The organism is Flavobacterium sp. (genome assembly GCF_013822155.1).
In the GTDB taxonomy this organism is placed as follows: Bacteria; Bacteroidota; Bacteroidia; order Flavobacteriales; family Flavobacteriaceae; genus Flavobacterium.
Genome location: NZ_PNJW01000006.1, coordinates 1 through 57,671, shown reverse-complemented (window position 1 = coordinate 57,671; position 57,671 = coordinate 1). Strand labels below are relative to the sequence as shown.

At 33.7% G+C, this 57,671-nt stretch carries 56 protein-coding genes, 1 tRNA gene, 1 other RNA gene and 1 riboswitch (1 of these 59 running past the window's edge); of the genes, 25 read left to right on the top strand and 33 right to left on the bottom strand.

The genetic code is table 11. The features are described 5' to 3' along the window. Positions 1–1,624: the 5' end (the start) of a choice-of-anchor D domain-containing protein gene (locus C0512_RS02945; RefSeq protein ID WP_290858743.1), read on the bottom strand. Its footprint begins 3,710 nt before the window's first position; only the first 1,624 of its 5,334 coding nucleotides appear in the window; its start codon is at positions 1,622–1,624; its stop codon lies off the left edge, out of view. A gap of 611 nt (positions 1,625–2,235) precedes the next feature. Between C0512_RS02945 and C0512_RS02940 the strand changes: the two genes are divergently transcribed. Further along, on the top strand, positions 2,236–2,556 hold the full coding sequence (locus tag C0512_RS02940; RefSeq protein ID WP_290858742.1) for a hypothetical protein: 321 nt from the start codon (positions 2,236–2,238) through the stop codon (positions 2,554–2,556). A 76-nt stretch (positions 2,557–2,632) separates the two neighbouring features. Here C0512_RS02940 and C0512_RS02935 read toward each other — a convergent pair. Then, a tRNA-Met gene (locus tag C0512_RS02935) sits at positions 2,633–2,706 on the bottom strand. A 147-nt stretch (positions 2,707–2,853) separates the two neighbouring features. Between C0512_RS02935 and C0512_RS02930 the strand changes: the two genes are divergently transcribed. Together C0512_RS02930 and C0512_RS02925 are read left to right on the top strand one after the other, a co-directional pair. Beyond that, positions 2,854–3,246, top strand: coding sequence for an START-like domain-containing protein (locus tag C0512_RS02930; RefSeq protein WP_290858741.1), 393 nt, complete (start codon positions 2,854–2,856; stop codon positions 3,244–3,246). 47 nt (positions 3,247–3,293) lie between these two features. After that, positions 3,294–4,130, top strand: coding sequence for an aminotransferase class IV (locus C0512_RS02925; RefSeq protein ID WP_290858740.1), 837 nt, complete (start codon positions 3,294–3,296; stop codon positions 4,128–4,130). On the opposite strand, the gene C0512_RS02920 is transcribed toward C0512_RS02925, so the two are convergent. The 5 genes from C0512_RS02920 to C0512_RS02900 form a co-directional block, all read right to left on the bottom strand. Then, a complete protein-coding gene (locus C0512_RS02920; protein WP_290858739.1) occupies positions 4,127–4,687 on the bottom strand; it encodes a YqgE/AlgH family protein in 561 nt (186 codons plus the stop codon). The two genes, C0512_RS02925 and C0512_RS02920, sit on opposite strands and share 4 nt — an antisense overlap. Positions 4,688–4,808: 121 nt before the next feature. Then, the gene (locus C0512_RS02915; protein WP_129464469.1) at positions 4,809–5,081 is read right to left on the bottom strand and encodes an HU family DNA-binding protein; all 273 of its coding nucleotides are present in this window, start codon (positions 5,079–5,081) and stop codon (positions 4,809–4,811) included. Positions 5,082–5,259: 178 nt separating this feature from the next. Continuing rightward, positions 5,260–6,207: a methionyl-tRNA formyltransferase gene (fmt, locus tag C0512_RS02910; RefSeq protein ID WP_290858737.1), complete on the bottom strand. Its 948-nt coding sequence runs from the start codon at positions 6,205–6,207 to the stop codon at positions 5,260–5,262. 1 nt (position 6,208) lies between these two features. Continuing rightward, on the bottom strand, positions 6,209–8,101 hold the full coding sequence (locus C0512_RS02905) for an ATP-dependent DNA helicase RecQ (protein WP_290858736.1): 1,893 nt from the start codon (positions 8,099–8,101) through the stop codon (positions 6,209–6,211). 3 nt (positions 8,102–8,104) lie between these two features. Next, positions 8,105–8,644: an AAA family ATPase gene (locus C0512_RS02900; protein WP_290858735.1), complete on the bottom strand. Its 540-nt coding sequence runs from the start codon at positions 8,642–8,644 to the stop codon at positions 8,105–8,107. A 233-nt stretch (positions 8,645–8,877) separates the two neighbouring features. On the opposite strand from C0512_RS02900, the gene C0512_RS02895 reads away from it, so the two are divergent. From C0512_RS02895 to murA, 3 genes are read left to right on the top strand one after another with little or no spacing between them, the layout of a single operon-like run. Then, positions 8,878–9,162 carry a DUF493 domain-containing protein gene (locus C0512_RS02895; protein WP_290858733.1) on the top strand — a complete coding sequence of 95 codons (285 nt, stop codon included), beginning with the start codon at positions 8,878–8,880 and terminating at the stop codon, positions 9,160–9,162. 10 nt (positions 9,163–9,172) lie between these two features. After that, on the top strand, positions 9,173–9,877 hold the full coding sequence (locus C0512_RS02890) for a DUF4290 domain-containing protein (RefSeq protein WP_290858731.1): 705 nt from the start codon (positions 9,173–9,175) through the stop codon (positions 9,875–9,877). 15 nt (positions 9,878–9,892) lie between these two features. After that, on the top strand, positions 9,893–11,203 hold the full coding sequence (murA, locus tag C0512_RS02885; RefSeq protein WP_290858729.1) for a UDP-N-acetylglucosamine 1-carboxyvinyltransferase: 1,311 nt from the start codon (positions 9,893–9,895) through the stop codon (positions 11,201–11,203). Between the two features lie 59 nt (positions 11,204–11,262). On the opposite strand, the gene C0512_RS02880 is transcribed toward murA, so the two are convergent. The 3 genes from C0512_RS02880 to C0512_RS02870 form a co-directional block, all read right to left on the bottom strand. Continuing rightward, entirely contained in the window at positions 11,263–13,749 is a 2,487-nt protein-coding gene (locus C0512_RS02880; protein ID WP_290858727.1) for a DUF5686 and carboxypeptidase regulatory-like domain-containing protein, read from the bottom strand. Between the two features lie 46 nt (positions 13,750–13,795). Continuing rightward, positions 13,796–14,209, bottom strand: a complete 414-nt coding sequence (gene aroQ / locus C0512_RS02875; RefSeq protein WP_290858725.1) for a type II 3-dehydroquinate dehydratase — start codon at positions 14,207–14,209, stop codon at positions 13,796–13,798. 157 nt (positions 14,210–14,366) lie between these two features. Beyond that, positions 14,367–14,921 carry a porin family protein gene (locus tag C0512_RS02870; RefSeq protein ID WP_290858723.1) on the bottom strand — a complete coding sequence of 185 codons (555 nt, stop codon included), beginning with the start codon at positions 14,919–14,921 and terminating at the stop codon, positions 14,367–14,369. Positions 14,922–15,167: 246 nt separating this feature from the next. Here C0512_RS02870 and C0512_RS02865 point away from each other — a divergent pair, with 246 nt between their 5' ends. The 3 genes from C0512_RS02865 to xerD all read left to right on the top strand — a co-directional run bounded on the left by C0512_RS02865 (position 15,168) and on the right by xerD (position 17,426). Next, entirely contained in the window at positions 15,168–15,764 is a 597-nt protein-coding gene (locus C0512_RS02865; RefSeq protein ID WP_290858721.1) for an outer membrane beta-barrel protein, read from the top strand. Between the two features lie 101 nt (positions 15,765–15,865). Next, positions 15,866–16,450: an outer membrane beta-barrel protein gene (locus C0512_RS02860; RefSeq protein ID WP_290858719.1), complete on the top strand. Its 585-nt coding sequence runs from the start codon at positions 15,866–15,868 to the stop codon at positions 16,448–16,450. A gap of 79 nt (positions 16,451–16,529) precedes the next feature. Next, positions 16,530–17,426 carry a site-specific tyrosine recombinase XerD gene (xerD, locus tag C0512_RS02855; protein WP_290858717.1) on the top strand — a complete coding sequence of 299 codons (897 nt, stop codon included), beginning with the start codon at positions 16,530–16,532 and terminating at the stop codon, positions 17,424–17,426. Between the two features lie 88 nt (positions 17,427–17,514). Here the strand turns inward: xerD and rny are convergent, their stop codons facing one another. From rny to C0512_RS02835, 4 genes are all read right to left on the bottom strand, one after another. Continuing rightward, a complete protein-coding gene (gene rny / locus C0512_RS02850) occupies positions 17,515–19,080 on the bottom strand; it encodes a ribonuclease Y (RefSeq protein WP_290858716.1) in 1,566 nt (521 codons plus the stop codon). A gap of 48 nt (positions 19,081–19,128) precedes the next feature. Next, positions 19,129–19,237: non-coding RNA, 6S RNA (ssrS, locus tag C0512_RS02845), on the bottom strand. Between the two features lie 54 nt (positions 19,238–19,291). Beyond that, on the bottom strand, positions 19,292–19,585 hold the full coding sequence (locus C0512_RS02840; RefSeq protein WP_290858715.1) for a cell division protein ZapA: 294 nt from the start codon (positions 19,583–19,585) through the stop codon (positions 19,292–19,294). A 6-nt stretch (positions 19,586–19,591) separates the two neighbouring features. After that, positions 19,592–19,882 (bottom strand): hypothetical protein, encoded by a 291-nt coding sequence (locus C0512_RS02835; protein ID WP_290858714.1) that lies wholly within the window; start codon positions 19,880–19,882, stop codon positions 19,592–19,594. A 186-nt stretch (positions 19,883–20,068) separates the two neighbouring features. Here C0512_RS02835 and C0512_RS02830 point away from each other — a divergent pair, with 186 nt between their 5' ends. From C0512_RS02830 to C0512_RS02820, 3 genes are read left to right on the top strand one after another with little or no spacing between them, the layout of a single operon-like run. Continuing rightward, a complete protein-coding gene (locus C0512_RS02830; RefSeq protein ID WP_290858713.1) occupies positions 20,069–21,766 on the top strand; it encodes a M23 family metallopeptidase in 1,698 nt (565 codons plus the stop codon). Positions 21,767–21,775: 9 nt separating this feature from the next. After that, the gene (locus C0512_RS02825) at positions 21,776–24,241 is read left to right on the top strand and encodes a TonB-dependent receptor (RefSeq protein ID WP_290858712.1); all 2,466 of its coding nucleotides are present in this window, start codon (positions 21,776–21,778) and stop codon (positions 24,239–24,241) included. 44 nt (positions 24,242–24,285) lie between these two features. Then, positions 24,286–25,011, top strand: a complete 726-nt coding sequence (locus tag C0512_RS02820; RefSeq protein ID WP_290858711.1) for a hypothetical protein — start codon at positions 24,286–24,288, stop codon at positions 25,009–25,011. Here the strand turns inward: C0512_RS02820 and C0512_RS02815 are convergent. From C0512_RS02815 to C0512_RS02785, 7 genes are read right to left on the bottom strand one after another with little or no spacing between them, the layout of a single operon-like run. Then, complete coding sequence (locus C0512_RS02815) at positions 25,008–25,709, bottom strand: hypothetical protein (RefSeq protein ID WP_290858710.1); 702 nt, start codon at positions 25,707–25,709, stop codon at positions 25,008–25,010. The two genes, C0512_RS02820 and C0512_RS02815, sit on opposite strands and share 4 nt — an antisense overlap. A gap of 23 nt (positions 25,710–25,732) precedes the next feature. After that, complete coding sequence (locus C0512_RS02810; protein WP_290858709.1) at positions 25,733–25,903, bottom strand: hypothetical protein; 171 nt, start codon at positions 25,901–25,903, stop codon at positions 25,733–25,735. Positions 25,904–25,941: 38 nt separating this feature from the next. Next, the gene (locus C0512_RS02805; RefSeq protein ID WP_290858708.1) at positions 25,942–27,789 is read right to left on the bottom strand and encodes an ABC transporter ATP-binding protein; all 1,848 of its coding nucleotides are present in this window, start codon (positions 27,787–27,789) and stop codon (positions 25,942–25,944) included. After that, entirely contained in the window at positions 27,789–29,516 is a 1,728-nt protein-coding gene (locus tag C0512_RS02800; RefSeq protein ID WP_290858707.1) for a phospho-sugar mutase, read from the bottom strand. Before C0512_RS02800 ends, C0512_RS02805 begins: the two co-directional genes overlap by 1 nt. A gap of 4 nt (positions 29,517–29,520) precedes the next feature. Further along, positions 29,521–30,015, bottom strand: a complete 495-nt coding sequence (locus C0512_RS02795; protein WP_290858706.1) for an ORF6N domain-containing protein — start codon at positions 30,013–30,015, stop codon at positions 29,521–29,523. A gap of 38 nt (positions 30,016–30,053) precedes the next feature. Continuing rightward, positions 30,054–31,013, bottom strand: a complete 960-nt coding sequence (locus C0512_RS02790) for a glycosyltransferase family 2 protein (protein ID WP_290858705.1) — start codon at positions 31,011–31,013, stop codon at positions 30,054–30,056. Beyond that, positions 31,013–31,543 (bottom strand): DUF4199 domain-containing protein, encoded by a 531-nt coding sequence (locus C0512_RS02785; protein WP_290858704.1) that lies wholly within the window; start codon positions 31,541–31,543, stop codon positions 31,013–31,015. Before C0512_RS02785 ends, C0512_RS02790 begins: the two co-directional genes overlap by 1 nt. A 237-nt stretch (positions 31,544–31,780) precedes the next feature. Between C0512_RS02785 and C0512_RS02780 the strand changes: the two genes are divergently transcribed. Continuing rightward, on the top strand, positions 31,781–32,032 hold the full coding sequence (locus tag C0512_RS02780) for a type B 50S ribosomal protein L31 (RefSeq protein WP_290858783.1): 252 nt from the start codon (positions 31,781–31,783) through the stop codon (positions 32,030–32,032). Positions 32,033–32,103: 71 nt separating this feature from the next. Here C0512_RS02780 and C0512_RS02775 read toward each other — a convergent pair whose 3' ends face one another. The 5 genes from C0512_RS02775 to C0512_RS02755 form a co-directional block, all read right to left on the bottom strand. Then, positions 32,104–32,637: a DUF4252 domain-containing protein gene (locus C0512_RS02775; protein WP_290858703.1), complete on the bottom strand. Its 534-nt coding sequence runs from the start codon at positions 32,635–32,637 to the stop codon at positions 32,104–32,106. Next, the gene (locus tag C0512_RS02770) at positions 32,638–33,852 is read right to left on the bottom strand and encodes a carboxypeptidase-like regulatory domain-containing protein (RefSeq protein ID WP_290858702.1); all 1,215 of its coding nucleotides are present in this window, start codon (positions 33,850–33,852) and stop codon (positions 32,638–32,640) included. Positions 33,853–33,952: 100 nt separating this feature from the next. After that, positions 33,953–34,486, bottom strand: coding sequence for a DUF4252 domain-containing protein (locus C0512_RS02765; protein WP_290858701.1), 534 nt, complete (start codon positions 34,484–34,486; stop codon positions 33,953–33,955). A gap of 5 nt (positions 34,487–34,491) precedes the next feature. Beyond that, complete coding sequence (locus C0512_RS02760) at positions 34,492–34,950, bottom strand: hypothetical protein (protein WP_290858700.1); 459 nt, start codon at positions 34,948–34,950, stop codon at positions 34,492–34,494. Continuing rightward, entirely contained in the window at positions 34,937–35,446 is a 510-nt protein-coding gene (locus C0512_RS02755; RefSeq protein WP_290858699.1) for a sigma-70 family RNA polymerase sigma factor, read from the bottom strand. Before C0512_RS02755 ends, C0512_RS02760 begins: the two co-directional genes overlap by 14 nt. A gap of 118 nt (positions 35,447–35,564) precedes the next feature. On the opposite strand from C0512_RS02755, the gene C0512_RS02750 reads away from it, so the two are divergent. Then, positions 35,565–37,016: a S41 family peptidase gene (locus tag C0512_RS02750; RefSeq protein WP_290858698.1), complete on the top strand. Its 1,452-nt coding sequence runs from the start codon at positions 35,565–35,567 to the stop codon at positions 37,014–37,016. A 40-nt stretch (positions 37,017–37,056) separates the two neighbouring features. Here the strand turns inward: C0512_RS02750 and C0512_RS02745 are convergent, their stop codons facing one another. After that, positions 37,057–38,121 (bottom strand): YncE family protein, encoded by a 1,065-nt coding sequence (locus tag C0512_RS02745; RefSeq protein WP_290858697.1) that lies wholly within the window; start codon positions 38,119–38,121, stop codon positions 37,057–37,059. Positions 38,122–38,123: 2 nt separating this feature from the next. Further along, positions 38,124–39,953, bottom strand: coding sequence for a TonB-dependent siderophore receptor (locus C0512_RS02740; protein WP_290858696.1), 1,830 nt, complete (start codon positions 39,951–39,953; stop codon positions 38,124–38,126). A 30-nt stretch (positions 39,954–39,983) separates the two neighbouring features. Next, a riboswitch (cobalamin riboswitch) is annotated at positions 39,984–40,245 on the bottom strand. 233 nt (positions 40,246–40,478) lie between these two features. Between C0512_RS02740 and C0512_RS02735 the strand changes: the two genes are divergently transcribed. The 7 genes from C0512_RS02735 (at position 40,479) to C0512_RS02705 (ending at position 49,937) form a co-directional block, all read left to right on the top strand. Beyond that, positions 40,479–41,609, top strand: a complete 1,131-nt coding sequence (locus C0512_RS02735; RefSeq protein ID WP_290858694.1) for an ABC transporter substrate-binding protein — start codon at positions 40,479–40,481, stop codon at positions 41,607–41,609. A gap of 139 nt (positions 41,610–41,748) precedes the next feature. Then, the gene (locus C0512_RS02730; protein ID WP_290858782.1) at positions 41,749–42,705 is read left to right on the top strand and encodes an iron ABC transporter permease; all 957 of its coding nucleotides are present in this window, start codon (positions 41,749–41,751) and stop codon (positions 42,703–42,705) included. Between the two features lie 47 nt (positions 42,706–42,752). Beyond that, complete coding sequence (locus C0512_RS02725; protein ID WP_290858693.1) at positions 42,753–43,523, top strand: ABC transporter ATP-binding protein; 771 nt, start codon at positions 42,753–42,755, stop codon at positions 43,521–43,523. A 66-nt stretch (positions 43,524–43,589) separates the two neighbouring features. After that, a complete protein-coding gene (locus tag C0512_RS02720; protein ID WP_290858691.1) occupies positions 43,590–44,954 on the top strand; it encodes a DNA recombination protein RmuC in 1,365 nt (454 codons plus the stop codon). 193 nt (positions 44,955–45,147) lie between these two features. Beyond that, entirely contained in the window at positions 45,148–46,575 is a 1,428-nt protein-coding gene (locus C0512_RS02715) for a hypothetical protein (RefSeq protein ID WP_290858689.1), read from the top strand. Between the two features lie 37 nt (positions 46,576–46,612). After that, positions 46,613–48,673 (top strand): FG-GAP-like repeat-containing protein, encoded by a 2,061-nt coding sequence (locus tag C0512_RS02710; protein ID WP_290858687.1) that lies wholly within the window; start codon positions 46,613–46,615, stop codon positions 48,671–48,673. Between the two features lie 88 nt (positions 48,674–48,761). Continuing rightward, positions 48,762–49,937, top strand: coding sequence for a GlmU family protein (locus C0512_RS02705; protein WP_290858686.1), 1,176 nt, complete (start codon positions 48,762–48,764; stop codon positions 49,935–49,937). Between the two features lie 21 nt (positions 49,938–49,958). On the opposite strand, the gene C0512_RS02700 is transcribed toward C0512_RS02705, so the two are convergent. Beyond that, complete coding sequence (locus tag C0512_RS02700) at positions 49,959–50,255, bottom strand: hypothetical protein (protein WP_290858684.1); 297 nt, start codon at positions 50,253–50,255, stop codon at positions 49,959–49,961. Between the two features lies 1 nt (position 50,256). Then, complete coding sequence (locus tag C0512_RS02695; RefSeq protein ID WP_290858682.1) at positions 50,257–51,861, bottom strand: ABC transporter substrate-binding protein; 1,605 nt, start codon at positions 51,859–51,861, stop codon at positions 50,257–50,259. 90 nt (positions 51,862–51,951) lie between these two features. Between C0512_RS02695 and mtaB the strand changes: the two genes are divergently transcribed. After that, positions 51,952–53,289: a tRNA (N(6)-L-threonylcarbamoyladenosine(37)-C(2))-methylthiotransferase MtaB gene (gene mtaB / locus C0512_RS02690; RefSeq protein WP_290858680.1), complete on the top strand. Its 1,338-nt coding sequence runs from the start codon at positions 51,952–51,954 to the stop codon at positions 53,287–53,289. 3 nt (positions 53,290–53,292) lie between these two features. Here the strand turns inward: mtaB and C0512_RS02685 are convergent, their stop codons facing one another. Beyond that, positions 53,293–53,919 carry a class I SAM-dependent methyltransferase gene (locus C0512_RS02685; protein ID WP_290858678.1) on the bottom strand — a complete coding sequence of 209 codons (627 nt, stop codon included), beginning with the start codon at positions 53,917–53,919 and terminating at the stop codon, positions 53,293–53,295. 2 nt (positions 53,920–53,921) lie between these two features. After that, on the bottom strand, positions 53,922–54,203 hold the full coding sequence (locus tag C0512_RS02680) for an N-acetyltransferase (protein WP_290858676.1): 282 nt from the start codon (positions 54,201–54,203) through the stop codon (positions 53,922–53,924). A gap of 208 nt (positions 54,204–54,411) precedes the next feature. On the opposite strand from C0512_RS02680, the gene C0512_RS02675 reads away from it, so the two are divergent. From C0512_RS02675 to C0512_RS02665, 3 genes are read left to right on the top strand one after another with little or no spacing between them, the layout of a single operon-like run. Beyond that, positions 54,412–55,071 carry an alpha/beta hydrolase gene (locus tag C0512_RS02675; protein WP_290858674.1) on the top strand — a complete coding sequence of 220 codons (660 nt, stop codon included), beginning with the start codon at positions 54,412–54,414 and terminating at the stop codon, positions 55,069–55,071. Between the two features lie 52 nt (positions 55,072–55,123). Next, positions 55,124–56,011 carry a lytic transglycosylase domain-containing protein gene (locus C0512_RS02670; protein ID WP_290858672.1) on the top strand — a complete coding sequence of 296 codons (888 nt, stop codon included), beginning with the start codon at positions 55,124–55,126 and terminating at the stop codon, positions 56,009–56,011. 17 nt (positions 56,012–56,028) lie between these two features. Next, the gene (locus C0512_RS02665; RefSeq protein WP_290858671.1) at positions 56,029–56,394 is read left to right on the top strand and encodes a sulfite exporter TauE/SafE family protein; all 366 of its coding nucleotides are present in this window, start codon (positions 56,029–56,031) and stop codon (positions 56,392–56,394) included. 2 nt (positions 56,395–56,396) lie between these two features. On the opposite strand, the gene C0512_RS02660 is transcribed toward C0512_RS02665, so the two are convergent. Continuing rightward, complete coding sequence (locus C0512_RS02660) at positions 56,397–57,089, bottom strand: redoxin domain-containing protein (RefSeq protein ID WP_290858669.1); 693 nt, start codon at positions 57,087–57,089, stop codon at positions 56,397–56,399. Positions 57,090–57,671: the final 582 nt, after the last annotated feature.

Below are 57,671 nucleotides of genomic sequence, written 5' to 3'. Positions count from 1 at the left end.
TAGTTCCAGAACCAAATGTTTCGTTTAACAAGGTCACTTGAGCATTTGCAGAATAGGATGATAGACTGGCATTTGATTGTTCCACAACATCCGGAATTCCATCGTTATCATCATCAGCGTCGGCATTATTGAATACACCATCACCATCCGTATCAAAAAATGCCTGAATGGAAGTTCCACTAATTCTAAAGTTATATGGACTCAAAGCGGCGTGATTACTGCTTATGTTTAAGGTTGCATTTTTTACCCCTGTTGTAGTTGGAGTAAAAGTAATTTGAAAAGTGGTAGAATTACTCGGAGTTATTGTTGTTGTTGGTAATGCTGTTAATGAAAAATCAGCCGCATTTGCTCCGGTAATACTCACTAATGGAGCACCTGTTAACGTTAAATTACTACCACCGGTATTTTTAATGGTAAATGTTCTTGAAATTGAAGTATTTAAATTGGTTGCCCCAAAATTTGTGTTATTGGTTGTCAGGGTAGTGGTACTTCCTTGCGGAATAGTATAGTTATTTCCACTTACACTTATTATTTGAGAAGCTGAGGCAGCTCCTGTTCCTTGAATGTTATAATTATAAGTGCTTTCATCGGCATCACTATTCGTAAAAGTCAATGTTGCCGATTTTAATCCGGTTGTTGTTGGTACAAAAGTTATCGAAAAAGTGGCTGATGAACCGGCTGCAATACTTGTTGGAAAGCCACTGGTTAAATAAAAATTTGATGCTCCTGTACCTGTGATGGTTAAGTTATAAAGGTATAGTGTAGCAAAACCTGTATTTTCAATTGTATAAACTCTAGTTACCCCCAAGCCTAACGAAGTTGTTCCAAAATCAGTCCAATCGGTTAAAGCAGGTGTTGTGTCACCGTCAACAATTGTATTTCCGTTCCCTTTTACGTTTATTTCAGAAGGTGATGCATATGTAATTACAATTCGGCCATTTCCACCATTTCCGCCAGTAGAGCTACCGGAAGTTAATCTTAAACAACCACCACCACCACCACCGGGTATTCCGGCCGGGCTTCCATTTCCGCTTGAAGTATTTCTTCCATTTCCACCACCACCACCACCGGTGATTGTAGCACCCAGTCTTGTTGTTGCGGTATTACCGTTAGAGCTATTTACTGCGGATGAACCGCCGCCGCCGCCAAATGTTAAACCACCATTAGCCCCATTACCACCCGATCTTCTGATCGTACCAATGCAATCATTCAAATCACCACCAGTTGCACCGGTTACAGAATTAGAAGGAACACTATTTCCACCTTTGGCTAGTATGGTTGTATTGTTGTTGAACCAAGTGTCACCACCCGGCATTACGTTTGAGGTACTTCCGGTTCCTACTGTAACAGTATAAGTTGCACCAGGAATAACAGTAAAAGTGCTGCTAGCATAAGCTCCACCACCAGCACCGCCGGCACTTCCATTACTAGAAACTCGACTACCGCCTTTTCCACCGCCACCCCATGCTTCCACATTAATTTGTGTCACACCAGTTGGTACCGTAAATGTTGATGAAGAATTAAAGGTTTGAGTAACAGTTTGAGCATTACCCGATTGGATAAATAGTAGAATCATCACAGTTACCTGTAAATGAATTTTCTTATATGCTAATTTTGTTTTCATATCTTCTAGGGATTAGATAATGAATTTTTTATGTAATTAATTTTTGACACTCCAAAAGTAGGAATCAAATTTAAATAATCGATAAAGTGACTAAAAAAATCGATGAAATGCACATAAATATACATAACATAAATAAAATACTTACAAAAATATTGATATTTGTAAATTTAAAATAAAATGAAGTGGTGATAAATAGGTTAACTTGGAAATTTCAGCGGAATACAGCCAATTGGCCTTTTTTTCTTGTAATTATTTATAATAAAGATAGATAGAATTTTTTTATTATAAATCATTAGAAATAGGGATTAACATTTTGTTATAGTCTAATCATCTAATGTATTAGCGTCGTGTAATTCACAGAAAAGGAACATATCTAAGCAGTGGTGGTAATTTTAATTAACTATTTCCAATCTTGTATTTACTTGTATATAAGACAACTTCAGTTCGTGCAAAAAATGTAGAGTTGATAAACTTCTACTGAATAATTTTATTTTAACCAAAACATGTGAATATTGTAAATTTTGAAAAGTTTTATATAATTGATTTTCAGAACTAAAACACGAAATTTATCAAATAAAAATAATAACGTTTTTAGAAAAAAATAATCAATTATGAAAACAGTTACTCCATTTCACAAAACAGCAATTCTGATTGTTATCACGCTTTTGCTTCCTTTTCAGTCTAATGCAATAGTTTCAGATAGTCTTACTAGCAATAAAGCGGAAACCGAAAAAATAGCAGTCAATACCATGATTAATCGATTAGAGGAAATAAAAAACATGGATAAATCCGATATGACTAGAGTTGAAAAGAAAGAACTCCGCAAAGAAGTAAAGTCAATCAATGCCAATTTGCGTTCAACAAATAATGGCGTATATCTTTCGGTTGGTGCCATTATTATCATTGTTTTATTACTGATATTACTTTTATAAAAATGAACTGTTTGTAAAAGCATAAAAAAAACGGATTAAGAGCCTTAATCCGTTTACTTTCAAAGTTGTAACCTTGTAGCGAGAGGGAGATTTGAACTCCCGACCTTTGGGTTATGAATCCAACGCTCTAACCGACTGAGCTACCTCGCCAAAATCATTTGGTACATGTACTGTAACGCGGGTGCAAATATAGAAATAATCACAAACCTTACAAACATAAAATAAGAAATTATTTTTATTTATAATTTCCCTTTTTTTTTGAATTAATATTCAATATATTGCTCAAAAATTAAGTTTATGGATACAAAAATACGATATGAAATAGAGTTTGCGGTAAATTCTTCTCCGCAATTGCTATATCAATATATTTCTACTCCTTCCGGTTTGTCTGAATGGTTTGCTGACAATGTGAATTCCAGAGGTGAATTATTTACTTTTATTTGGGATGATTCTAAAGAACGAGCTAGATTAGCTTCCAAAAAATCAAACGAAAGAGTAAAATTCAGGTGGATTGATGATCAAGATAAAGACACCGACTATTTTTTTGAGTTGAGAATTTCCGAAGATGAAATCACGAAAGATGTTTCTTTAGTTGTAGTAGATTTTGCTTTTGAGGATGAGTTAATAGAATCTAAACAGCTTTGGGAAAATCAAATTTCTGATTTAAAACACGTAATCGGATCCGTTTAATTTCTATAATAAACAGTATATTTGCCCTTTAATTTAGGGCTTTTTTTATGATTAATCTAAATGGAAATTTAGTCGAAGCGGATTCGGTTTTGACACATAATCGGGCATTTTTATATGGCGATGCTGTTTTTGAAACCCTCAAACTTGTTAACGGTAAGGTTCTTTTTATGGAAGACCATTATTTTCGATTGATGGCTTCCATGCGAATCATTCGGATGCAAATTCCAATGAATTTTACCTTAGAATATTTGGAAGAGCAAATAATACAGTTGGCAGAACTTAATTCCTGCTCAGCTTCTTGTCGGGTTCGACTTACGGTTTACCGAAATGATGGGGGCTATTATTTGCCTTTAACCCGAAGTGTTTCGTTTTTAATTTCGGTTAAACCCTTGGGTAACCAAGTTTATGCTTTTGCAAGTGAGCCCTATGAAGTCGATTTATTCAAAGATTTTTATGTAACCAAGCAATTGCTTTCTACCATCAAATCTACAAATCGACTAATCAATACAGTAGGCAGTATTTTTGCCGAAGAAAATGGCTATCAAAACTGCCTTTTACTTAATGAAGAAAAAAATGTAGTGGAAGCTTTAAATGGAAATTTATTTATGCTTATCGGGAATCGATTAACCACTCCTCCACTATCAGAAGGATGTTTAAATGGCGTGATGCGTAAACAAATCCTTACTATTGCCAAAAAAATAGCAGAAATCGAAGTGATTGAAGAGCCTATTTCTCCTTTTGATCTTCAAAAAGCGGATGAATTATTTATAACGAATGTGATTTCCGGAATTCAACCAATCACCCAATATCGTAAAAAGGAATTTGAGTCGGTCCTAGCCAAAGTATTGCTTGAAAAACTTAATGAAGCAGTGAATTTACTTTAATTCAGCATTGGATTTTCAGGAGCATTTGACCAAATAAGGTATTCGCCACCTAATTCCATGATTTGTTCTTTCCAAAAATCAGACGAAGATTTTTTCAGTATATTATTTTTGTAACTATTTTCAATTACAATCCAAGAATTAGCACTCATCTCTGTTTCTAATTGATTGGCATCCCAACCTGTGTAGCCTAAAAAGAAACGGATGTTGTCTTTGTTGATACTGCCATTATTAATTAAGTCGCGTGTTTTTTCGAAATCTCCGCCCCAAAAAATACCATTGGAAATCTCCACACTATTCGGAATCAATTCGGGGATGTTATGGATAAAATAAAGATTATCCTGTTCTACCGGACCACCATTATAGATGGTAAAAGTAGCATCTACCTCCGGAACCAAATCATTTACGGAGTAATCAAGGGGTTTATTAAGAATGAAGCCTACAGAACCTTCAGCGTTGTGATCGGCTAATAAAATAACAGAGCGATTAAAAGATAAATCGCCTAATATGGAAGGCTCTGCAATGAGCAAATGACCTTTTTTGATTATTTCTGATATCATTTACCTACAATTTTTAGTTAAATTTAGTAAAATTATTTTCAATAATCCAATTATTTTATTAAAAATATAAAAAAAAAGTCTTCCGAAGTGGAAGACTTTTCTTTATATCGACTTAATTAGACTAGTTTACAGTACCTTCTAATTCAGCACCTGCTTTGAATTTAACTACATTCTTAGCAGCAATTTTAATTGTTTTTCCAGTTTGAGGATTTCTTCCATCTCTAGCAGCTCTTTTAGAAACTGACCAAGATCCGAAACCTACTAAAGAAACTCTTCCACCTTTTTTCAAAGTTTTACCTACGTTTCCTAAAAATGATTCTAAAGCTAATTTAGCAGCTGCTTTAGTAATTCCTGCATCTGCAGCGATAGCATCGATTAATTCTGATTTGTTCATAATAATAGTTATTAATTGTTGGTTAAACATAAAGTTAATTGTAACAAATTTAATAGGATTTCCTTACTGCACAAGTGTTTTCGTGAGTTTTCGTTACATTTGTTAATAACTTAGGTATTTTTGTTGATAACGACGAGCAGTTCATCGGATATTTACTTATTTTGAGTGTTTTCAACCCTTACAGGGCGATGCAAGTAGCTGAAAATTGCATACCATTGCGTAATTCTGAGGCAGTCATTTTTTTCTTTCCCGGAAATTGAATGCTACAAATTTCAATAAATCCATCTTTCACTGCTATTTTCATTTCTTTTTTGGTTGTATGTATAGAGCCGATAGGGAAGTGGTGAGTTTCAATGTGTAGTTTTGTTTCGTGAATTTTGACATTCCATTCCTGATTATCTTGTTTTATGATGCACCAAGCGGAAGGGTATGGGCTTAGCCCTCTAATTAGGTTGTAAATTTCCTTCCCCGGTTTAGTCCAATCAATTTTACAATTTTCCCGATTAAGTTTATACGCTGTTTTGATATTCGGATTATCTTTTTGAATAGTTGTTGAAACGGCTCCTTTTTCTATAAGAGCTAATGTTTCAATTACAATTGAACTGCCTAATATCATTAATCGGTCATGAAGTTGACCGGCATTTTCATTTTCATTAATAGGTGTTTCTTTGGCCAATATAATTGCCCCGGTATCAATTTTATCATCAATAAAAAAAGTAGTCACTCCGGTTTTTGTTTCGCCATTAATAATAGCCCAATTTATAGGTGCTGCACCTCGATAGTTTGGTAATAAAGAAGCGTGTAAATTAAAAGTACCAAATTCAGGCATTCGCCAAACCACTTCCGGTAGCATTCTAAAAGCAACCACAACTTGGCAATTGGCTTTGAGACTCTTTAATTCCACTAAAAAAGTTTCGTCTTTAAGGTTGGTGGGCTGTAATAGGTTTAAGCCTTTTTCCATGGCATATTCTTTAACCGCGGAATAATTCATCTTCTGACCTCTTCCTGCCGGTTTATCGGCCGCAGTAATTACACCGACTACATTATAATTATTCTTTAAAATGGTATCCAAAATGCCGACAGCAAAATCGGGTGTTCCCATGAAAACAATGCGTAATTTTTCCATTTTATACTATAGTATATTTATTATTGGCTGCTATTTTTATTTTTTTATCGTCTAAAAGTTCTTTTAAGGCAAAGATAAGCAGCTCTTCATTACAATGTAATGTTTTTAAAAGTTCTCTTGATGTTTGTGCTTTTTCAGAAAGTAATTCAATTATTGAAATTACAAGTGGTTTCGTGTCTGAAGATTTGGTTTTTTTAGCAATACAATAGGAACAAATTCCACACTCAGTCGTGTTTTTTTCTCCAAAATACGCTAAAATCAAACGACTCTTGCAGGTTTCTGTATTGGTGACATAATTAACTACCTGTTTGAGTTGTTCTTTCTTCAAGTTATTTTGAGCCTCCAAGTATTTTACTACTCTATTGATGGTTCTTTCGTCTTCTCTGACTTCATTAAAAGTAATTGTGGCATCGTTATTTTTGGCAATAAAGTCTACAATTCCTTTTTCTTTTAGTTTTTCTAAAATTTCTTCAATTTTACTTTCTTCCGTATTACTTTTTCTTGCCACTAAAGAAAGGTTTACGGCAGTCGGGATTTCATAGATGCCCGGATATGTTCGTAAAAACACGAGAATAATTTCTTCCTCCTGTGGATTTAAACTTATGTAACGAATCACTTCTTTGCTTTCAATAATGAATAGTAAAGTAATTTTTTCTGAAAATTCTTGGGTGAAGGTTATAATTCCCTGACGGTCTAAAAATTGTAAAGCGGCGAATGTTTTGAGCACGGGAAATTGATAAACTGAACAAAAGTGATTTAAATTGAAGGCAAATTGTTCATCAATACCTTCGCCGTAGGCAATTTGAAAATAATTGCATAATTTGATAAAGGAAAGTTTCAAAAAATCATTGTCCGGTAAATTAGCAATAAATTGAGCTTGAGCAATAGCCAAATCAGAGGGGGCAACAAGTAAAACCGCAAAAGATTTCTCTCCATTACGTCCGGCTCTTCCGGCTTCCTGATAATAATTTTCAATATTTTCAGGAAGTTGATAATGAATAACGCTTTTAACATTGGATTTATCAATTCCCATTCCAAATGCATTAGTGGCCACCATTACCTGCACTTTTTCCTGCATCCACCAATCCATATTTTTCGTTTTATCTCTCCTGGCCAAGCCCCCGTGATAAAAAGCAGCTTTGATTCCCAGTTGTTGTAATTGATTCGAAATTTCATAACATGATTTTCGATTGCGTACATAGATAATGGAAGGTTCCGGATTTTTTTTTAGGATTTGTTCTATTTTAAATAGTTTATCTTCCGTTTCAACCACTAAATAGGCAATATTTTCCCGAGCAAAAGATTTTTGAAAAATGGCAGGATTTTCAAATTTTAACTGTTCAATAATATCTATTTTAACTCTTTCTGTTGCAGAAGCAGTTAAAGCCAAAAAAGGAACATCCGGAAAAAAAGTTTTTAAAACACTGATTTTTAAATAGGAGGGGCGAAAATCGTGACCCCATTGCGAAACACAATGAGCTTCGTCAATGGCTATTAAATTTAGTGGAAGGTTTTTGATTTTTTCTAAAACCCAATCCTGTTGTAAGCGTTCGGGAGAGAGATATAAAAACTTATAATTTCCATATAAGCAATTGTCTAACAGGGTTATGACTTCATCTGATGAAATTCCGCCGGTTAATGCCAATGCTTTGATGTCGCGTTTCATCAAATTGTCTACCTGGTCTTTCATTAAAGCAATAAGCGGAGAAATAACCAAACAAATGCCATCTGTCATTAAAGCCGGAATTTGAAAACAGATTGATTTTCCTCCACCGGTAGGCATTAAGCCTAAGGTGTCTTTAGAGGATAATATGGAAGCTATGATTTCTTTTTGGGGGGAACGAAATTCATCGTGACCCCAATATTTTTTTAAAATACTTTCTGCTTTTTGCATGCTTTATCTTGAAATTGCCTCTAAGATAAAAAGAATTCTGTTCTCTAAATGACCTTGTGGAACTTCTATGAGTTCATAGCCATAATTTTCGTAGGTTTCTTTCAGGTGATTATAGATGAGTTTTGCTTGTTCAAAGTTTTCATACCGTTCTTCGTCGGATTGATAAATTTCTTGCCAAGGGGGCAAAAGGAATACTTTTGTGTACTTGTTTTGGCGGCAATTTTCATCAAAAAAGGCAGGATAACTGTCGCCTATATAATGCATGTATGCAAGAATGTCAGGTATGCCCCGGTCTAAAAAAAGTATAGATTCCGAATGTTGTTCTGCTTTTTGAAACTGTTTTTTTCTGCCTTCTAATAGTAATTCACTAAACAGTAATGGCTTTTCCAAAAATAATTGTTCAATGCCTTGTTTTCTGGCTTCCGTAATAATTTCTCTTGATATTTCAGGAAAACACATATATCCTTTCTCGATTAAACCATCGATGATTGTTGTTTTTCCTGTTCCGGGACCGCCGGTTATCACAATTATTTCTTTGCTCACAACGCTAAATAAAGGGGTAAATTTAGATAAATAGTTAGTTTAAATACAAACTTTCATTCACTTTTAAGCTTGATTAAGGCGATTATCATAGATTTGAACTTTTAAAAGTAAATTTTGTTGCCCTATTTTGAAATAATAGTCGCTTTTTAATTAGTTCATGAACCTCAAAATTCAATTTCAAATTTCTCAAATCTAAATTCAAAACTGTATATTTGCCTATAATAAATTAGAATATGGATAAGAAGACGGAAGAATTTTATGAACGATTAAAAGAAGAATTGCGAACTACTTCGGACTGGCCTTCAATTTACCTTTATAAATTCATTGTTCCTACCGATACTATTAAAATTTCAGCTATAGAAAATGCTTTTGATAACATGGGTGCGGTAATTAATACGCAACAATCTAAAACAGGAAAATTTACCAGTATTTCTATAAATGTCAGCATGTTAAGTCCTGAACATGTTGTGGAAAAATATATAGATGTTTCTTCTGTCGAAGGAATAATTTCGCTTTAAAAAAAATCAAATGACGCACAACGAAAAAGCACATGAAATAGTGCATGAATTAGAATACAATGCCGAAAGACCACATTTAATGATTCCGGAATACGGACGTCATTTGCAAAAATTAATCAACCAGGCAACTCTAATTGAAGATAGCGAAGAACGGAATAAGGCCGCTCGCTATATTATTAAAGTAATGGGAAGTTTGAATCCGCATTTGCGAGATGTGCTAGATTTTCAGCATAAACTTTGGGATCAACTTTTTATTATGTCTGATTTTAAATTGGTGGTCGATAGTCCTTATCCTATACCCACAAGAGATGTTATAAATTTAAAACCAGAACGATTAGAGTATCCTCAAAAAAATCCAAAATATCGTTTTTATGGTAACAATATCAAGTATATGATTGATGTTGCCAATAGTTGGGAAGATGGTGAATTAAAAAGTGCCTTAGTGAAAGTGATTGCAAATCACATGAAAAAGTCCTATTTAAGTTGGAATAAAGACACGGTTGATGATAAGGCAATTTTTAATCATTTGTATGAACTTTCCGGAGGTAGAATAGATTTACATCAAAGCACGGAAGAATTGTTGAATACTTCTGATTTAATGCGAACCAATAAAAAGGTGTCAAACAAAAATATGCCACCCATTCAGAAAAATTTATTGATTAAGAAAAATAAAAATATCAAATCAAAACCATTTAAAAACAACAATCAAAAGTAATCACGGAATACGGATATGGGAACATTCAAGATAGAAGGCGGACACCGTCTTAAAGGGGAGATTCATCCTCAAGGAGCCAAAAATGAGGCTTTACAAATTTTATGTACAGTATTGCTTACTTCGGAGAAAGTTACCATAAACAATATTCCTGATATTATTGATGTGAACAAACTGATTACGCTGTTGGGTAATTTAGGTGTGAAAATGCAAAAAAATGGCCCGGGCTCTATCACTTTTCAAGCAGACGATGTCAATGTTGGCTATCTTGAAACAGAAGCTTTTAAAAAAGAAGGAGGGTCTTTGCGTGGTTCGATAATGATTGTTGGTCCATTGTTAGCCCGTTTCGGAAAAGGATATATTCCTAAGCCGGGAGGCGATAAAATAGGAAGAAGAAGATTAGATACTCATTTTGAAGGATTCATCAATTTAGGGGCTAAATTCAGGTATAATAGAGAAGATCATTTTTATGGTGTGGAATGTCAAGGCCGATTAAAAGGAGCTTATATGCTTTTAGATGAAGCCTCAGTTACCGGAACTGCCAATATTGTGATGGCCTCTGTTTTAGCAGAAGGAACAACCACAATTTATAATGCAGCTTGCGAACCCTATTTGCAACAATTGTGTAAAATGCTCAATTCGATGGGAGCAAACATTACCGGAGTAGGTTCTAATTTATTAACCATTGAAGGTGTTGAAAAATTAAGCGGTTGCACACACAGAATTCTACCGGATATGGTTGAAATCGGTAGTTGGATTGGGTTGGCAGCGATGACTCGAAGTGAAATTACCATTAAGGATGTAAGTTGGGATAATTTAGGTGTGATTCCAAGTGTTTTCAGAAAATTAGGGATCACCATAGAAAGACGAGGAGACGATATATTTATTCCGGAACACAAAGACGGTTATGAAATAAAAAAAGATATTGATGGTTCAATTCTAAATGTATCCGATGCTCCTTGGCCGGGATTTACACCCGATTTATTGAGTATTGTTTTAGTAGTAGCGACCCAAGCAAAAGGAGATGTGTTAATTCATCAAAAGATGTTTGAAAGCCGATTGTTTTTTGTGGACAAATTGATTGATATGGGAGCTAAGATTATTTTGTGTGATCCGCACCGTGCTGTTGTTATCGGACATAATTTCCAATCTCAATTGAAAGCAACAACCATGTCTTCCCCTGATATTCGTGCCGGAATTTCGTTATTGATTGCAGCATTATCTGCCAAAGGAACCAGCACTATTCAAAATATAGAACAAATAGACAGAGGTTACGAACGAATAGACGAACGATTACGAGCGATAGGAGCTCATATTGTGAGGGTATAGTTTTTAATTATTTTATAAAAAAAGAGAAGTGTTTTGACTTCTCTTTTTTTTTGCTTTTTCTATTCTAGTACGCCTAGAAATTTCATTCCAAACATTACGCCATCTCCTAAATAAGTACTGCCATTATAGGCCCGCACATAATCTACCCGTAGCAATTTAAATTTCCCAAAACCTAATTTATCTAACCCTATGCTAAATTCCTGATATGGTTTTACATCCGGAGTGGCTAACTGATGATAGCCTAAAACCATGGTTGATTTCAGCTTGTTCAACAATGGAATTTTGTTCATGATAAATCCTTCAAAATTGTGTTCAATATGCGTTTCCATGTAACTATTATTGGTGCTATAGGAATAATAAGGGAGTAAATTAAATTCATTTAAATAGCGGTCCGCGGTACTCACGTGCGTTTGGTTTCCGTTGAAATGTTTATAATCGACAAAGGAAATTCCATCTGCATCGAAAAATTTACCGCCTTTCAAATTAATAGCAAAACTACCTTTATTCCCTATCGTTTTTTCATAGTATACCCGAGCAGCCAAAAAATCATAATTATAGTTTTCCTCACTGCCTGCAAATCCTTTTTCATAGCCTACAAAAACTGTTGGGTATTTTTCATTTCTAATGTTGAATTTTCCATCGGGACGCGATAAATATTTTTGTCCAAAATTTATTCTGGCATTTACGTTTGCTTTAAATAAATTGTGTTTTTCTATTGCTGCTGTTGTGTAATCCTCCGGATTTAAAGGATTATTGGAGGTGTATTTTTTGTCTTGGTTGAACATCACATAATCCGAGTTGTTAAATAACGGTTTTCGTTCACTGTATTCAAGTGAACCAACGAGGTAAAGCCCATTGATTGCTTCTTGCTGATAGGATGCTTTGACGAAATTCTTTTCATACAATTTCATATAATTGTCTTCAAAGAAAATAGAACTAGCCGTATTAATTAAATTACTAATAGGATTATTTGCATTGAACTGTTCAACTTTGCTTCCACCATTTAGGGTTAATAAACTATTGGTTTTAGTATCTAATCGGGTACTGAAAAATCCGGTTGTTCTGAATTTTTCTTCTGAAAAGCCATAATTAAAGTCGGCTCCATAGGTTAAATATTTTCTGGTTTCTTCATCCCGTTTAATATAAGAGATTCCGGTTGAAAGGTGCCAGCCCTGAACCGTATTAAATTGAATTAGTTTGATGATACCTTCGTAATTAAAGTTCCAGTTTTCATAGGAATTTCTATAACTGTAACCCGTTAAGATTTTTAAGATTTTAAATTTATTGTTTTTTGCATCAATAGAATCTAAATAGGGTTTCGATTTCCGCAAGGTTTGAATACTGTCTTTCCGCAGGTAGTCATTATTTTCTTCTTCCGTTAGTGGAACCGGTCGCATCATATTCCAATAGATGGAGTCTTTTTTATTGGCATTGTCTTCAAAACTCAAAATTTCTCTGGTAAACGTTTTCTTTTCAAATTGTTCTTTGAAGTCGTAATTACTGTAAACGTATGTAAATTTTCCATTGAATTTAATGCCAAAAGCACCCGCTTCAAATTCTAGACTTTGGGAATTTTTTGCCCAAAGTTGATTGGTTTTATTGTAACTGAAATTTTGTTTTAAGGTCATTACATCTAAAAATTCTTCTTTCATTCGGTATCCTTTAATGTCTAAATCGACACCATAAATAGCCCAACTGTCTTCTACAATAAAAATATGTCCTTCAAAAACAGGTTCAGCATCTCTTTTTGGCGTTACTTTTATTTTATTAATGAGGTTATTATTATCGTCGTAAAAAGTTCCTTCCAAGGTATACTTATAGTAGGCAAAGGCATTATCAGCAATTGGAGAAATAAGGTTTACGCCTAATTCAACCGTATTGTCATAAAAATCATAAGAAGTAGCTTGAGCAGTATTGTAGCTGAAACCATTATTTTTCCCACTTATTTTAGAGGCAATAATGTGTTCTTTTAACTTGTCCGGTTTTTCAAAAGTTATTTTAGAAACCGTTTCCGATAAATATAAAATTCCACTTCCGGTTGAATCTAAAGCTCCGTCAAAATCGCCAATTTCCTGACCTAATATTTTCTTTGGAGCATTTTTCATTCTAAATATGCCTCGGGAATAGAAATCTGCCGTAAATCGGGCTGTTTTATCAGAGTTCTTTTTTCTGTTAGTAATTGCACTTCGGATGATTGCATTTGCCGGATTGTCTTTTGAACTCAGGACGACTTCATTTAATTTATAATTTTCCTCTTTTAAAGTAACATTAAAAGTATAAGGCAATTTTTCAATATCTAAAGTGTGTTTTTGAGTTTTGTACCCTAAATATTGGAAAATAATTGTCATTTGTTCTTTTTTTTGAACATTGAGTTCATATTGTCCTTTTTCATTTGAGGTAGTTCCAACATAGGTATTTTCTATATAAATATTTACAAACGGAAGCGGAACACCTGCCTCGTCTGAAATAGTTCCTTTTATTTGAGCAAAAGAAAGAGTGGAAAAATTAACAATCAGAAAAAATAAGAAGGTTTTCAGCTTAGTCATAATCAAAAGTTAGAAAATAGATTAATTTGTATGGAAAGGATTATTATTAAAGGAAAGACAAAAGTGCTAATTCATAACTTTTTAATCCAAAACCAACGATTACGCCTTTTGCATTTGGTGAAATATAAGATTGATGTCTAAACGTTTCCCTTGAAAAAGTATTGGAAATATGCACTTCAACTACCGGAGAATTGATAGCCTTTACAGCATCTCCAATTCCTATGGAAGTATGTGTGTAAGCCGCGGCATTTAAAATAATTCCATCAAATAAAAAACCAACTTCTTGTATTTTATCAATAATTTCGCCTTCAATATTGCTTTGATAAAAGGTTAATTTGATGTCAGGATAGTTTTGTTGTAAATGAATAAAGTAGTCTTCAAAAGTTTGATTGCCATAAACATCCGGTTCACGTTTGCCTAAAAGATTTAAATTTGGGCCGTTGATAATAATGATTCTCATCCTGTAAGATTTTAGGTAAAAATACCAAAAAAAGTGATAGGTAGCGGGTGTCGAAAAACATTAATTTAATATTAACATTTGGGCTATTGTGAAGATTTTCAAGAAAATGAACTTTTTAAAAAAATGGCTGACCAATTTATGTCAGCCATTTAAATTGTTAAAACATATAACCCAGCGAAAATTGAACTAATGAATTTTTTACATTGGCTTCTTTTTTCACATCGGTTAAACCGGCTACATATCTTCCGGATAGAAACAGTCCTTTTGTGATTTTATAACTTAGTCCTGCTGCGACACCAAAGTCAAACGTATTAGAATCATATAAGTCAAAATCACCACTCTCTTTAACCAAAAAGGAAAACTGAGGTCCGGCTTCTAAACTCAACTTATTGCTTGTTAAATAGAATTTTACTAAAACAGGAATTGAAAGATAGCCCAATTCATTTTTTATTTGTTCGTCTAAACTCTCTAATTCTGAACCTTGCGTGGAATAGAGTAACTCAGGTTGAAGGGCAAAATTTTCTAACAATTTTAATTCGGTCACAACACCAAAATGAAAATTAGTAACATTGTTAAAATCAACTCCTTCTAAATCTCCTCCACTGTAGTTAGAAAAGTTAACCCCGCCTTTTAATCCAAATTGGAGTAGTTGGGCATTAGCATTCGTAAAACCGATTAAAAATAAAGCATAAACTAACATTGATTTTTTCATAGATTCTATTTTAACTGTTTATATTGTTTTAAAACGAAGTAATTCAATAAAATTGTGTAAAGAATAGGATAATTTAATTTCTTTAGAATAGATTTTAATAAGTTGAATCAAACGCTTTTAATTGACAATGTTATTAACATTATATTTACTTGATGTTAACAACTTTGTTAATAACTACAAAATGTCTTTATATACAAGGGTTTTTAATATTTTAATTTTGTATTATAAATTCTAAAACATTTAAACATGAAAAAAATTATTTTATCGATTTTAGCCGTAGCCGCATTTGGAACTGCAAATGCACAAGACGGAGATGTAACAGCAAAAGGTTTTGCTAAAGGTGATATGTTTGCTGAAGGTAGTTTCAGTATTCGTTCAGGAGACGTAGAAGACAGTTGGTCATTTACTCCAAAAGTAGGTTATATGATTAATGATAAAATTGCTTTGGGTGGATTTTTAGCTTTTTCTGGCTCAGAGGATAATGCTAACAATAAAGTTGGCAGATTTGGTTTAGGTGCTTTTGCCCGTTATTATTTCTTATCACTTGGTGCTGATAAAGCTTTCCAAGCTTATGGTGAATTAGGATTAGGTTATACAAGTATAAAAACAGAACCTGATGGAGTAGAAAGCTCAACTAATAGTGCGATGAATGCAAATATCGATTTAGGAATCAATTATTTCTTTACTTCTCATTGGGCAGCTACCTTTGAATTAGCTAATATTTTAAGTTACAACAACACTAATCCAGAAAATGGAGATAATTCAAGTGACTTAAACATAGAAGTTAATTTATTCAACAACATTTTTGCTCAACCACAATTCGGATTATTATACAAATGGTAATTTGATTTTTTTGATATTAAAAACCACGCAACTTGCGTGGTTTTTTGTTTTAAGTACAGAATTTTATTCCTAATTTTGTCTAAACAAAAATAATATAAAATATGAAAAAAGTAATCTTATCGGTCGTAGCCTTATTGTTTTTCGGATTTGTTCAAGCACAACGGGAAGGAGGATTTCGGGTTGGCTTAGATGTAGGTTATATTCCGGCCAGTGGTGGTGCAGGGGTTTCTTTCGACATCGAACCTAAATATAACATCAAGGAAAACATGAATGTGGGTCTGCGAATTGGTATTGCCGCTATTGCCAGAGATGTTGAAGAGATTGGTAATACAACATTTGTAACAGCCACAGCAATTGGTTCTTATATTGCAACTTTTGATTACTATTTTCCATCGGGTAAATCTTTTGTACCGTTTGTAGGTGGTGGTATGGGATATTCTACAGCATTAAGTGTGAGAGCAAGTGAAGATACTGATGTGGAGGGCTTAGATCCTGATAGTGGATTTGGTGGTTTAATTCGTGGTGGTTTTGAATGGGGAAAATTCAGAATGAATCTAGAATACAACTTTGTGCCTAAAACACCACTTTATAGAGAAGGACAAGTAACCACAGGAGATATTTCTAACTCTTATTTTGCTGTAAACCTTGGTTTTTATATAGGTGGAGGAAAATGGAAAAAAAATTAATTTTAAATAATTTACAATTTAAAACCTTTCAAACTCTGAAAGGTTTTTTTATTTCCTTGAATCAGATTACATTTGAAACATGAACTGGCAAACGTATATAAAAAGTTTTCAATCCTATTTAAAAATAGAAAGAGGATTGTCGAAAAATACTTTAGCTAATTATACTTTTGATTTATTACGTCTGACACAATTTTTAGAAGCTAACGGAATTTCTAAAAATCCCATAAATATCAGTGAAGAAGAAATTCAACTTTTTATTTATGCAGTTTCCAAAGAAGTGAATCCACGATCCCAGGCCCGAATTATTTCCGGATTAAAAAGTTTTTTTACCTATTTAATTTTTGAAGATTACCGAACGGATAATCCGATGGAATTGATTGAAACACCAAAAATTGGCAGAAAATTACCGGATACACTTTCCATTCAGGACATTGATGCGTTGATAGCTGCCATCGATTTATCAAAAGAAGAGGGAGAACGGAACAAAGCAATATTGGAAACTTTATATGGTTGTGGTTTACGCGTTTCAGAATTGACAACCTTAAAAATTTCTGACTTGTTTTTTGAGGAAGGGTTTATCAAAATAACCGGAAAAGGAAACAAGCAACGTTTTGTTCCCATTGGGAAATCTACCGAAAAGTACATTAATCTATATAAAAATCATGTCAGAACACATTTGACGATTCAAAAAGGTCATGAAGATACTTTGTTTCTTAATCGAAGAGGTAAGCAGTTGACAAGAGCGATGATTTTTACTATTATTAAGGATTTAGCGGTTAAAATCAATTTGAATAAATCAATCAGTCCGCATACATTCAGGCATTCATTTGCCACGCATCTTTTAGAAAACGGAGCCGATTTGCGTTCCATTCAGTTGATGTTGGGTCATGAATCGATTACTACGACCGAAGTTTATGTTCATTTGGATCGTAAACATTTATCACAAATTGTAAATAAATTTCATCCGAGGAAATAGTTTTCAGTCTAGTTTAGGTATAAAAAAATGACTTACATTTCTGCAAGTCATTTTATATAGAATTTATTTTTTTAACTGACAACAGTGTCTACTTCGCAATATTCACTGCTCTGGTTTCACGAATCACCGTAATTTTTACCTGTCCGGGATAAGTCATTTCTGTTTGAATTTTTTGAGATACTTCAAAGGAAAGTTTGGCTGCTTGTTCATCAGAAACTTTTTCACTTTCCACAATTACACGCAATTCACGACCCGCCTGAATGGCATACGCACTTTTCACCCCATTAAATCCAAACGCGATTGCTTCTAAGTCTTTTAAACGTTGAATATAAGAATCTAAAACCTGACGTCTTGCTCCCGGTCTTGCACCTGAAATAGCATCACAAACCTGAATAATAGGAGAAATTAAATACTTCATTTCAATTTCATCGTGGTGAGCTCCAATGGCGTTACACACTTCTTCTTTCTCGCCATATTTTTCAGCCCATTGCATACCTAAAATAGCATGAGGTAATTCACTTTCTGTATCAGGTACTTTTCCGATGTCGTGCAGTAAACCGGCCCGTTTTGCAAGTTTCACGTTTAAGCCTAATTCAGCCGCCATGATACCACAAAGTTTAGAAACTTCACGCGAGTGTTGTAATAAGTTTTGTCCGTAGGAAGAACGGTATTTCATTCTACCCACCACTTTAATCAATTCCGGGTGTAAACCATGTATTCCTAAATCGATAACCGTACGTTTACCTACTTCAATAATTTCATCGTCAATTTGTTTAGTAGTTTTAGCAACTACTTCTTCAATTCGAGCAGGGTGAATACGTCCGTCGGTAACCAATTTATGTAATGCTAAACGGGCAATTTCTCTTCGAACAGGATCAAAGCAAGAAAGTATAATTGCTTCCGGGGTATCATCAACAATAATTTCAACTCCGGTAGCGGCTTCTAACGCACGAATATTTCGTCCTTCACGACCAATGATTCTTCCTTTTACGTCATCTGATTCAATGTTGAAAACAGACACACAATTTTCAACTGCTTCTTCCGTTCCTACGCGTTGAATCGTATTGATGATAACTTTTTTAGCTTCTTGTTGAGCTGTTAGTTTGGCTTCTTCCAAAGTGTCTTGAATATGAGCCATTGCTTTTGTTTTAGCCTCAGCTTTTAAGCTTTCAACTAATTGTTCTTTTGCTTCTTCAGCTGATAAACCGGAAATAACTTCTAATTGTTGCACTTGACTTTTGTGCAGTTTTTCCAGTTCAATTTGTTTTTTGTCTAAAATTTCAATTCGGTTATTGTAATCTGCAATTTTGATATCAAAATCATCTGCTGATTTCTTTGCTTTAGCTAGTTCACTTGAAACTTGAGATTCTTTATCTCTTGTTCTTTTTTCAACTTCCGCTATTTTTTTGTCTTTGGATAAAATCTCTTTTTCATGTTCTGATTTTAACTCTAAAAATTTTTCTTTCGCTTGAAGGAGTTTGTCTTTTTTGATATTTTCAGCTTCAACTTTTGCATCTTTTAAGATGGAAGTGGCTTCCTTTTTTGCGTTTTTTATAAGGTTGGAAACGTTGCTTTTTTCAATGACTTTTGCTATAGCAAAACCCGCTGCAATTCCAACAATTCCGGCGATAATAAGTAGTAATGTACTGTCCATTTGTTTTAAGGTTTATATATAAAAAAAGCCTACATTAGGTGATTGTATAAACTCGATAAGACAAGTTTTGAGCTAACTCATTGTTCAAGGATCCCACTACAAGGAGGGCATGCTTTAGTAATGAAGATTTGCTCATTCTAAATTGTTAGTGTTGAGTTTATCAAATAGAAACTAATGTAGGCAGTATCTTAATTAGTGTGTAAGAACGTATTTATTTTTCCAGATAATTGGCTAATAAATCATTTATTTTTTTCAGTCTCTCTAACGATTCCTGATTATCTTCCGTTTTTTCGATTTGTTTTTGCTCTAATTGCGAGGCAAACTGCAAGGCACACATGGCCAAAACATCTTGTTTATCTCTCACGGCATAATTTTGTTCGAATTGCTTAATCATCACATCAATTTTTTTTGAAGCACTTCGCAATCCTTCTTCCTGACTTGGGTCCACCGTTAACGGATAAACGCGGTCAGCAATTGATAATTTAATTTTAAGCTTTTCGTTCATGCTGTATTAATCAGATAACTGTGCAATACAGTAATCAATTTCACGAATTAATGAATTTATTTTAAGCTTCGTATCTCTTTTGTTTTCGTCACTGCCTAATAATGAATTGGCTATTTTGAGTGTTTCATATTGTTTTTTCAAGCTTTCCATCTCACTGGCTTGAATTTGTATGTTTCGGTTTGCTTTGTTTAATTCCTGTTTTAAATCTTGTATAGTTGTCTCTAAACCTTGCATTTTGCTTATCAGTTTGGAGAGTCTATTTTCAAGAGAATCAACAATTTCTACCATTTCACTCATTGGAGCATATATTCATTACACGATTTACAAAGTTAGTATTCCTAAACGATTAACGCAAATAAAAAAAATAAATTTTATATTCAATTTTTATTTCTCACTAACTGATGGTAAATCATTGAAATAGTATTTTTTAGCTTTGGTTTGAAATTTGCTATACTTTTTTTAAATTAGCAAAAATTCGAAGCCATGAAATACACTTTATTATTACTTTTTGCCTCAATCAATGCCTTTTCACAGGTGAACTATCCACAAAATGATTTTATTTCTCCTTTAGATATTCCTTTGCTTCTTTCCGGTACTTTCGGTGAATTGCGTTCTAATCATTTTCATTCCGGTTTAGATTTTAGAACACAATCAAAAACCGGTTTTAATGTTTATGCAACCGGAGATGGGTATATATCCAGAATTAAAATTTCCACTTTTGGTTATGGGAAAGCACTTTATATTACCCATCCAAACGGGTATACTTCCGTTTATGGACATTTGTTGAAGACTGCCCCTAAGATTGACGCCTATTTAAAAGAGCAACATTATAAAGAACAAAGTTTCGAAGTTGACCTTTTTTTGGGCGAAGGTGTTCTACCTGTAAAACAGGGAGAGATAATTGCTTTGTCCGGAAATTCAGGAGGTTCCGGCGGTCCGCATTTGCATTTTGAATACCGAGATTCACAAACTGAAAAAATAATCAATCCATTGTTTTTTGGATTAGATGCTAAAATAAAAGACACTAAAGTTCCGGTTGTGAACGAAATAGTGGTTTATCCCATCAGTGACGATGCTGTTGTGAATCAATCTCAACAGCCTATTTCTATTCCCCTATCATTACAAAAAGACGGAACTTATTTAGCCTCAAAAGTTTTAGCTAAAGGTAAAATAGGTATTGGGGTTAATACCTATGACGGATCGGATAATAATTATGGTAAAAACGGAATTTATAAAATGCAAACATATTTAGATGGAAAACCTGCTTTTGACATTGCTTTTAATACATTTAGCTATGATGAAACCCGTTATATTAATGCGTATATTGATTATTATCGGTATAAAAAGATGAATCAACGGGTTCAGAAAATGTATTATACCAAAAAATATCCCCTCAGTTTAATTTCTTCTAGTTTAACGGATGGGATTATTACAATTCCGCCTAATATTACGTCTATTTATAAAATTGAAATTGCGGATTTTAATGGCAATAAAACAGCAGTAACTATTCCTATAGAGTCTGCTGATCAGGAGGTTAAAATTCCAAAAGCAATAAAAAAAACGAATTATTTTATTAAATCCGATAACGAATATATTTTTGAAAAAGATAAGATTTCAGTATTTATACCTGAGCAAACTTTTTACGATGATTTTCATTTAAAATTTGATGTAAAAGACAAGGTTTTGTATTTGCACGATGATTCAACGCCCGTTCATTCCAATTTTTCTGTCACCTTTGAAGAGGATTCGATTCCTGACGCTGACCGTGATAAGTTTTTCATTGCCACCATAAACGGTAAAAAAACATATTATAATTCAACGAAAATGAAAGAAAAAAAATTTACAACATGGACGCGTAATTTAGGGGAATTTCGTTTAATAAAAGATTCTATTTCGCCTAAAATCACATCTGTTAACTTTCAGGAAGGTAAATGGTTAAGTAAACAAAATGATTTGCAATTTGAAATTACAGATGACCTTTCCGGTATTAAAACTTATACGGGTTACTTGAACGGAAAATGGATATTATTTGATTATGATTATAAGACCAATAAAATCACACACGATTTTTCAGATAATGTCGTTATAGAAGGACGAAATGAATTAAAAATTGTAGTAACCGATAATGTCGGAAATTCTACTATATTTGAATCACATTTTTTTAGAAGTCAGCAACCTTAAACCTATCTTTTGAAAACAAAACAAATTTTATTGGCTTTCCTGCTTTTTTGTGTTGGATTTGCCTCAAATGCTCAAACCGCCAGAATTAAAGGAATTATTTTAGATAAAAATAACAATCCGGTTGAGGGAGTCAGTATTAATTTTCAGGATAAAGGCACCGTTACCAACGAAAATGGGTTTTATATCTTAACAATTCCGGCGAATCAAAAAATCACTTTGGTTTTTACTCATGTTTCTTTAAAAAGAGCTACTTTAAGAATAGAATTAAAAACAAACGAAGATTATGAATATAATTTTCAAATGAGTGATTCGGATGAGCTTTTGGGAGAGGTCATCATTACTTCCGGAAAACAGAAACGAGTAGAAGGAATAACTTCAATTGAACCAGCCGTCATCAGAACAATTCCAGGTGCAAATGCCGGTGTTGAAAATATTTTAAAGACTTTGCCTGGTGTAAATTCAAATAATGAATTAAGTACGCAATATTCTGTTCGGGGAGGAAATTATGATGAAAACTTAGTTTATGTCAATGAAATAGAAGTCTATCGTCCATTTTTGATTCGTTCCGGTCAACAAGAAGGATTGAGTTTTACAAATACAGATATGGTGCAGAATGTTGATTTTTCTGCCGGTGGTTTTCAAGCTAAATATGGCGATAAATTATCTTCAGTATTAGATATTACTTATCGAATTCCAACTCATTTTGCAGCGGCTTTAGAAGCCAGTTTATTGGGTGGAAGTTTAACTGTAGAAGGAGTGAGTAAGAATCAAAAGTGGGCTAATATCACCGGGGTTCGCTACAGAGATAATAGTTTATTGGTTAACAGTCAGGAAACAGAGTCAAATTACAAACCTACTTTTGCAGACATTCAAACGTATTTGACTTATACGCCCAATGCAAGATGGCAATGGGGATTTTTAGGAAATATTTCTCAGAACACCTATAATTATGAGCCTTTGACACGTCAGACTAATTTTGGAACAATCGATGAACCGATTGCTTTACAGGTTTTTTATGAAGGTCAGGAAAAAGACAAATACCAAACTTTATTTGGGGCAATAAAAACATCCTTTACTGTAAATGACAATACTACCTTAAAGTTTATTGGGTCAGTTTATCATACACAAGAGCAAGAATATTTTGATATATTGGCTGCTTATTATTTAGGTGAAGTAGACAGTAATATTGGTTCAGAAACGTTTGGAGATGTAACCTTTAATCGTGGGATTGGTACTCAACTTAATCATGGTCGTAACAATTTAGATGCCTTGATTATTAATGCTGAAGTGAAAGGTTTTCACAAAATAGAAACGCATGCCATTGAATGGGGCGTTAAATATACCCGTGAAGACATCAGGGATAGATTAGTGGAATGGGAAGTAATCGATTCTGCCGGATTTTCAATTAATCCGCCTCGCGATTTTCCCGTAAATGATCAGCCTTACAACCCTTATACAGGTCCCTTAGTTCCCTATCAAGATGTTAGAGCAACTAATTTTGTAACTATCGATCGCTTTTCAGGATATGGGCAATGGAGTAAAAAAGCTACTTTAGGAACCAGTGAAGTTTGGTATAATGCCGGTGTACGGATGCAACATTGGCAAGTTTCAGGTGACGGCGTTCAATCTCAAGCACAAACAGTATTTAGTCCGAGAGCACAATTTGCTATTAAACCCGAATGGAATAGTGATATGGTTTTTAGAGTTTCCGGAGGATTTTATTACCAACCTCCATTTTATCGCGAACTGCGGGATTATGACGGAGTGATTCAACCGGATGTAAAAGCTCAACAATCCATTCATTTTATTATGGGTAATGACTACAGTTTCAAAATGTGGAACAGACCATTTAAATTGGTCAGCGAATTATATTATAAAACGCTTGCAGATGTAAATGCTTATACCGTTGATAATGTTCGAATTCGTTACCGAGCTGATAATGAAACGGAAGCCTATGTTTATGGTGCAGATTTTAGAATTAACGGTGAATTTGTTCCCGGAACGGAATCTTGGTTTAGTTTAGGCTATTTAAAAACAGAGGAAAACATTCAGGATAAAGGATACATCGCCAGACCATCGGATCAACGATTGAAATTTGGCGTACTTTTTCAGGATTATGTTCCGTCTATTCCAAGTTTAAAAATGTATTTAAATTTGGTTTATAATACAGGTCTTCCGGGTGGTTCTCCATCTTATGCTGATCCGTATGATTATCAATTGCGATTGAAAGATTATCGCAGAGCTGACGTAGGTTTCTCCTATGTTTTAACGGAAAAAAATGAAAGCAGACCTGAAGGACATTGGTTAAAACGTTTTAAAGACCTGTCTGTTGGATTGGAAATATTTAATTTGTTTAATAATCAAAATGCCATAACAAATACGTGGGTACGCGATGTGTATACCAAAACCCAATATGGTATTCCGAATTATATGACGACCAGAGTTTTTAATGTGAAATTGACCGCAAGACTCTAACCAAAGATTAAATTTTATATCTTTGGATAATAACTCACAATCGTATGAAGACTTTTATTAATGCTGTTTTATTGTTGATTTTAGTAGTAACTTTTGGTTGCAAAGAAGATGAAAAGGAGAAGCCAAAAGTAACTTATAAAGAATCGCCTGCACAAGTGGAAGTGAAAAAAGATACCACTCAAATCAAAATTGCTGATTTACCCATTCACATGGAAGGAACCAGCTTTTTGCTGCATCCTATTGGAGATGTTCGCGTTTATGATGGTAGTTCTAAATCCAGTTACGGTTCGTCCAGTACAAGTCGGGTTAGTTATTCTATATCAAATTATAATCGATTCGAAATTACCGGATACTTGAATAATATCCGTTTTCAACATCTAGATTCAACAGCAACAAGGCCATTAACCGATAAAATTGTTATTATACAAACCGCTACTTTTTTAAATACAATTGCGGAAAAAACAAAAAAACAGATTTTAGTTTATTCCATTTCTGATATGGATACTAACAAAGATGGAAAGCTGGATGCTAATGATATCAAATCGCTTTATATCAGTGAAATTTCAGGAAATCATTTTATGAAATTATCCCCTGATTTTCAGGAATTAATTGATTGGAATTTGATTGAAGCAAAAAACAGACTTTATTTTAGAACAACTGAAGATACCAACAAAAACGGCGATTTTGATAAAGATGATACCGTATTTTATTATTTTGTCGATTTAATGGATAAAGAATGGAAGTTAAACGAATATAAACCGTTTCATTAAATCAGAATATCACTTTCTAAATCAGATTTTTCGATTGAAAAATTAAAACCCAGTTGTTCCATTAACTGAATCACTAAATTTTTATACCAGTTTTCTGATTTCGGATGGATATAAATCTTTTCAATGAGTTGGTGAATATCGACATCAATTTTTAATCCTTCATTTATGACAATATTATTTTGAGTCACATCAGAAATAATGCGAACTTCGCGTTCGTATTGAAAACTTTTTCGTTTAAATAAAAAGGGGAAAAAAGTGTCATCAAACGGAATATATTCTTTTTTATAATCAATATAATTTACTTCCCCAATAAATTGAGTTGTTTTAGTCTCCGGTTTCAAGGCTTCCTGTAATCTTTTAACGGTAGATTGTATAGCTAATCCTTCGTTGTTTTTGGTGAAAATTTGCCACATGGCAAACGATTCATATTCATTGATGTGCCAACTACTAATCACAATTTTTTCGCGATGGGATTTATAATAATCTAAAAACTCCGGATTGTTTTCAGCAATTTTTCTGATTTCTTCGTAGGTTGGCTCGCTAAAGGTTCCTTCGTATTGGTCTTCAAATTTATCCGACCTAGACATAAAGAGCTTTTTTGAAAGCAACAAATCCAAAAATTTAGACAAATCCAGGTATTTCCAAACAATAGTGTCCGGATCTTTAGGAAGGTTGATTGTTGGATTATGGATGAACATTTTGGGTTATTGGATTATTTAGATTATTCTTTTTCTTTTGGAAATTTTGTTGAATATTGACCTATGTAAAATGCTGTTAAAACCAGCATAAAACTGAATTTTCCGACTAAGTCTAATTTTTCAAAATGAGCCATTGCATAAAGAAACACAAAAGCCAGAATCATAAATAGTATTGTAAAAGTTTTTCTTGTCATTTTTATTATTTTATAATCTATTACCCTTGATCCATTTCCTATTCAAAACTCTGCATCATCACTAACTTCGAATACATTCCATTTTGAGATAACAATTCATCATGCGTTCCTTGTTCAACAATTTCCCCTTTTTGCATCACCACAATCAAATCTGCTTTTTGTATAGTAGAAAGACGGTGTGCTATTACGATGGAGGTTCTGTTTTGCATCATATTTTCCAGTGCAACTTGCACAAACTTTTCGCTTTCTGTATCTAGGGCAGAGGTGGCTTCATCCAAAATCATAATTGGTGGATTTTTCAAAACGGCTCGTGCTATTGACAAGCGTTGTTTTTGTCCCCCGGATAATTTTCCGCCTGCGTCTCCAATGTTCGTTTCAATTCCGAGCGGTAAATCATTTACAAATTCAAAGGCATTTGCAATTTTCAATGCTTCAATTATTTCGGCATCAGTTGCATTTTGCTTTCCTATTAATATGTTATTTTTAATGGTATCATTAAACAAAATACTGTCTTGGGTAACCAACCCCATTAAATTACGAAGTGATTCTAACTTGATGTCTTTAATATCAATATTATCAATTTTCACACTTCCTTGTTGTACATCATAAAAACGGGTTAATAAGTTGGCTATGGTGCTTTTGCCACTTCCTGATTGTCCAACTAAAGCAACCGTTTTTCCTTTAGGAACTTTTAAAGAGAAATTTTTCAACACATTTTCCTCTTCATATTTAAAATTGATTTTTTCTAGGGTAATACTTTCCTCAAAGGCGTTTTTTTGAATAGCTTCAGGCTTATCAACAATTGTATTTTCAACTTCCAATACGTCAAAAACCCGTTCTGCAGCCGCTAGTCCTGTTTTTACTTGGTATGATGCTTTTGAAATGGCTTTTGCAGGAGTTAAAATATTATAGGCTAAGCCCATGTATGCTAAAAAATGAGCCCCTTCTAAAATTGGACTACCATCAGCTAACTTACCTACCAAAACCATATTTCCACCATACCATAATAGGATGGCTATGACTACGATTCCCATGAATTCGCTTAAAGGGGAAGATAAATTGTTTTTTCTGCCTATACTATTCGAAAGTTTAAATAAACGTTGAATGGAATTGTTGAATTTACTTCTAAAATTTACTTCTGAATTATAGCTTTTAACAACTTTTAATCCGGCCAATGTTTCTTCTACGATGGAAATTAAATAACCGTTTTCATCTTGTGCTCGTTTTGATTTTGATTTCAAACTTTTACCAATTTTAGTAATAATAAAACCGGAAACCGGAATAAAAATAAAAACAAAAAGAGTGAGTTTGAAACTGATAGCTACCATGGCACCAATAGTAAAAAGAATGGTCATAGGTTCTTTAACCACTAATTCCAAGATGGAAAAGAAAGAATTTTTAACTTCATTAACGTCGTTTAGCATTCTGGCCATCACATCACCCTTTCTTTTTTCAGAATAATAGGAAATGGGTAAATCGATGATTTTGTCAAACATTTTATTCCTTAAATCTCTTAGAACGCCATTTTTGATTAGCATCAAATGGTTTAAAGCTAGATAGTTAAAGAAATTTTTTAATAGAAAAGTAGAAATAACTAAACTGACTACTAATAACAAGGCATATTGCGGACCATTCTCATCAGATAATTTTGTGATGTAATAATATAAGTAATCTTTTCCGTAGCTGGTTATTTCCCAAATCGATTTATAGGTTGGTTTTGAAGCTACTTTTTCTGCATTTTCAAACAAAACCTGAAGCATTGGTATTAATGTAATGAATGAAAGCGTACTAAAAAGAGCATATAAAATATTGAAAATAATATTCCAAACCACATTAGATTGATATGGTTTTAGAAAAGGAATTATTTTTTTTAAATTTTCATCCATTAGTTCAAATGCATTTCCGCGATGATGTTTTTAATTTTTTGGTCTAAAATTGCTTCTACATTTTTAAACAGCTCAATTGTATCTAGACTATTATTTACACTGAAATAAAATTTGATTTTTGGTTCGGTTCCACTTGGTCTTGCACAAATTTTTGTTCCATCTTCTAAATAATAAATCAGCACATTAGATTTTGGAATTTCCAACAGTTCTATTTCCTCAGTCATTAAATTACGAGCAGTGGAATTGTCATAATCTTCAATGCAAACAACGCGTTGTCCGTTTATTTCTTTTAAAGGATTTTCACGTAAATTAACCATCATTTGTTTAATTTCATTCGCTCCTTCAATTCCTTTTTTGGTAATGGAAATTAAGTATTCTTTATAAAAACCAAAATCAACATATAAATTCAGTAATTCTTTGTACAAAGTGCTTCCGGCAGATTTTGCTTGTGCAGCAATTTCACACACAAGCAGGGTAGCAGCCACAGCATCTTTATCGCGAACAGCATCGCCTACCATGTAGCCAAAACTCTCTTCGCCACCGCCTACAAATTTTTGATCAGGAAAATCTTTGATGAATTTGGCAATCCATTTAAAACCTGTTAAGCCCACTTTACATTCTACCCCATAAGCTGAGGCCAGTTCTAACATCATTGGGGTAGAAACTATGGTTGAACCGATAAATTCATTTCCTTTGAAGCGGTCTTCTCTTTTCCATTGTTCTAACAAAAAGGCCGTCATGATGACCATCGTTTGATTTCCATTTAACAATTTCATTTTACCCTCTGTATCACGAACGGCAACACCTAAACGGTCAGAATCCGGGTCAGTACCAATAACAATGTCGGCATTAATATTATCTGCTAAAGCTAACGCCATGGTCAGTGCTTCCGGCTCTTCCGGATTTGGAGACTTTACTGTTGGAAAATTTCCATCCGGTTGGGCTTGTTCTTTTACAATATTAACATCCGTATAACCGGCTTGAGCTAAAACAGCAGGAATTGCTTTAATGGATGTACCGTGAAGTGAAGTGTAGACAATTTTTAAGTTATCTTTTGCTGCTTTTGGGGTGTTAAAACTAGCATTTTCGATGGTTGAATTGAAGAATGCTTCATCCACATTAATGTCGATGTATTCAATTAAATTTTCATTTGCAGTAAATTTAATTTCATCATAGGCTAATGCTTCAATTACCTCAATTATTTCTTCATCTTGAGGTGGTACTAATTGTCCGCCATCTTGCCAATACACTTTATATCCGTTATATTCAGGAGGATTGTGTGAAGCCGTTAATACAATACCGGCATGACAATTTAAGTGTTTTAAGGCAAAGGAAAGTTCCGGAGTTGGTCGCATATCAGAAAAAAGGAACACTTTAATCCCGTTTGCAGAAAACACATCGGCAACAACTTTCGCTAATGTATCACTATTGTGTCGACAGTCGTAGGCAATAACAACTTTTAATTCTTCTTTTGGGAATGATTTTTTTAAATAATTTGAAATACCCTGCGTATTTTTCCCCAATGTATATTTATTGATGCGATTGGTTCCAACGCCCATGATTCCTCGCATTCCGCCGGTACCAAATTCAAGATTTTTATAAAAACTTTCTTCTAATTCTTTCGGAGAAGAGGTCATCATTTTTTCGATTTCTTCTCGTGTTTGAAAGTCAAATGTTGGGGTTAACCAAACGTTTACTTTGTCGAGGATGTTTTGTGGAATATGCATTTTCTTATTTTTTAAATCCTATTTTATTTCTTTCGATTTTTGGAGTAGTTGTCTTTTCTTTATCCATTAAATAATTTAAAATTTTATAGATGTCAGGAAATTGCTTTTCAATATCAGTGACTTTATCCTTAAGCTCTTTGTAATTCATTGCAAATTGCCTTAGTGAAACAAATGTTCTCATAATGGCAATGTTTATGGCGATTGCTTTTTCCGAATTTAACACACTGGAAAGCATGGCAACTCCTTGTTCTGTAAAGGCAAAAGGTTTTGCACCACCTAATTTACTTTTTGATGGTATCACAAATTGTGACACCAAATGTTCTATTTCACTTTCATTGAGTTCAAACATAAAATCGACAGGAAATCTATTGATATTTCTTCTGACGGCTTGTTTTAAAGTTCTTGTTTCGATTTCATATAATTCGGCTAAATGAAAATCGAGCATAACTTTTTGACCTCTTAATTCAATGATTTGTTGTTGGATGATTTCTAATTTCATGATTTTGGCGTTTATAAATTTTAAATGGCTTTTAGTTTTTAGTTCATATTTAATTCGTTTGAAATTTTATAATTTTCATTTGATTCTTTATTTCTTAGGATTATTTCTCCTAAAAAACCGGCTAAAAATAATTGAGAACCAATTATCATCGTCGTTAAGGCAATGTAAAAGTAGGGACTATTGGTGACTAAATCGTATGGTAAATCATTATAAAGCCTATACAGTTTTGAGATTCCAATATAACCTGTCGCAGTGAAACCTATCAAAAACATCAAAACACCCCAAGCTCCGAAAAGATGCATGGGTCTTTTTCCAAAACGCGACAAAAACCAAATGGTAATTAAGTCTAAAAAGCCGTTGATGAATCGCTCCATGCCAAATTTTGTTTCGCCATATTTTCGTGCTTGATGTTTCACTACTTTTTCACCAATTTTTGAAAAACCGGCATTTTTGGCTAAAACGGGAATATAGCGGTGCATTTCACCGGAGACTTCTATGTTTTTGATGACCTTATTTTTGTAAGCTTTTAATCCACAATTAAAATCATTCAGTTGAACTCCGGATGTTTTTCGGGCTGCCCAATTGAATAATTTTGAAGGTAAATTTTTAGACATAACTGAATCATATCGCTTTTTTTTCCAGCCTGAAACTAAATCAAAATTTTGGGAAGTAATGAGTTCATATAATTCGGGAATCTCTTCCGGATTATCTTGCAAGTCAGCATCCATCGTTATTACTACATCCCCTTGGGCTCTGTCAAACCCTGCATGAAGAGCTTGTGATTTTCCAAAATTTTTGAGAAACCGAATTGCTTTTACATTTGAATTTTCGTTGGATAAAGATTCGATAACTTGCCATGAATTATCCGTACTTCCGTCATCAATAAAAATAATTTCGTAAGTAAAATTACTTTTATTCATTACGGAAACGACCCAATCATGAAGCTCACGAAGTGAATCTTCTTCATTTAAAAGAGGAATAACTATGGATAAATTCATTATTCTTTAGCAGAAGTTGGCGTTTTAAAAATCAGAGCTACCAGTAATCCCAAAACGGCATAGAAAGCAATTTGGAAAAAGTATGATTGGAATTGTGATAAAGGACCAAAATTATCTTTACTTTCAATATCGGCAATAGCCTTATTAATTTCAGCAGCCGGTACATTAAATTTTCCCATCATCTCTTTTGTCATGGTAATGACATTTTCGGTCAACACATTTTTAGCATCTGGATCTATTACATTAAACAGAATGATGTTGTACAAAACATAAATGGCAATTCCAACAATAATCGGTAAGATGAAACTTAAAAAAGCTTCTTTATAGCTCATTTGGCCTTTTAATGCTTTTTTGTTGGAAATAGAGCAATAAATGGCAATACCAATTATGATGACGAAATTTACTATTCCAACCCACCAATTTGTGAATAATGATAAATCGACAACATACATGGTTGTGGTAATTAATACTAAAATTACACCCATTATAATGCCTAAAGTAAAACCGTTCTTTTTGATACTATTTTCCATATTGTTTATTTTAAAGTACAAATATAACAATATTCCAATTATGGTTCAGAAAATCAAGATTTAAAAGACTTCAAAAAAAAGTAATTAAACATTTGATTATTAAAAAATAGTTGTAAATTTGCACACTTAAAAAAAGTAAAAGATTATAAACAAAAAGTTGTGTGTTATTTACACCTTTTCGTTGAAGAAAAGCTTCGGAACGGCATACAGCCATTAATAGAAAAAGATTTACACAAAATGAAAAAAGGAATTCACCCAGAAAATTACAGATTAGTTGCCTTCAAAGACATGTCGAATGAAGATGTATTTATTACTAAGTCAACTGTAGAAACGAAAGAAACAATCACACACGAAGGAGTTGAATATCCTGTGTTTAAAATGGAGATTTCTAGAACATCTCACCCATTTTATACCGGTAAATCTAAACTTATTGATACTGCAGGTCGTATTGATAAATTCAAAAACAAATATGCCAACAGAGCAAAGTAATTTTTGCCTCAAATTTTATAAGAAAAATCCCGAGCAATCGGGATTTTTTGTTTTTCTAAAAGTTTAAATTTTTAATTATTTTTGAATAAATCTTCTAAGGGTTTTAATTGTTCCATCCCAATATCTGATTTTTGAAGAGCAGAAAATAAAGTCATAAAATCTTCCGGATTCATTTTATCTCCTAATATCCTAACAACGGCAAATCCGTTTTCATTTTTATTACCGTATAAAACAAATTCTTCGATGGCATCATCTTTTCCAACAAAATAAACAGCAGCACCTTCTTTTCCGGAGCCAAATTTCATTAATTGTTGGTACTTTTCATCTTTTAAAATTTCGGTTACTTTAGTTCGTTCCGTATCAAATTTTACTTTGTTTTGTTCATTTGCTTTAAATGCTAAAACATTCATTTTTTTGAACGTTTTTAAGGCTTCTTGTTGTTCAGCAGTCAATGCATCCGGTTTTATATTTAAAATACTGGGAGAAACATCCACGGAAATAAAATCACTGGATTCGGTGTTCTCTACGAAATACTTTTGTAAAGATGGATTCTGGTCACAAGCTATCAAACTGACTAGCATAAGTGAAGCTATTATTTTTTTCATTTAATTATTTTTTAATGTTTTTAAAATTCGTTCTTCATTTTCAGAAAGAGGCATCGCATTGTTTGTTTCCCAAAAATTTTCCTTGTAATTCATCCCATTCGGATATAAACTTCGCTCTTTAAAAGCAGTATTTTTGTCCGGAATAACGGTAATGGTATCATCAAAATTTGTCACCATTAAATCACTGATAGACATCAGTCGGTCATTCATTTGACCACCAAATTTTATATAAACATCCAATAGTGTTTTTTTATAACTTGGAATATATTTTCCGTTTACATATTTATAGGACTGTTTAATCTGGATGTCATAAAAAGCATATTTAAACAATAACATATTGGTTATTTCAACATTTTTTTTGTGTTTTTCCGACATTTTTATATCTATATCCAGCACAATACGGTTAACAGGGTCGTACGTGATTTTGCCTTCTAATAAAACTTCTTCTACATTAGGTTTAGGAATTATATAAATTACTTCAATAGCATTTCCGTATTGGTCTTTTTTTGAACGGAGTTCAAAGTCATAATTTGGTTCGTTTTTTTCACTTAAGATACTTTTTTCAATATAATCATAACTAAAAAATCCATTTGCTGCTTTTTGAATATCAAAAAAGGAATCCATTTCTTCTAAATCTGCTTTTCCTTTTTTATCGATTTCATCAGCACCAATTAGTTGATAAGCCCTACTTTGATTCACAATAAGTTTTGCTTCCAGTTTATCTTTCTTTTTAGGTTGTAAATAAAAATCAATTAATCCGTCGGCAAATTTTGAATACTTATTGTTGATTTTTACAAATTCACGATAATAGGTTTCCAATTTTACACTTTTGTCTAATACTGTTTTAGAATGACTAATGATGCCGGATAAAATTGTAGCAACCGGTTTGTTGGTCACAATTACTTCTTCCAAAGCAATTTCGTCTATTTCTAGAAATACGGTAGTAAAAGTGGAATCAATTTTTGCCACTTCAAATTTCTTAGATTGATAGCCTAACGAACTAATTTCAATCGTCGTTACATTTTTTGGAATGTAAAATTTAAAGACACCGTCTTCATTTGAAATGACTCCTTGGGCAGTTTGTAAGGCAATAATATTTGCAAACGGAATGGATTCTTTGGTGGCATTATCCATTATTTTGCCTTCAAAAACAGTTGATTGAGCATTTACTGTAAAAAGAGACAAACCAAAAAAGAACAAAAATACTTTTCTCATTTAAATGATAGGTAAGGTGGGAACAACACGGTTGGAGACAATCCAGAATTATAAATAAAAAGACTTTGTCAAAAATTGATTTGACAAAGTCTTGAATTAATTATTTTTTTCCTTTGGTTGAAGCTTTTTTCAAATCATCACCACCGGGAAGATTCATTTTTTCGGTTAAAGCGGATATTTCATTTAAATCAAAATTTCCGGTCAGCGATAATAAAACGGTTTCTTTATCTTTCGGGCCACCTTCCATAAACATAAATAATTCACGTACTTCAGTGTCTTTTGCACCGGATTTCATATATATCCTAACATTTTTGCCGCCATCCGAAACCCGCATTAATTCCTCTAATCCGGCTGTTTTTAAATATTTATCAGCAGTCGTACGCATTTCAGCAGTTATTTTTGAATTGGACGTGACAAATACTTTTAAATTGTCTAATTTTTTAATCAGATTCAAATATTGTTGAGCTTCTTTATCAGCAGGATCCATTTTTACTTTGCTCATCATTTCAAACATTTTTTTGTTTACAATGATGGTACTAACTTCTTCCTGACCGTCAAATTTGTCAAAAACAGATTGACCAAACATGATGGTTGAAACTAAAAATACGACTAAGGTTGTTACAAATTTTATCATTTTTTTTATTTTTTAAATATTAGTTGTTTTGATTTTTCATATTCATTTAAATAGGCAATACTTTCAACGCCCTCGTTTACATTTTCTGAAAGCAAAGCCAAAGCCTTTTGTGTCTCTTCAAAGGCTTCTTCCGGACTGTCAAAACTTCCTAAATTAGAAGCCACTTGAGCAGGTGCGGGAGAGGGTTTGTAATTCAGATAAGCAAAAAGCCCGCCAAAGAAAACTAAACTTGCCGCAATTGCTATCCAGGCTGCCGAAAACCTTTTTTTTGTAGGTAAGGAAACTTCTATATTGAATTGTTCCTTCTCATTGACAGTAAGATAATTAAACAACGGTTTGTAATGCTCTAAATGAGCGGCTACTGTTTCAGTTGAAAAGTACTGTTTCAACTGTTTTTCTTCTGCAAGTGTTGTTTCTCCTTGAAAGTATTTTTCTATTAATTCTTCTATTCTAGCTAATTCCATATTGATGGGTTTTAGTCATTTTTTCTCTAATTGTTTTTCGTGCTCTTGATAAAGCAACTCGAATAGCTGTTTCATTCATGTCCAGCATTTTTGCAATTTCTTCGAAATCATATTGTTCGATATCTCGCATTTGTATGATTAACTTTTGTTGTTCCGGAAGATCATTAATTATTTTTTCAACCCAACTCCAGCTGTCTTGGTCTTCCATTTTTTGGTCTAAGCCTGCTTCTCTGTCTGTAAAATTGGTGTGTACAATTTTCAGGTTTGAAGCTCTTTTCGACTTCAATTGGTCTAAACAATAATTTTTAGTCATTGTCATCGCCAATGCTTCTACATTGTTATATTGCCCTAATCCATTTTTCTTATCCCATAACTTTACCAAAATATCCTGAGTAGCATCTTGAGCTTCCTCACTACTTACCAGCAATCGCTTGGCTAACCGAAAGACTTTGTCTTTGAATGGTTCAATGAGGTGTATAAACTCATTTTGATTCATCTATCAGGTTTTAAAGGTTGGTTATATAAGCAAGACGAATGAAGGTCTTATTTGTTACAAATAAATTAATTATAAAACTAAAGTTATTAAATTTACGTTCTTAAAATAAATAAACGCTATGAAATTTATTTTTAAATTTTCTTTGGGCATTTTCATTGCCTTTTTGGTTTTTCAATCCTGCGAAGATTATGATGATAACCTTGTGCCTTCTTCATTGGAAGTTAACGATTTTATTTGGAAAGGACTCAATTTATATTATTTATGGCAAGCCGATGAGCCAAATTTAGCCGATAATCGTTTTGCTATGCAGAGTGATTTGAATGTTTTTTTGGAAGGATACGAAACTCCTGAATTGCTGTTTGAAGATTTATTAGTAGCCAGAACTACCGATCGGTTTAGTGTGATTTTTAATGATTATTCAGTTTTAGAAGGACTTTTGCAAGGAACTGCAAAAAGTAATGGGGTTGATTATGGTTTGCGATACAAAACTGGGAGTACGACAGAAATTTACGGATGGGTACGGTATATTTTACCCAATTCCGATGCTTCTGCTAAAAATATACAACGCGGTGATATTTTTTATGCTGTTAACGGAACGCCATTAACGAGTAATAATTATCGTGATTTACTGAATTTAGAGGCTTATACTTTAAATTTAGCCGATTATAATGCGGGAAATATTACGCCTAATGGAGAATCCGTTGAATTATCAAAATCTGCTTATACAGAGAATCCTGTTTTTCAAATCAATGTGGTGGAAATAGAGGATAAAAAAATCGGCTATTTAATGTATAACGGTTTTTATTCCGGTTTTGAAAATCAATTGAATCAGGCTTTTGGTCAGTTGAAATCGCAAGGTATCACCCATTTAGTGCTTGATTTACGCTATAATTCCGGAGGCTCAGTCGATACAGCAACTCGATTAGCGAGTATGATAACCGGACAGTTTAACGCTGAAATTTTTGCCAAACAACAATGGAATGCAAAAGTGGAAGCCTATTATAATGACACCAATCCCAGTGCTTTGGTGAATCGTTTTACAGATGTTATTAATAACGGTAATTTAATCAATAGTTTAAATTTAACCAAAGTTTACATTATCAGTTCAGGGAGTACTGCTTCTGCTAGTGAATTAGTTATTAATGGTTTAAAACCTTATATCAATGTAGTTCAAATCGGAACAACAACAGTTGGAAAAAACGTTGGTTCTGTTTCATTGTATGACTCGCCAACCTTTGGGAAAGAAGATAAAAATCCCAATCATAAATATGCTATGCAACCAATAGTGTTGAGAATAACCGATAAAAACGGTTTTGGTGATTATGTCAATGGGTTAGAACCTACCATTGAACAAGCAGAGAATTTAGCTAATTTAGGTGTGATAGGTGATCAAAATGAGCCACTTTTCAATACAGCCATCAATTACATTTTAGATAACGGACGAATGGGACAACCATTTACTGAAGACAAACAAGTGTATTTTAAGGATAGCAAATCGATTAGAAAATTTGGCAATGATATGTATCTGGAAGAATTACCAGAAGGATTTAATCCCTTTTTACTCAAATAAAAAAAGAGGATATTAAAACGAACATCCTCTTTTTTTTATACTAATTAAAGTAAAATCCTCCCGGAATGACACCGACTGTTTCTTGGTTTTCCAACGTTCCGGTTAAAGAATAAATATATACTTTTCCATTTGAGTTATAATCGGCAGCATCGCCTACATATATTTTATTGTTGGCAATTGCAAAACTGTAAACCCCATAAACGCCTTGTTGAGTTGTGCTAAAAATTGGAGTAGAAGGAATTGTATTTACTTCAATTGTTTTGGAAAACACATTTGAATCTACCGTATAATAAAATTTATTATCATGAAAAATTAAATTTGAAGGATGATTTCCAAGTAAAAAAGGTAAAGCAGCAGTAACAGTATTTGTGGAAAGGTTTATTTTAACAAGCGAACCGGAGGTTTCAGGTTCAGCCCAAGAAGGTTTTCCGCCACAAAGCACATATAAGTCATTGTTTACCAAAACCATTGAATTTGGAACATCACCAACTTCTATTGAAGTTACAGCATTTGAACCGGTTTGAATGACTGAAATAGTATTTCCAAAATTGTAACCACCCATATGGGCAACATACAATTTGTTGTTGTATTCCAAAATACGTTCCGGTCCTTCAGCTACTGGAATTGTTGTAGTAACAGTATTTGTAGTTAGATTTACCACAGCAATATAATCGTCCTCATCGTTTTCGGCATCACCCCAATTGGTCACATAGGCATTGCCATTTGAAAAAGCAATGTACCTCGGATTTGATAATCCTGTGATAATAGTTGTCAAATGTTCTAAAGTGTATCGATTCACTACTTGAATGGTATTTGAAAGATTTACAACGATATAAGCCTTGTCGCCATAAAAACCCAAATCTTGTGCGGTATCACCCAATGGAACGGAAGGATTAACTGAACCAAAAGCATTGAATTCAAAAGTTGAAAAATCATTCGACCAAAAGGATATCGAACTGTTCCCACCACCAAAATTACCTTGATTTAGGATGAGTACGCCATTATCATAAGCTCCCAATGGTGCTGATACATCATCATCGTTTGTACAGGAGGCTAAGAACAATCCGCTAAAAATAAATAGAATTCCAATTTTCTTTAATTTCATCATTATAAATTTAAGGTTAGGTACAGTTTAAAATTTCGTCCCGGCATAGGTCGGGAAAGTACATTTTGATAGTTTTCGTTCGTTAGATTCAATACTTGAAACCCCAGTAAACAGGTCTTTTTTTTACCAAAATTGTAGTCGATTCCAATGTTTGAAAGTGTAAAATCGTCAAGCTTGTAAAAGTTGTCAGACGAGGTAAACACTTCTCCGGTATACATCCATTGGTAATAAGTTGTAAAACTTTTATAATTATAGGCCAGATTCGCATTTGCTTTATGATTGGGGACATAGGTGAGTTGTTTCTCGGTTTCATTGTTTTCCGAAACCGTGTATCCATAGCTAGTTGAGAATGAAAACAAATGCTTATCAATTGATTTTTTGGTTTCAAACTGTGCTTCTAGTCCATAATTCGTCACATTTTGCGTGTTTTCAGGTTGCCATAGTCCGCCTGAATTGGGAATCCAACGAATCATGTCTTTTAATTGGATTAGGAAACCGGTGAGCACAAACTTGGAACTTTTGTAATTGAATTCATTTCCTATTTCACCTTGAAGTGAATGTTCGGGATTTAATTCGGGGTTTCCGCTGCCTTGCCAATACAAATCATTGAATGTTGGAATTCGGAAGTTTTTGGAAAGATTGGCTTTGATTGTATAAAAATCGGTTAAAGCAAATGAAGTTCCTGCTGAGAATAAAAGTGGACTCTCATACGTGTCGGTCACCTCTTGTCGAATGCCCAATTCATAATCTAATTTGCTCGAAAGTTTGTGTTTCCAAAGGATGCTGCCGGTTCCAATTGTTCGGGTTTCGGTGAGCAAATCACTTCCTTTTGCATCACTTTGTGTAACATCTAAAAGTGTATTGATTGTAATGGATTCCGATATTGAATACAAAAAATCATGCTTTAAAAACAGGCTATTTACTTGACCAAAAGTATACGAGTCCGAATTTCTATTTTCATAGTATTTATATTCTTCGGTTATATAGGCTGCTTTTACTTTTGAGGAATACTTATTCTTGAAAAGTATCCATTCTAACATATTTCGGGTATTGAAATCTACATATTTGTCATCCGAATTTACCGTTATCGTACCCGAAAAATGCCGTTCTCCATTAAATAAATAACTGTAAAATTTAATGAAATTTGCATCGTTTATTTTGTGCCCAATACTAAAATTATAGCTCTGGTTGGCAAATTCTCCATTTTCATTCTTTTTATCGTAAACAATGTATTCATAGTCATTTTCGGAACTATTCGACGAAATACTGGCTTGAACAGCCCATTTTTCTGTTCCAATTTCTAATTGATAATTACCACCATAAGTTTCGAAACTCCCATAATTCAGTCGGAAAAGGTGAGAGGTTGCCGTATTAAACTTTAATTCAGAATTCAAATGAATGCTACCGCCAATGGCACCACTGCCGTAAATCACACTTCCTCCGCCGGTTCTGATGCTAATATTTGTGAAATCGGTTGGATTAATAGTATTGAAATCGGTTTGCCCGTTTAATTGTGAATTGATATTGATGCCATTCCAAATCACAGCCGTTTGTTGAGCTGTGGTTCCTCTAAATGAGGCAGAAGAAACCATTCCGGCTCCATTTTCTTTAAAATAGATAGTGGAGTTTGTCGATAAAAGGGATGTTAGCGAACCTTGATTTTTGTTTAAAATACTGTCGTTTAAAATAGTAACAGTTTGCGATTTCGAAAAGTTTTTTAATTGAGAATCTGAGACAATTACTTCGTTTAATCGAATAATTGAATCATTCTGTCCCCAACTAAATGAGTACAGTAAAAAAGCCAGCCAGCAATATAGATTTTTCCAAGTCATAATTTTCAAAACCTTTCTTCCCGAAGGTTTGATAGTTGTTATGTACTTGGCAGGTCTCCTGGCTTGCGTCTTGTTGTTGAACCTTCCCGTTCGCCGCGGCGAACAGTGGTATAAAAAGTGTAACAACAAGCTTGATAGCTCACAGTTGCGGGTACAGCTCAGGATTTTAGAAGTTATTGGAGTTAGTTTTCTGAATTCTGAAAACTATCTGCTGAACACGTTCTTTCACCTGATTCCCTTTTAATGTCCTGCTGAAAAAATCAACAGTGCAACCTAAATACGTGTGCAAAAGTAGTGGATTTTTGGTTTCGAAATTTAAAAATGGACTTATTTCTCTTTCTTATTTGACATTTTTATCACCAGCCAAACGAATCCTACTATAAAGTGAAGTAGAATGATTCCGCCAACGATGTACATGAATGTATTAGAATCTCTCATGGTTTATTTTCGCCAAATTTAGAATGCAATTATATATTCACTATAACATTTGTTAGAAACAACTACATTTGTAAAAAAAAATATCTAATGAAAATTCGTTTGCTTGCACTTCTTTTTATGTTCTGTTTATTTGCTTGTCAAAACACGAAAGTAAAGAAAACTGTTATTATTTCTTCTAAAAACAGTATTCGATATGCTAGCGGACTTTCCATTCAAAAGTTTAATCAGTATTCGGTTGTAACGGTTTCCAATCCGTGGCCAACGGCGAAAAAAAATTATACCTATATTTTACATCAAAAAGGAGTTGTACTTCCGGATAGTTTGCAAAAGTTCACAAAAATTCAAGTTCCTATACAATCAATTGTAGTTACGTCCACTACTCATATTCCGGCATTGGAATTATTAGGTGTTGAAAAATCGTTGGTTGGTTTTCCAAATACCGATTATGTTTCTTCCCAAAAAACCAGAGCTTTGATTGATGCGAAAAAAGTACGTGAAATTGGAACGAATCAAAGTCTAAATAATGAAGTTTTATTGGATATGCAACCCGATGTTATCATTGGTTTTGGTGTTGATGGTGAAAAGAAAACCTATGATCAATTACAACAAAACGGCTTGAAAATTTTATACAATGGCGATTGGACCGAGCAACATCCGTTGGGTCGAGCCGAATGGATTCAACTTTTTGGTGTTTTATTCGGTATGGAAGAAAAAGCAAATTTGGTTTTCAAAACCATTGAAAAAGACTATTTGGAAGCTGTTGAATTAGCTCAAAAAGCCCATTCAAAACCAACCATTTTCAGTGGTGCGATTTATCAGGATCAATGGTATTTGCCTCAAGGGAAAAGTTGGGCGGCTCAATTTCTAGAAAATGCTCATGGGAATTATCTTTGGGCAGCTTCCGAAGGAACCGGAAGTTTGTCTTTGTCTTTTGAAACGGTTTTAGAAAAAGCTGAAAAAGCTGATTTTTGGATTGGTCCCGGACAGTTTACATCCTTTGAACAAATTGAAAAAGCAAATCCAAACTATCAATATTTCAAAGCGGTTCAAAATAGAAATGTCTATTCTTTCAGTTCCAAAAAAGGTAAAACTGGCGGTGTCATTTATTATGAATTAGCTTCCAGTCGACCGGACTTAGTGTTGAAAGATTTAATTAAAATTCTCCATCCGGAATTACTGCCGGAGTATGAATTGTACTTTTTCGAAAAGTTGAAATAGTTTATTTATCATATTTTTAATGATAGTCTTAGTATATTTACACCTCACTTAATGTCCCTTAATTTCTTAATGGTTTAAATCAGTGTTTTCTCAAAAAAATAAAATACTCTTCTTGTTTTTAAGTTTCGCTTTAATCGGAATGTTTCTCCTGAACCTTAGTTTGGGTTCGGTTTCCATTCCAACCGATGCGATTTTGGATTCAGTAGTTGGCAATGAAATCAAAAGCTCTTGGGAAATTATTCTTTGGAATTTTCGTTTGCCAAAAGCCATAACTGCCATTTTTGTTGGAATGGGATTGTCTATTTCCGGTTTGTTGATGCAAACGCTATTCAGAAATCCATTGGCTGGTCCGTATGTGTTGGGATTAAGTTCGGGTTCCAGTTTAGGAGTTGCTTTTGTAATTATGGGAGCCGGTTTTTTACCTACTTTTTTAGTTTCTGATTACGGGATTGTCATCGCATCTTCCTTAGGTAGTTTTTTAGTTTTAATGGCTGTTTTGGTGGTGTCACAGAAATTAAGGGATACCATGGCTATTCTGATTGTTGGACTCATGTTTGGCAGTTTCACAAGTGCCATCGTAAGTGTGTTGAGTTATTTCAGCACTGCACAGGAATTGCAAAAATTCACTTTTTGGTCCATGGGAAGTTTGGCTAATTTGTCTTGGAATTCCGTACTAATTTTAGTCATTTGCTGTACTTTCGGATTGTTGTTGAGTGTTTTGAGCATCAAACCCTTGAATGCATTATTATTAGGTGAAAACTACGCTAAAAGTTTAGGTTTGAATTTTAAACGAACGCGATTCATCATCATTTTTGCTACCAGTATTTTGGCGGGAAGCATCACCGCTTTTGCCGGACCTATTGCATTTGTAGGTTTGGCAGTTCCTCATTTGGCAAAGTTGTTATTTCAAACCAGTAATCATTTTATTTTATTTTGGAGTACGCTTTTATTGGGAGCTATATTAATGTTGGTCTGCGATAGTATCGCCCAACTTCCCGGAAGTGATTATACGTTACCCATCAACGCTATCACTTCGATGGTTGGAGCTCCGGTTGTGGTTTGGCTATTAGTTCGGAAACGAAAAATAATGATTTAAAAAAACCTTAGTACCTTAGTGCCTCAGAAACTTAGCACCTTAAAAAAATGATTCTCCAAACCCAACATCTCTCCATCGGCTACTCTTCAAAAGCTCAAACAAAAGTGATTGCCTCGGATGTTTCTATTCAGTTGGAACAAGGAAAATTAATTGGCTTGGTAGGTGCAAACGGTATTGGAAAATCAACGTTGTTGCGAACATTAACCGGTATTCAAAAATCACTTTCCGGCACAGTTTTATTGAACGAAAAACCAATTGAATCGTTTGAACCTTTGGCTTTAGCTCAACAAATTAGTGTCGTGTTAACCGAAAAATTGCCGCCTAGTAATTTAACGGTATATGAATTGATTGCTTTGGGAAGACAACCCTATACGAATTGGCTAGGAAAATTAACAGAAGAAGATAAAATTCAAATTGAAAATGCAATTAGTCTGACCGAAATCGGTCATTTAATTCATCAAAAATATTATGAGATCAGTGACGGACAATTGCAAAAAGTTTTAATTGCACGAGCTCTTGCTCAGGACACACCGTTGATTGTTTTAGATGAACCGGCTACCCATTTGGATTTATTACACAAAGTTTCATTGTTTAAATTGTTAAAAAAACTAACGGTTGAAACGCAAAAATGCATTCTGTTTTCTACGCATGACATTGATTTAGCAATACAATTAAGTGATGAAATGATTGTAATGACTAAAGAAAAAGTGTTACAAAATCAGCCTTGCAATTTAATTTTAGACGGTACATTTTCCAATTTATTTTCTAGTGAAAATATTCTTTTTGATTCAGAAAAAGGAAAATTTATTATTCGATAAACTTATCTTTTAAGTTTAAAAATCCATTTCTATTTTCTATTTTTACTTTCTTCAAAAATAGAATATATGACAACTTCTTTTCTTCTTCTACTAACCTTCGTGCTTGCTTTATCTATTGGAATATTTATTGGTAAAATGCTTTCTACAGCACAATCGAAATCTGAAAAATCAGCTTTGGATGAACGAATAAATGGACTTTTAATTCAATTAGATCAATCAAAAAATCGTTTTCAGGAAGAGCAAAATCAATTTCTAAAACAAATAGAAAACGAAAAGAAGGAAAAAGAAGAAATTAGACGTGAGAAGGATTCTTTCTCCTTACAGCTCACCAAAAAAGAAGCTGATTTTGAAAATTTGTGGCAACGCAATAAAGAGCAAAAGCAAGAAGTAGAAGAATTACAGGAAAAATTCACCAAAGAATTTGAAAACTTAGCTAACAAAATACTCGAAGAAAAGACAGTAAAATTTACCGAGCAAAACAAAGAAAATCTTAAAAATATATTGTCGCCTTTACAGGAAAAAATTCAGCATTTTGAAAAGAAAGTTGAAGATACCCACAAGGAAAGTATTGATTATCACGCGGCTTTGCGTCAACAGATTGTTGGGTTGAAAGAAATGAATGAGCAAATGAGTAAGGAAACCTTAAACTTGACTAAAGCCTTAAAAGGAGACAGTAAAATGCAAGGAAATTGGGGCGAATTGATTTTAGAACGCGTTTTGGAAAAATCCGGTTTAGAAAAAGGAAGGGAATATGAAGTACAACAAAGTTTTACAACGGAGGAAGGCAATCGTGTTTTTCCCGATGTGGTGATTAATTTGCCTGACGGAAAGAAAATGATTGTCGATTCGAAAGTTTCACTTACGGCCTATGAACGTTATGCCAATGAGGAAGATGATTTGCGAAAAAGCACCTTTTTAAAGGAACATATCAACTCCATTAAACGCCATGTGGAGCAATTGAGTGATAAGAATTACCATGATTTGTACCAAATGGAAAGTCCTGATTTTGTGTTACTGTTCATTCCAATCGAATCTGCTTTTGCAATAGCGTTGAATGAAGATAATTCGTTGTACAACAAAGCTTTTGAACGTAATATTATTATCGTTACACCTACAACATTACTAGCTACATTGCGAACAATTGACAGTATGTGGACCAACCAAAAACAACAGGAAAATGCCTTAGAGATTGCTCGTCAAGCCGGAGCATTGTATGATAAATTTGAAGGATTTGTTACTGATTTGGTTAAGATTGGTAAAAAAATGGACGAAGCAAAAGTGGAATATGGTAATGCCATGGGTAAATTAGTAGAAGGAAAAGGAAATTTGGTAGGAAGTGTCGAACGATTACGAAAAATGGGTGCTAAGGCTAAAAAAGTACTGCCTGAAAATATTCTTAAAAGAGCCGGAGAAGAATTAGAGGAAGAGTGAAAATTATATAATCTTGAAAATCTATTTTAAGTAAGTTTTTTTATAAGTAAGAAAATTAATAAAATAAATTTATGCTATTTCATTTTTGCTTTATTAATCCCCATTTTTGGTGTCAAAAAGTCAAAACTAATTCATTAAAAATGTGAATCGTATCGTTTTTTTGTTATTTTTGATGCATATTCCAAAACAAAAAATGAAAAAAAATTACGCTTATCTTTTATCATTATTTATTGCTGTAACTTGTTTTTTTGTGACAGTTTCTTGTTCAAATGATGATGATTATGTTCCTGTTGAAGATGTTTTACCTGTTGCAACGGATGATAATGCAACTTATGCCTTAGCTGAAACAGTTGAAATTTCGGTTTTGTTAAATGATACAAGCGGTGATGATATTATTCCAACCACGGTTAGTTTGATTGGTGGAATTGACACGGATTCTAATACAACTTTAGATGAATTGACAATTCCGGGAGAAGGCGTTTGGACTGTTCATGCGTTGACAGGAGTTGTTACTTTTTCACCGAATTCTTCCTTTCAAAATAATCCTACTCCCATAAAATATACCGTTAAAGATTTAGAAGAAAATGTTTCAAATCAGGCTACTATTACCATCATAGCAGTTCAAACAGCTGATGTTGACTTAACACAAGTTCCTTATCAAAAACTTTCTGATTATAAGTTTTTTGCCGGTGAGATGAAAAATCAAATACCTTCTTTAGGGGTTTTACCTTATGAACCGGCTAGTCCGCTTTTTACTGATTATGCCCATAAAAAACGTTTTGTTTGGATGCCAAACGGTGTAAAAGCAACCTATGAAGGCGATGGAAATTTATTAGAACTTCCGGTAGGATCTGTTATTATCAAAAACTTCTATTATGATAATGTTCAACCGGGCAATGTGACCCGAATCATTGAAACGAGAATCATGATTCGTAAAGCAGAGGAATGGATTTTTGCAGAATATGTGTGGAATACTGAACAAACGGAGGCTTTTTTAGACATGAATGGAAGCAATACCAGTATCACTTGGATAGATGAAAATAATGTTACTAAAAGTACGTCATCTTACAGAATACCCTCTGGGCCACAATGCATGACCTGTCATAAATCGAATGAAGTGGCCGTTCCAATTGGTATCAAACCACAAAATATTAATTTCAACTATACCTATTCAACCGGTTCTAAGAATCAATTGTCAAAATGGATTGAACAAGGTTATTTGGAAAATAATTTACCGGGAAATATTGTTTCTACCGTCGATTACAGAGACACTTCTAAACCATTAGAATTAAGAGTACGCTCTTATGTTGATATGAATTGTGCTCATTGTCATCGTAACAATAGCCATTGTGATTATCGACCGATGCGATTTGCCTTTGGTGAAACAACAAACTTAGTAAACATGGGCGTTTGCGTTGATACTCAAGATATGGCTGGTTTCCCTTCAGCTTTAAGTAAAATTGTTACTCCTGGAAACAGCAACCGATCTATGTTATATTATCGTCTGAATACTGCGGATGAAGCCTATATGATGCCACTTATTGGAAGATCAATGATACATGAAGAAGGAGCAGCCTTGATTCAAGAATGGATAAATTCATTATCAGGACCTTGTTTATAAAAAACTAAATTAACTAAACTATACTAATATTAACCAAATGAAGAAAATTACTTATTTAATTCTTTTTTGCATAGGAATTCAACTTTCCAATGCACAAGATACATGTGCTTCTGCAGCAGTTTTGCCGGGAGCTGGGCTCTATATTGTTGACGCCGTTAATGGTTCTCAAGTTCCCGTAACTGTGTGTACGGCAAATGGAGCCGTACCTACAAATGCAGCTCCAAATGGGCCTAGAGGGAAATGGTATACGTATACTCCAACTCAAAATTATACTATTACAATAACAACGGATATAGCGGCTAATACACCAAGAGTAGATACACGCTTTCATGTATATACAGGTACTTGTGGAGCATTATCTTGCTATGCCGGTGATGATGATATGGGAAGTGGTTACTCTTCTGTGAGTACTTTTGTGGTTTTAGCAAATATTACCTACACTATAGCTTTTGATAACCGTTGGTCTGCTAATGGGTTTACTTTTCAATTGATTGAAGCTCCTTATCAAGAGCCAATTGCTAATCCGGTTACTTTTACAAACCAAGCTCTTGCTTCTGTTAATAGTCAATATAATATCACTGTGGTAGATATGAATGGGGATTATTTAGACGACATCGTGGGTGTAAATCAGGACAACATTCGAATTCATACTCAAAATGCCGGAGGAACTTTTACCGTTACCGATTATCCAACTTCTTCAGCAACAAATATGCCTTCTTGGAGTTTAGCAGCAGCAGATTATAACAAAGACGGTTTAAATGATTTGATGTATGGCGGTGGTAATGGTGTTACTTTTATGAAATCAAATGAAGCAGGAAATGGATATGATCAAAATACTTTTTCAGAATATGTTTTTTGTCAACGTACTAATTTCGTTGATATAAATAATGATGGTCATTTAGATGCTTTTTCTTGTCATGACGTTCAGCCTAATGTTTATTTCCTTAATGATGGTTGGGGAGGTTTTACTTTTTATCAATCAACGGTTACTCCCGGAGCTATTCTATTAGGAATTCATCCAAATGGAGGAAATTATGGTTCTATTTGGATTGATTATGATAATGATGGTGACCAGGATTTGTTTATTGCCAAATGTCGTGGTGGTTCAGGAACAGCAAAGTTCAATGAATTACACAGAAATAATGGGGATGGAACCTTTACAGATGTTTCTACTGCCGCTAATATGTATGATCCGGTTCAAACCTGGTCATCAGCATGGGCTGATTATGATAATGATGGTGACATGGATGCACTTATTGGTGCAAGTTCTACCACTGATGGAACTCATAAATACATGAGAAATAATGGCGATGGAACTTTTACAGATATTACAGCCGGTTCAGGATGGGATATTAACACGAGTACTAATATCGAACATATTGCTCATGATTTTGATAATGATGGATTTGTTGACGTAATGGGTGGTGGAAATAAAATCATGTACAATAAAGGAGATGGAACATTTGCTCCTTCCGGTGTTGGTTTTGGTGTAAGTCCAGTTGGGGATTTAAATAATGATGGTTTCATTGATTTTCAAACCGGTGCTACATTAAGAATTAGTAATGGAAATTCTAATAAGTGGATAAAATTAAATTTACAAGGTATTCAAAGTAACCGTAACGGTATTGGAGCCCGAGTAGAAATTTATGGAGCTTGGGGAAAACAAATCCGTGATGTTCGAAGTGGCGATGGTTTTAAATACATGAGTTCTTTGAATGTACATTTCGGAATTGGTCAAGCAACAGCAATTGATCAGGTGATTATCAGATGGCCATCCGGTCTTGTTGATACTATTGTAAACCCTTCTCCTAACCAAACTTTATTAGTGGTTGAAGGAGCTACTTTGAGTGTTAATCAAAATACTATTTCTAATTTTGTGTTGTATCCAAATCCAGCAAAAGACTTTGTAACCTTGAAAAGTTCAACAACAAGTTCTATAGTTTCTGTTGAAATTTTTGATTTGAACGGACGTAAAGTTTTAACTTCTGATGTGGTAAAAGAAACAATTTCTGTTCAATCTTTATCAGTAGGGACTTACCTTCTTTTGGCGAAAGACAGTGATGGAAATCTTTCTACACAGAAATTTATCAAACAATAAAAAAACTCAACCAAACTAAATTTTGAAAAAGCCCTCCTTTGTGAGGGCTTTTTTATAACTTTGAATTTCAAAAAATAATACAAACAACATGAACTATATACTTTTTGACGGACCGGTTCGCAAGGCACTTTTACCGTTTACATTTACTCGTCCGGTAGCAGACATTCGTATTGGAATTTTAACCATTCGTGAAAAATGGGAAAAATATTTAGGCTATACCACCACCACTATCACGGAAGACTATTTATCAGAAAAATATCCCATGGTGGAAATGGAAGAAAATATTCTAATCAATTCGTCCTTTCTTCCTAACGAAGTATTGGTAGAAATGATTAAAAGTTTAGAAAAAAATCAAGCCATTTTTAAAGGCGAAGAAGTAGTGGCTTTTTACACGAATGACACACAAGAAGAAGTAGATTTTGATACCTACGAAATCATCGATTACAACGAAGAAGGTTTACGTTTAGAACATACATGGGATATTTTCGCCAAAAATGATGCCGCCATACGAGAAGATTTTGAATTGTTAACCGAAGGAAGAACCTCGCAACCGATCCCAAAAAGCGTGAACGTCATTAATCCTGAAAATATATTTATAGAAAAAGGAGCCAAGCTCGAATTTGTCACGTTAAATGCCTCCATCGGGCCCATTTATATTGGGTATAATTCCGAAATCATGGAAGGTTCTGTGATTCGCGGTCCGTTTGCCCTATGTGAAGAAGCCCAAGTGAAATTAGCTACTAAGGTTTATGGAGCCACGACTGTTGGACCACATTGCCGAATAGGAGGTGAAGTGAATAACTCTGTTCTTTTTGGCTATTCCAACAAAGGACATGATGGCTTTTTAGGAAATGCGGTGTTGGGTGAATGGTGCAACATAGGAGCCGATTCTAATAATTCCAACCTAAAAAATAATTATGATGAGGTGAAATTATGGAGTTATGAAACGGAAGGTTTTGAAAAAACCGGTTTGCAGTTTTGCGGTTTAATGATGGGCGACCACAGTAAATGTGGAATCAACACCATGTTTAACACCGGAACCGTAGTGGGCGTTTCCACCAATATTTTTGGTAGTGGATTTCCAAGAAATTTTGTGCCGAGTTTCAGTTGGGGTGGAGCAGCCGGGTTTACTACTTACATCACTAAAAAAGCCTTTGAAACCGCTCGAATCGTTATGTCTCGTCGTCATGTGGAATTCACGGAAGAAGATGCGAGAATTTTAGAACATGTGTTTGAAGAGACTAAGAAGTGGAGGAAGGAGTAATTTTGCGGTTAAATCATCACTTTACTTTATAAAAAATCCCTCAATCCATTTCCAATTGTGATTAAAAACATAAAGAAGTATAAAAAGCACAATCAGAAACAACGTAACTTTTACAATAAGTTTTTTTCGTTCTAATTTCCGTTCAATAAGCATTTTTTCTCGGATGGATTCTAATAATTCTGGTGTTGCCTGAATAGGATCAACAAACTCAGACGTTTCGTTGGACGTGTTTTCCAAACGTTTTAGTTTGTCAATTCGATTGCGTTTGTTGTTTCTCGAACTGATTAAAGCATGCAACATTGAACCTTCTCCCGGCATTTTATTTCTTTTTTACTTTCTTTAAAGATAACAAATTCAACGGATTAATCCCCAAACCATCTACATTTTTCCTCGTAAACCGAGCTACTTTATCATAAAACAACGGAATAATAGGAGCTTCTTCAATGATGATTTTATCCATTTGTTGGTACAATTCAAATCGCTTTGCATCATCGGTTTCTAAAAATGCTTTTTCATACAAACCATCAAATTTGGCATTGGAGAAATGTGTATAATTCGGCCCATTCGGAGCAAAGTTTTTACTGTAAAAAAGCGATAAATAATTCTCCGCATCGGGATAATCGGCAATCCAACTTGCTCTGAAAAATGTCACTTTTCCGGTGGCAATCGCTTGTCGCAATGTTGAGGGTGGATTCACATCAATTTCAACCTCTAACCCAATTTTCTGCCATTCTCGTTGCAAAAATTCGGCAATATCAATGTAAGAGGCATTTGTGCTCAAAAAGATTTTTGGTTTTTTGATACCGGTTTCTTTGACATAATCTGCCACTAATGCTTTGGCTTTTTCAGGGTCAAAATCATAGCCTTTTTGGTTGTTAAAACTCGGCATTCCACTTGGAATTACTCCGCTTGTGGCCGGAATTCCCATGTTGTTTCGCAAATAGGTAATCATTTTAGCTCTATCAAATCCATAATTTAAGGCTTGTCGGATGCGTTTGTCTAAAATAGTTTTATCTGTTCCATCCATTCTAAAACCTAAATATTCCGTGTTGAGGTAGGGTCCGCTAATCAAATTGACATCGTTGGCATATTTCGGTTGTAATTCACCTTTTTGCGTTAGAATTTCATCTTTATACGATGGATCCAAACCGGAGATAAAATCAATTTTTCCTTGAATAAATTCTAAAAAGCCACTTTGTTTGTCGGGTAAAAAAGTAATCGCAACGGCTTCCAAATAGGGGAGTTGAATGCCTTTTTCATCTTTTTCAAAATAAATCGGATTTCTTCTCAACACTAATTTTACATTTTCTTCCCAAAATTTAAATAGAAAGGGTCCGGTTCCGATAGGGTTGGTTCTGAAATCATAATTCGGACTTTCAATAATTTCTTTCGGAACAACCGACGCATATTTCATCGATAATAATCCTAAAAATGCCGGAAAAGATTGGGTTAATTTTATTTCAACCAACGTATCATTTAATGCTTGAATCTTTTCTACATTTTGCAAAATCCACCCGCCGGGTGAAGCCACTTTTTCGTCTTTCAATCGTTTTAAACTGTATTCGAAATCAATGGCTTTAACTGTTCGGGTAGAATCTTTACCAAAAAGAATGTGTTTGTGAAAATAAATATCCTTTCGCAACACAAATTGATAGGTTTTTCCATCTTCTGAAATCGTCCAACTTTTGGCAATATCCGGCTGAATATGTAAACTGTCATCTAACTGAACCAACCCGTTAAAGAGTTGATTGCAAGCCCAAATGCTATTTTGGGATTTAGAAAAAGCAGGGTCTAACGTAGCAATATTGGCATACTCGTTATAGCGAAAAACAAGTTTGTCATTAACATTAGTTTGATTTTTTCCGCAAGAAATCAAAAGTAACGAGAAGTAAACTAGTGATAGATAACGAATTAATGATTTCATTTTTCCGAATATTGTGTGTAAATTTGCACTCTTTTTAATAGGGTAAATATAAGTAAAGAAACCCTTTTTCCAATTTTAGGAAATCAGAATATGACAGCAAACCAAAAAAAAGTCGCTTTTTACACGTTAGGTTGTAAACTGAATTTTTCAGAAACCTCTACTATTGCCCGAAACTTTCAACAAGAAGGTTTTGAACGGGTTGATTTTGAAGAAGTAGCCGATATTTATGTGATAAACACATGTTCTGTCACCGATAATGCCGACAAGCAATTTAAACAAATGGTTAAAAAAGCGTTGAAGCACAATGCGAAAGCGTTTGTAGCTGCTGTTGGATGTTATGCTCAGTTAAAACCGGAAGAATTAGCGGCTGTTGATGGTGTCGATTTGGTTTTGGGAGCGACTGAAAAGTTCAAAATTACCGATTATATCAACGATTTGAGTAAAAACGACATGGGTGAAATCCACTCTTGCGAGATTGAAGAAGCCAATTTTTATGTAGGCAGTTATTCGATTGGCGACCGAACCCGTGCGTTTTTGAAAGTACAAGATGGGTGCGATTACAAATGTACGTATTGCACGATTCCGCTTGCACGAGGAATTTCACGTAGTGATGAATTGGAAAATGTGTTGAAAAACGCCAAAGAAATTTCGCAACAGGGTATCAAAGAAATTGTGTTGACCGGAGTGAACATTGGAGATTATGGCAAAGGCGAATTTGGAAATAAAAAACACGAACATACTTTTTTAGAATTGGTTCAGGCGTTGGATGAAGTGGATGGCATTGAGCGTTTGCGAATTTCGTCTATCGAACCGAATTTATTGAAAAACGAAACGATTGAATTTGTATCGAAAAGCCGAACGTTTGTGCCTCATTTTCATATACCATTGCAATCGGGGAGTAATGAGGTGTTGAAGAAAATGAAACGTCGCTATTTACGTGAATTATATGTTGATCGCGTGAATAAAATCCGTGAAGTGATGCCCGATGCTTGTATTGGAGTGGATGTTATTGTGGGTTTCCCGGGTGAAACTGATGAGCATTTTTTAGAAACCTATCATTTTTTGAATGATTTGGACATTTCGTATTTGCATGTTTTTACTTATTCTGAACGAGATAATACTGAAGCTGCCGAAATGGAAGGAGTCGTTCATGGAAATGTACGTTCGAAACGCAGCAAAATGCTTCGCGGATTGTCTGTAAAGAAACGCAGGTCTTTTTATGAAAGTCAACTAGGAACTACTAGAACGGTTCTATTTGAAGCAGAAAACAAAGAAGGTTACATTCACGGTTTTACCGAAAACTATGTGAAAGTAAAAACCCCCTGGAATCCGGAATTAGTGAATACTTTACACGAAGTTAAACTGACAAAAATTGATGAAGATGGTTCGGTAAGAATGGAATTTGTGAGAGATATGGTTAGTATTTAGAATTTACCTCTCAAAAACAATCAATCTCCCCTCAATTTTCACACTCGAAAAACCAATATTTTCTTGAATCCATGTCATCGTTTTGGGATGGTAAAAGAAAACGTGTGTCGGATCATTTTTATACCCCCAGGAATCGAAGTTTTTTGATTCGGAAAACAAATCGGTTTTGCAGTATAATTTTCCACCGGGTTTCAAAAGATTGAAAAGTAATTCAAATTCTTTTTTGGGATGGTGAAAATGCTCAATCACTTCACAACAAGCAATGTAATCGTATTTTTGTGTTAAAGCTTCCGAGTTATCCGCAAAAAAGGGATCATATTCCTGTATGTCATAGTTATTATCACGCAACATTTTTGTGATAACAGGTCCGGTTCCGGAACCAAAGTCCAAACCCTTATCTGTTTTTTTGAAATCGTTAAGAATACTATCTACAATTGGAGAAACAAATGATTGGTAACGAATGTCGTTCACATCATTATTATGTAATTCATAATGTTTTCTTTCCTCTATTTCTGAAATGTAGTTTTTATCATCTAAGAATACGGAAAAGCATTTGGTGCAAAAATAAAATTCACGCGATTTTTGACTGTAGAAATGGTTAGAAGGATGATTACAAAGTGGACATTTCATTATTATAACTTAATTCCCGGAGGAAGTAATTCCTTATAAGCTGGATTTTTTCTGAAAAAATGAGCCAATTTAGGGTGAGTTGGAACCACTTTAAACTTTCGTTCTACCGCAATGGAAAGTACTTCTCTAATAAAATCTTCAATGTATTCATTCGATAAATTTTCAGGTTGATTGAGTTTTGTCAAAAATATTTTTCGTTCCTGAATTGCATATTCCATTACCAATAATCCAAATTCTGTTGGTGTTTCAAAATGTCTTAAGAGTAGATTGTCTTTAATTTCCATGGTATTTCAATTTTAATCGATAAAAGCATTTAGAAAAGATACATGTCGAATAAAAATGCATTACAAATGTACGGTTTTTAATTTTTTTAGGGATTAGCAATGCCCGTAAATCTCAAACATTTAACATTTAAGGACTATTATTTAATACTAATTTATACTGATTTTTAGAGATTAGCCTTAATTTTAAACCCATTAATTTAATTCATCAATGGAAAAAATTCCTGTTTATTTTATGCCTGGTTTAGCGGCCAGTACAACAATTTTTGAACGGATACATTTGCCTGAGGAAACCTTTGAAATCTTTTTTTTGGAGTGGGTAATTCCAACTAAGAATGAAACTTTGGTGATGTACACCACCCGATTAGCAAAGGAAATTGTTCATGAAAATCCCGTATTAATTGGCGTATCTTTTGGGGGCGTTTTAGTTCAGGAAATGGCAAAAATTATTCCCGTTCGAAAAACGATTATTATTTCCAGTGTCAAATCGAATCAGGAATTTCCAAGGCGAATGAAAATTGCGAAAGCCACTAAAGCTTATAAATTGTTGCCCACTGGATTAGTCAACAATGTTGAAGGATTGGCGAAGTTTGCTTTTGGAGATAGTATCAATCAAAGGCTTAAATTATATGAAAAATATTTGAGTGTAAGAGATAAATCCTATTTAGATTGGGCTTTGGAATCAATAATTTTGTGGGATAGAACCATTGAAGACAAGAATGTAGTGCATATTCATGGTGATGCAGATGATGTTTTCCCGATAAAATATATCTCCCATTGTCACGTTGTCAAAGGAGGAACACATATTATGATATTGAGTAAATACAAATGGTTGAATGAAAATTTACCAAAAATTATTTTAAATGAATGATGAGTTGGATTGATTTTTGTAGTTTTACCATAACCAATAAAAAAAATAGAAAATGAAAAGGATTAATCAAATTATAATTGTGCTCGTTTTATTCGGACTGAGTGGAATATTTATTTATTCAACTTCCAAGAAGACAATGGTTAAGGATAAAGTTGAATCGTATGCTTTACCTAATCAAATCGATTTTGCAGGTGAATCTACCCCTTTAAATTTAGTAGACGTTCGTGAGCGATTGGATCGTGAAATGTTGATTAATACTAATTTACATTCTACTACTACACTAATATTGAAAAGGGCAAATAGGGTATTTCCTGTAATTGAACCAATTCTGAAAAAATATGGTGTTCCAGATGATTTTAAGTATTTAGCTGTCATTGAAAGTGGCTTAGTAAATGTGGTTTCCCCTGCGGGAGCAAGAGGTGTTTGGCAGTTTATGCCTGAAACAGCGAAAGAAAAAGGCATGGAAATAAACGACTTGGTTGATGAACGATATCATTTAGAAAAATCAACTGAGGCAGCGTGTCGCTATCTATTAGATGCGAAAAATAAATTTGGCAGTTGGACATTAGCTGCTGCTGCTTATAATGGAGGGATGGGCGGCATTAATAAACAAATGGAAAGCCAACAAGTTGGTAATTACTATGATTTGTTATTAACAGAAGAGACTTCTCGTTATGTTTTTCGGATTTTGGCTTTAAAAGAAATTATGAAAAATCCTGTAAAATATGGATTTGACATACCGAAAGAGCAGTTGTATTTTCCAATAGAAATTAAAAAGATTCAAGTAGATACAACCATAACTGATTTAACTTCATTTGCCAAAAATATAGGGATTAATTATAAAATTTTGAAATTGCATAATCCATGGTTGCGAGACAGACGATTGGATAATAAATCCCGAAAAGTATACACATTGGAAATTCCAACAGAGGGTTATTAATTTTTTGACAAATGAAAATGACTACAACAACCCTTATTCTGTTGCTTTGTATTGGGCTTTTAGCAGGAATCCTAAGTGGATTAATTGGTATTGGTGGTGGAATTATTATGATCCCTTTGTTATTACTTTTAGGATTATCACAACACCAAGCCCAAGGTACGAGTTTAGCAGTTTTGGCAGTTCCGGTGACTGCCTTAGCGGCTTTTAATTATTATAAAGAAGGCTATGTCGATTGGAAATATGCTGCTTTAATAGCTGTTTTTTTTGTTATTGGAGGTTATATTGGCAGTAAATTTGCCCTTCAAATAGATGAAAAGGTGCTAAAAAAAATATTTGGTTTTGTACTCTTATTAGTGGCTGGGAAATTAATTTTCGGAAAATAAGTTTATTGATTTACTAGAAACTCTTTTTTGTTTTGGATACTTGTTAATTGAGAAATACGTTCTTTAAATACAGCATAATTCATTTCATACGCTTTTTTATTAGGTGTTTTTAAAGGAACCGAAGCAGCACCTCTTTTAATATCAATTATTTGTAAATTGGAATCAATTAGATAACACGTTGGAAAACCTAGTGTTTCCTTCATGTTTTCAACTATTTCATTATCATTTTTATAGTTTTTGTGGGCGTAACAAATTTCAATTTGACCACTTATCTTTTTGGAAAATTTTTTAACTTCTTGTTTTTTACCCCATACAATGACCACAAATTCTATTTCTTTATGAAATTCTTTAGCCAGTTTATTTAACGCTAAAATTTCTCCTTTTCCCGGAACACACCAAGCAGCATAAGTAACTAAAAAAATTGGTTTTTTAACTTTACTCATTTTAAGTTTTCTGTCAGAAACCCTTTTTAAAGTAAAATCATTGAATTTGGAACCTATTAATTGATTTTGAACTAAGCTGTCAAATAAAAATTGTCCTCTTTCAAAATCACCGGATTTATAGGCTTTATTGCTTTGTTGCTTAAATTTTGAAAAGTTTGTACGGATTGCATCGGAGAAGAGTCGCTCATTTTCTTGTCCGAAAAGAGGGAAGAATTGACCTAAAAATAATAATATGACTAATAAATTTTTCATCTGATTAGTATATTAACAACTCAAATGTATAAAAACTTTTCAACAAATCCATATTTTTTTCAAATATCTCATTGATAATTAGAGTAATGCCAAAGATTTGTCTTCAATTAAGTTTTAAGTTGGGCTGTTTTTAATTACAAAAATGGCAATCCAATATTTTTTGTTTTCCATCATCATAGCTAAAATTATCACTGAAATTTTTGAAAAAATAAATTTATAGTAAAATAGAAATCATTAAATTATACTAATAAGGAATTGTTACTAAATCAAAAATTTTATCGAAATAAGTGATAAGTGTCTCATCAAATTATCGAAATCGAGTAATTTAAGTCTTCAAAAAACTATACATTACCACATCAAATGAATAAATTCTATATAATGAATAAATTATTTTTTAATTTTTGAATATCTTTTATTTCTATATATCATATAAGGTTAATTTATTTAAACATCTTGCTAATCATAATTTATCCGTTTTGTAAATCAACAAAATAAATTACTAATAGACTCTAATCTTTTGCGTTTAAACTTATTTAGCTAGAAAATTTTAAATATCAGTATTTTACCTAAAGCAAGATTTTG

Coding starts and splice junctions, on each gene's coding strand:
- C0512_RS02940 (WP_290858742.1), top strand. CDS start 2,236: ATGAAAACAGTTACTCCATTTCACAAAACAGCAATTCTGATTGTTATC.
- C0512_RS02930 (WP_290858741.1), top strand. CDS start 2,854: ATGGATACAAAAATACGATATGAAATAGAGTTTGCGGTAAATTCTTCT.
- C0512_RS02925 (WP_290858740.1), top strand. CDS start 3,294: ATGATTAATCTAAATGGAAATTTAGTCGAAGCGGATTCGGTTTTGACA.
- C0512_RS02920 (WP_290858739.1), bottom strand. CDS start 4,687: ATGATATCAGAAATAATCAAAAAAGGTCATTTGCTCATTGCAGAGCCT.
- C0512_RS02915 (WP_129464469.1), bottom strand. CDS start 5,081: ATGAACAAATCAGAATTAATCGATGCTATCGCTGCAGATGCAGGAATT.
- fmt (WP_290858737.1), bottom strand. CDS start 6,207: ATGGAAAAATTACGCATTGTTTTCATGGGAACACCCGATTTTGCTGTC.
- C0512_RS02905 (WP_290858736.1), bottom strand. CDS start 8,101: ATGCAAAAAGCAGAAAGTATTTTAAAAAAATATTGGGGTCACGATGAA.
- C0512_RS02895 (WP_290858733.1), top strand. CDS start 8,878: ATGGATAAGAAGACGGAAGAATTTTATGAACGATTAAAAGAAGAATTG.
- C0512_RS02890 (WP_290858731.1), top strand. CDS start 9,173: ATGACGCACAACGAAAAAGCACATGAAATAGTGCATGAATTAGAATAC.
- murA (WP_290858729.1), top strand. CDS start 9,893: ATGGGAACATTCAAGATAGAAGGCGGACACCGTCTTAAAGGGGAGATT.
- C0512_RS02880 (WP_290858727.1), bottom strand. CDS start 13,749: ATGACTAAGCTGAAAACCTTCTTATTTTTTCTGATTGTTAATTTTTCC.
- aroQ (WP_290858725.1), bottom strand. CDS start 14,209: ATGAGAATCATTATTATCAACGGCCCAAATTTAAATCTTTTAGGCAAA.
- C0512_RS02870 (WP_290858723.1), bottom strand. CDS start 14,921: ATGAAAAAATCAATGTTAGTTTATGCTTTATTTTTAATCGGTTTTACG.
- C0512_RS02865 (WP_290858721.1), top strand. CDS start 15,168: ATGAAAAAAATTATTTTATCGATTTTAGCCGTAGCCGCATTTGGAACT.
- C0512_RS02860 (WP_290858719.1), top strand. CDS start 15,866: ATGAAAAAAGTAATCTTATCGGTCGTAGCCTTATTGTTTTTCGGATTT.
- xerD (WP_290858717.1), top strand. CDS start 16,530: ATGAACTGGCAAACGTATATAAAAAGTTTTCAATCCTATTTAAAAATA.
- rny (WP_290858716.1), bottom strand. CDS start 19,080: ATGGACAGTACATTACTACTTATTATCGCCGGAATTGTTGGAATTGCA.
- C0512_RS02840 (WP_290858715.1), bottom strand. CDS start 19,585: ATGAACGAAAAGCTTAAAATTAAATTATCAATTGCTGACCGCGTTTAT.
- C0512_RS02835 (WP_290858714.1), bottom strand. CDS start 19,882: ATGAGTGAAATGGTAGAAATTGTTGATTCTCTTGAAAATAGACTCTCC.
- C0512_RS02830 (WP_290858713.1), top strand. CDS start 20,069: ATGAAATACACTTTATTATTACTTTTTGCCTCAATCAATGCCTTTTCA.
- C0512_RS02820 (WP_290858711.1), top strand. CDS start 24,286: ATGAAGACTTTTATTAATGCTGTTTTATTGTTGATTTTAGTAGTAACT.
- C0512_RS02815 (WP_290858710.1), bottom strand. CDS start 25,709: ATGTTCATCCATAATCCAACAATCAACCTTCCTAAAGATCCGGACACT.
- C0512_RS02810 (WP_290858709.1), bottom strand. CDS start 25,903: ATGACAAGAAAAACTTTTACAATACTATTTATGATTCTGGCTTTTGTG.
- C0512_RS02805 (WP_290858708.1), bottom strand. CDS start 27,789: ATGGATGAAAATTTAAAAAAAATAATTCCTTTTCTAAAACCATATCAA.
- C0512_RS02800 (WP_290858707.1), bottom strand. CDS start 29,516: ATGCATATTCCACAAAACATCCTCGACAAAGTAAACGTTTGGTTAACC.
- C0512_RS02795 (WP_290858706.1), bottom strand. CDS start 30,015: ATGAAATTAGAAATCATCCAACAACAAATCATTGAATTAAGAGGTCAA.
- C0512_RS02790 (WP_290858705.1), bottom strand. CDS start 31,013: ATGAATTTATCCATAGTTATTCCTCTTTTAAATGAAGAAGATTCACTT.
- C0512_RS02785 (WP_290858704.1), bottom strand. CDS start 31,543: ATGGAAAATAGTATCAAAAAGAACGGTTTTACTTTAGGCATTATAATG.
- C0512_RS02780 (WP_290858783.1), top strand. CDS start 31,781: ATGAAAAAAGGAATTCACCCAGAAAATTACAGATTAGTTGCCTTCAAA.
- C0512_RS02775 (WP_290858703.1), bottom strand. CDS start 32,637: ATGAAAAAAATAATAGCTTCACTTATGCTAGTCAGTTTGATAGCTTGT.
- C0512_RS02770 (WP_290858702.1), bottom strand. CDS start 33,852: ATGAGAAAAGTATTTTTGTTCTTTTTTGGTTTGTCTCTTTTTACAGTA.
- C0512_RS02765 (WP_290858701.1), bottom strand. CDS start 34,486: ATGATAAAATTTGTAACAACCTTAGTCGTATTTTTAGTTTCAACCATC.
- C0512_RS02760 (WP_290858700.1), bottom strand. CDS start 34,950: ATGGAATTAGCTAGAATAGAAGAATTAATAGAAAAATACTTTCAAGGA.
- C0512_RS02755 (WP_290858699.1), bottom strand. CDS start 35,446: ATGAATCAAAATGAGTTTATACACCTCATTGAACCATTCAAAGACAAA.
- C0512_RS02750 (WP_290858698.1), top strand. CDS start 35,565: ATGAAATTTATTTTTAAATTTTCTTTGGGCATTTTCATTGCCTTTTTG.
- C0512_RS02745 (WP_290858697.1), bottom strand. CDS start 38,121: ATGAAATTAAAGAAAATTGGAATTCTATTTATTTTTAGCGGATTGTTC.
- C0512_RS02740 (WP_290858696.1), bottom strand. CDS start 39,953: ATGACTTGGAAAAATCTATATTGCTGGCTGGCTTTTTTACTGTACTCA.
- C0512_RS02735 (WP_290858694.1), top strand. CDS start 40,479: ATGAAAATTCGTTTGCTTGCACTTCTTTTTATGTTCTGTTTATTTGCT.
- C0512_RS02730 (WP_290858782.1), top strand. CDS start 41,749: ATGTTTCTCCTGAACCTTAGTTTGGGTTCGGTTTCCATTCCAACCGAT.
- C0512_RS02725 (WP_290858693.1), top strand. CDS start 42,753: ATGATTCTCCAAACCCAACATCTCTCCATCGGCTACTCTTCAAAAGCT.
- C0512_RS02720 (WP_290858691.1), top strand. CDS start 43,590: ATGACAACTTCTTTTCTTCTTCTACTAACCTTCGTGCTTGCTTTATCT.
- C0512_RS02715 (WP_290858689.1), top strand. CDS start 45,148: ATGAAAAAAAATTACGCTTATCTTTTATCATTATTTATTGCTGTAACT.
- C0512_RS02710 (WP_290858687.1), top strand. CDS start 46,613: ATGAAGAAAATTACTTATTTAATTCTTTTTTGCATAGGAATTCAACTT.
- C0512_RS02705 (WP_290858686.1), top strand. CDS start 48,762: ATGAACTATATACTTTTTGACGGACCGGTTCGCAAGGCACTTTTACCG.
- C0512_RS02700 (WP_290858684.1), bottom strand. CDS start 50,255: ATGCCGGGAGAAGGTTCAATGTTGCATGCTTTAATCAGTTCGAGAAAC.
- C0512_RS02695 (WP_290858682.1), bottom strand. CDS start 51,861: ATGAAATCATTAATTCGTTATCTATCACTAGTTTACTTCTCGTTACTT.
- mtaB (WP_290858680.1), top strand. CDS start 51,952: ATGACAGCAAACCAAAAAAAAGTCGCTTTTTACACGTTAGGTTGTAAA.
- C0512_RS02685 (WP_290858678.1), bottom strand. CDS start 53,919: ATGAAATGTCCACTTTGTAATCATCCTTCTAACCATTTCTACAGTCAA.
- C0512_RS02680 (WP_290858676.1), bottom strand. CDS start 54,203: ATGGAAATTAAAGACAATCTACTCTTAAGACATTTTGAAACACCAACA.
- C0512_RS02675 (WP_290858674.1), top strand. CDS start 54,412: ATGGAAAAAATTCCTGTTTATTTTATGCCTGGTTTAGCGGCCAGTACA.
- C0512_RS02670 (WP_290858672.1), top strand. CDS start 55,124: ATGAAAAGGATTAATCAAATTATAATTGTGCTCGTTTTATTCGGACTG.
- C0512_RS02665 (WP_290858671.1), top strand. CDS start 56,029: ATGACTACAACAACCCTTATTCTGTTGCTTTGTATTGGGCTTTTAGCA.
- C0512_RS02660 (WP_290858669.1), bottom strand. CDS start 57,089: ATGAAAAATTTATTAGTCATATTATTATTTTTAGGTCAATTCTTCCCT.